A 57,671-nucleotide genomic window follows, 5' to 3' on the forward strand; every position below is an offset into this window, starting at 1 on the left:
GCCCAGGTTCAAAAGCGCCCGGTCCCCCTGCTCCGTTTCATCACGCGTCACGATCTCGGCCTTCATCTCAACCGACCGCTTGACGGCCCGAACCCGCAACGCCATGTCACCTGCCGCCATCGCCGCCGCGTTCTCTTCCAGCCAATGGAAAAACACCGCGTCCCCCAGCAGGCCGTATTTCATGACCTCGCCATAGCCCGCCAGAAAATCGCGCGGGCTCAGCGTGCCAAGGACCTCTGTATCAGCCAGCACCAAGCTCGGCTGGTGAAACGCACCCGCCAGGTTCTTGCCCTGCGCCGTATTGATGCCCGTCTTGCCCCCGACCGAACTGTCCACCTGCGCCAAAAGCGACGTGGGCACCTGCACAAAGCGCACACCGCGGCGCAGGATCGCGGCGGCAAAACCCACCAGATCACCGATCACGCCGCCGCCCAAGGCCACAACCACATCGCGGCGCTCAACCTTTTGGTCCAAAAGCCACTCGGTCACCTGCGCCAGATGGGCCCAACCTTTGGTCGCCTCGCCCGGGGGCAATTCCAACACGGTGCAACCGATGCCTTGCGCCGCCAAACCCGCTTTGAAGGCCTCAAGATGCAGCGCCGCCACACGGCTTTCCGTCACCACGGCCACCTGCGGGCGCGGCAGAAACGGCGCGATCAGTGCCCCTGCCTCGACCAGCAAGCCCGGCCCGATGACGACGTCATAGGCGCGCTCGCCCAAGGGGACATGTACGGTTTCACGCATCACTTCTCTCCAACACATCCGGGCGGTCGGCCAGCAAAACGGCAATCACCCGGTCCACCATTTCCTCGATGGACAGATCCGGTAGGGACGTCACCGCCACATCCGCCAGTGAATACAGCGGCACCCGGGCTGCATAAATCTCGGCCAGGGTTGCACGGGGATCAGGGGTGCGCAGCAAGGGCCGCGTATCCTTGTGGCGCACCCGTTGCCACAAAAGATCCAGATCCGCATTCAGCCAAACCGACACGCCGCGCGCGGTGATGTTGGCGCGGTTGACCTCCGCCAGAAACGCGCCCCCGCCGGTGGACAGGACGCCACGGGCCTCGTCCAAAAGACGTGCGATCACTTGGGTTTCCTTGGCGCGGAAAAACGCCTCCCCGTCCCGCTCAAAAATCTCGGGCACCGTACGGTCAGCCGCAGCCTCAATCTCGGCGTCGCTGTCCAGGAACGGCACGTCCAGCCTTTGGGCCAGTCCACGGCCCACAGCCGTCTTGCCGGCACCCATCATCCCGACCATCACGATGGTTTTTTTCAGGGTGTACCGGGGTTTTGAGTGCTGATTTTCGCTCATTGCGCTGTCAATGACGTGATTTTGTAAAAAAGGCCATATATGCTTTGAGCAAAACAACAAAAGCACGCGCAATTATCTGGGGCAGAGCAATCATGGGCCGTATCTTCAAGCTGTTGATCTTTCTGGTGATCACCGGGTTCATCGGTCTGGTGGGCTATGCCTATGTCGGTGAATATTTTGGGGCCAACTTTTCGCCGCCGCAATCCGAGACGCGGCTGCCTGTGACGCTCGATGCCGAATAGGCTGGGACAGATCGGCTTGCCCCTGGTCGCGGTGCTGGCGATTGCGGGGGGCGCAATGGCGCAGGCGCCCGACAACAAGCCGCTGAACGTGATTGACTGGCTTGATGAGCAGACCAGCGCCGCCCCTGCACCGCAACCCAGCGAGCCCGATGTGGCCAATAGCGGGTCCGTGCCAACGGTATCCGTGGCTCCGCTCAATTCGGCCGCCCCACAGCGCGTGGGCCTTGCCCCCGCCAATGTGACAGGCCTGCCAGACGGCATCTGGGCGGGCAGCGACGGGGCACAGCTGGCCCGCACTGTGCGCGACATGCCGATACTGCACCTGCCTGCCCTGCAATCGCTCTACTACACCCTTCTGCTCGCCGAGGCCGCTCCGCCCCGCACCAGCGCCGACGCCTTTGACATGGCCCGCATTGATGCGCTGATGGATCTGGGTGCACTGGATCCGGCGCTGGCCCTCGTCGAACAAACCGGCCCTGATCTGAACCGCGCCCATTTCGCCCGCTATACCGATATGGCCCTTCTGGCGGGCACCGAAAGCCGGGCCTGCGCCATCCAGCGCGCCCAACCGACCCTGACCCCAAGCGAGGCGCACAGGGTCTTTTGCACCGCGCGGGACGGTGATTGGCAAACCGCCGTGCTGGTTCTGGGCACCGCCCGCGTGCTGGGGATGATTCCTGACACAACCGCCCAAGCGCTTGAACGATTTCTGGATCCTGACCTGTTCGAGGATGAACCACCCCTCGCTGTACCGGCCATGCCCGACCCGCTTCTCTTTCGCCTCTATCAGGCGATTGGCACACCCATCCCCACGCGGATCTGGCCGCTGGTCTATGCCAATGCCGATCTGTCGGACACCGCAGGCTGGAAGGCACAGATCGAGGCCGCCGAGCGTCTGGCGCGCAGCGGAGCATTGCCCGACAACCGCCTGTTGGGCCTCTATACCCAACGCCAACCTGCCGCCTCTGGCGGGGTCTGGGACAGGGTGGCGGCGCTCCAACGCTTTGAAACAGCGCTTGGCACGCGCAGCCCTGCGGCCGTGGCCAAGACTTTGCCGAATGCCTGGCAACAAATGCGCCGGGCGCGGCTCGCCGTACCCTTTGCCAACCTCTTTGCCGCCGATCTCAGCGACATCGTGCTGAGCGGGCGAACCGCCGACATCGCCTTTGAGGTGCTGCTGTTGTCGTCCCAATACGAGACGGCGGCACGCACCTTTCCTGCGCGTGCGTTGCAACGACCTGTGCTGGCGGCCGCGGCCTCGGGCGAGGTGCGCGCCGATCTGTCGGCCAGCGGCACCGCAGGCGCCGTGCTCAGCGGGTTTCGCGACGCGGCCCCGGATGCAGATATCATCGCCGCCGCGCAATCCGGCAGGCTAGGCCACGCCCTCTTTGACACTCTGCGCTTGATGGATGCAGGAGGCAAAGGCGATGTGGCGCAGCTGAGCACCGGGCTTGCCACTCTGCGCGCGCTCGGGCTTGAGGACGTGGCGCGGCGGGCAGCCCTTCAGGTTCTGCTGTTGGGGCCGCAATCATGACAACCCATTGGATTTCCACCTTTCTCGACGCGCAAGCCGCCGAACTGGGGGCTGCGCGCAACACGCTTTTGGCCTATGGACGCGACCTCAAGGATGTGCAGGAGTGGCTCGCGGCCAAAGGATTTGACTTTGACAGCGCCGGGCAAGCCGAGGTTGAGGGCTACCTCATTCACTGCGACGCCCAGGGCCTTGCCAAATCCACCCGCGCGCGGCGGCTTTCGGCCATCAAACAGCTATACCGTTTTGCGTTCGAAGAGGGCTGGCGCGCCGACAATCCGGCGATCCAAATCGCCAGTCCCGGCCAGGACAAGCGCCTGCCCAAGACGCTGGACGAGGGTGAGGTGGATCGGTTGCTGGAGGCCGCGCAGACCTTTGGGCGCAACACCCATGACAAGCTGCGCGACACCTGTTTGATGCAACTGCTTTACGCCACCGGGATGCGGGTCAGCGAATTGGTCAGCCTGCCGGTCTCTGCCGCACGGGGCAATCCGCAGATGCTGCTGATCCTGGGCAAGGGCGGAAAGGAACGGATGGTGCCCCTGTCGCCACCTGCCCGCGCGGCTTTGGCCGCCTGGATCAAGCTGCGCGATACCCGCGTCGAAGAACAGGCGCAAAAAGGCCAGACACCCAGCCCAGCCCTTTTTCCCTCGCGCGGCACCTCGGGCCACCTGACGCGGCACTGGTTCTATACGCGGATCAAATCGCTTGCGGTCCATGGGGGCGTCTCACCGGACAAGGTCACACCGCACACGCTGCGGCACGCCTTTGCCACGCATCTGTTGGCTGGTGGCGCTGACCTGCGGGCAATCCAGACGATGCTGGGCCACGCCGATGTGGCCACGACCGAGATTTACACCCATGTGGTGGATGCCCGGCTGACCGAACTGGTGCTGGATCATCACCCACTGTCGACGGGGCGGCGCAAATCCAGGGGCAAGACTTCCTCAGACGGCCAATAACCAGTCAGCAATGCTCGGTCATAACCCTGGGTCAGGCCCGCGGCCTGCATATCGGCCACCGCGCCCTGCGCATCATAGTCCAGATCATGGACCGTGACGGCGCCCTTCTCCAGAATGGCAAAACGGGTGGCCATACGCCCATCATGGGCAGGCATCCCGATCACACCCGCATTGATCCATCGGCCTCGGCGCAGCTCACGGACAAAGGGGATACCGCTATGCCCGGCAACCACGTGATCCACCGGACCAATTGCAGCCTCCAGCAGGTCCCATTCCGCCTCAAACTCCGTATCCGGGCTCACCGACCACAAGAATCGGGCCACATCACTGACCCCACCATGGATGACCGCGTAACGCGCCTCCGCTTGGGAGAAGGTCAACACATCGGGCAAGGCGCCCATCCAAGCGCGATCATCTGCACCAATCGCTGCGTCCGCAAAACGAAACCAGCCCACCGACAACAGATCGCAGGCCGATCCCGCGTCAAAGCCACAGCCGCAATCGGGCGCACCTGCCGCCAGTTGACGCTCGCAATTGCCCGCCACGATCGCACAGGCGCTGGCGCGGATCGCCGCCACGGTTTGGACAGGCGCGCCGCAATAAGCGACCACATCACCGGTACAAAGCGGCACCGCGCCACGCGCCTCAGCCTTGGCCAACACAGCGCGCGTGGCCTGCACATTGGAATAGGGGCCGCCGAAAATCAGCACAGGGCCCGTCAAAACGCCCAGGTCTTTGTGACGCATCTGCCGCCTTCCCTTGAATGCAACGTACGGCACCCCCATAACGCAAGGCAGATCAAAGGATAAATCACGAATGGATGACCCAAGTACCGCATTTGACGCCGCCTTCTATATGACGGGAGGCACGATCCTGATGTTGCTGGTGTTGTCGGGCTTTTTCTCGGGCTCGGAAACGGCGCTCACGGCAGCCTCGCGCGGCAAGCTGCGCAGCCAGGCCGACAAAGGCTCAAAGGGGGCACAACGGGCGCTCGACATCACAGATGACAATGAGCGGCTCATTGGCTCCGTCCTGCTGGGCAACAACCTTGTGAACATCCTGGCCACGTCGTTGGCCACGGCGCTCTTTACCCGTGCCTTTGGCGAAAGCGGTGTAGCGGTGGCCACTCTGGTCATGACGCTCTTGGTGCTGATCTTTGCCGAGGTGCTGCCCAAAACCTATGCCATCACCAATTCCGAGACCGCCGCCTCGCTGGTGTCGCGGCCCATCTCGATTGTAGTGACGGTCTTTTCGCCCATCGTGTCGGCGGTGCGGTTGCTGGTGCGTGGCGTTTTGCGGGTCTTTGGGGTCCAGATTGACCCCGACAGCCACATCATGGCCGTGCGCGAGGAAATTGCGGGCGCGCTGCATCTGGGCCACTCCGAAGGGGTGGTGGAAAAGGAAGACCGCGATCGCATCCTGGGCGCGCTCGATCTGGGCGATCGCACGGTCGAAGAGATCATGCTGCACCGCTCGGGCATCGAGATGATCAATGCCGCCGACGATCCCCAATCCATTCTTGAGCAATGCCTGAAATCCAACCACACCCGGCTGCCCGTCTACCAGGATGAACAGGAAAATATCATCGGGGTGATCCACGCCAAGGACCTCCTGCGCGCCATGTACAAAATCATCGGCGGGCCGGATGGCGATGCCAGCGCGCTCAAGGATTTCGACATCTCGGACGTGGCCATGGCGCCCTATTTCGTGCCCGAAACCACGACACTGGACGACCAGATGCGGCAATTCCTGCGCATCCGCAGCCACTTTGCGCTGGTGGTCGACGAATACGGCTCGCTTCAGGGCCTGATCACGCTTGAGGATATCCTTGAGGAAATCGTGGGCGAGATCACCGATGAATTCGACCCCGATGCCGAACATCAAGTGCAGCGGAGCGAGGACGGCCACTATTTTGTCGATGGGGCGATGACGATCCGCGATCTGAACCGGGCCACCGAATGGAACCTGCCCGATGAAGAGGCCAACACCGTCGCCGGTCTGGTCATCCACGAAGCCCAGATGATTCCCACCGTGGGCCAGGTGTTCAGCTTTCACAACTTCCGCTTTGAGGTGATGCAACGCGAGGGCAATCGGATCACCGCGCTGCGGATCAAGGCGCTGGACTAGCTGGCAAGCCGGTCGGCCTCAAGGCTGTTCAACCACTGGCGCACGTCCTCCATCCGACCGCGCGCGACCGGCACATCCGTGCCATCCACCAACCGCAGGTTCGAACCCGAAAGCTTGACAGCCTGCGCCTTTGCCACCCAATGAGAGCGATGCGTCTGAATGCCGTCGGTCTCATCCACCTGATCCAGCAGGGTGGCCATGCGCTCGCGCACGGTTTCAACGCCGCTTTCGCTGTGAACCTCGAGGTAATGCTCGGCCGCCTTGACGCGCAGGATACCCGCCAGCGCAACTTTGCGCCCCGCCAGGATTACGTGGCGCCCTTCGGGATCATTTGCCGCTTTGCGCGCCCGCATTGAAGGCAGCAACCACAACAGTGCGATTGTCTCAAAGGCATGGGCCACCACGATATTGCGCAGGTTCATCTGCCAGGTCATGACCTCAAAAGGAGGAGAACCCGGCACAAACAAAACGGTCAGAATCGCGCCAGCCCCATAGGTCGCCATCAACAGCAGAGGCGTCGACAGGAAAATCAACGGGATTGGTCCGCGGAACAGCTTGCACCATATCCCATCAGTCAGCAGCGCATAGAAAGGCGAGATCGCAAGATAGAGCGCCAGCGCCAACCACCAGAAGCTCAGGCGCAGCCAAAAGCTGTCGAACTGGGGCAAAGTCACCGGATGGCCAGTCGACAAGATCACAAAGCCCACCGCGAACAGCGACCACATCGGCCACGTCCCGTAGAGCTGGTACATTTCACGTATCGTGAAATGCGTCACAGCACCATTCGAGACATATAATTGCACTTGGCGATCATATGCAGGACCCAACATGGGTTTTGCTTAGCATGTGACGCCAACTAGAGTAAACGGATCACAACGGCCTGACAGAGGGTGCGGCGACGCAATTACGTCGTTTCAGTATACAGGCCTGAATCACCAGTACATTGTATCGTCGCCGCACCTTCAACCCTTGCGCAAATCATGCGCGCAGGCGCGTGCCGTCCGGATCAAAGGGCGCAGCGCCAAGTATAGTTGCCCCATGCGGCTGTCCCAGCACCATCACCTCGACCCGGTCCCCCGGCCCTGCATCCTTCACGTAGCCCAGGGCAAGGCTCATCCCGACGGAATAGCCATAGGCCCCCGAGGTGACACGACCGATACCCGCACCCGCGCGAAAGATCGGCTCGCCCCCTGTTGCATCAGCCCCGGACGCATCCGTATCCGCATCGTCGAGGTGCAGAATGACCAGCGATTCGCGGGACGGCCTGGCCATGGTCTCGGCCACCGCATCCTTGTTGAGAAAGTCCTTGTCCATCTTGACCAACCGATCCAAACCCACCTCTTGGGGCCAGTATTCGGGGCTGTATTCACGGCTCCAAGAACCATAGCCCTTCTCGATCCGCAGGCTCATCAAGGCACGGCTGCCCACCGGCCCGATGCCCATATCGCGCCCAGCGGCAATCAGCGCCTCATACAGCCGCACCTGATCCTCGGTCGCACAATGCAACTCCCATCCCAGATCGCCAGTGAATGACACCCGCAACGCCAAAACCTCGACACCCGCCAGCTCGATCCGCGCTGAACGCATAAAGGCGAAATCCTCGGTCGCCAGCGACGCGTTGGTCATCCGTTGCAACATGGCGCGACTGTCGGGGCCTGCCACGTTAAAGCCACAAACGGCCTCGGTCCGGCTCTCAAACGTTGTCCCTTCGGGCAAAGGCACTTGTTTGAAGAACCGCTGGTGATAGCGTTCCGCCATCCCCGACCCGATGATCCAGAATTCGTCATCTGCCAGACGAGTCACGGTGAAATCGCCTGCAATACCGCCGCGTTTCCCGATCAACGGCGTCAGGCAAGACCGCCCCACGGCCCTGGGCATCCGGTTGGCAAAAACCGCGTTCAACCACGCCTCGACCCCCGGTCCTTTGCATTCATATTTGGCAAAGTTCGAGATATCGATAATGCCGCCGCGCGCGCGCAGCATTTTGCATTCCTCGCCCACAGGCCCCCACCAGTTCTGACGGGTAAAGCCATCCGTGTCCTGCACGTCAGGGCCATCGGCAAACCACAGCGGGTGCTCCCACCCGTAGTTCAGGCCCATCACCGCGCCCATGGCGCGCTGCATGTCATACACGGGGCGGGTGCGCACCGGGCGGCCCGCACTGCGCTCCTCATTCGGGAAATGAATTTTGAAGCGGTTGGCATATTGGTCGCCCACCCGTGCCTTGGTAAATTCTTTACCAGCCCAGGCGCCAAAACGGGCCATGTCCCAGGGGAACATGTCGTATTTGGTCTCACCCTCGATGATCCATTGCGCGGCCAGCAACCCCATGCCGCCCGACTGGGAAAAGCCCGGGATGATCCCGTTGCAACAGAAATAGCCCGTCAATTCCGGCACCGGCCCAAACAACACATTGCTGTCCGGCGACCAGATCATCGGCCCGTTGATGACACGCTTGATCCCCGCCGTGCCCACCACAGGCACCCGGTCGATGGCGCGCATCATGTTGTCCTCGATGCGCTCTAGATCATCGGCAAAAAGTTCATGGCCAAAACCCTGCGGCGTGCCATTCTCCGCCCACAGGCGGTAATCCTTCTCATAGGCCCCAACGAGCAACCCCTGCCCTTCCTGGCGCAGGTAATACTCTCCATCCCGGTCCGCAACGGACGGCAAACGACGGTCCATTCCCGCAATCTCGGCGATGGTCTCGGTCACGAAATACTGATGCTCGGTCGGCTGCAAGGGCAGCTCGATGCCCGCCAGAGCGGCCACCTCACGACCCCACAGGCCGGCTGCATTGACCACCCAAGGGGTCGCGATATCGCCCTTCCCGGTGCGCACGATCCAGGTGCCATCCGGCTGTTGCTCAGTCCCCGTCACGGGGCAAAACCGAATGATCTCGCCCCCGTTCTGGCGGGCACCGGCGGCGTAGGCATTGGTCACGCCCGACGGGTCCACATTGCCGCCCTCAGGTTCCCACATGATACAGCGGATGCCGTCATAATCGACCAGAGGATGCAACCGCTCTGCCTCCGCCCGGTCGACCTCGTAGAAATTCATGCCATACAGCTTGGCCTTGGCCGCCTGCAAACGCAGCTGGTGTTCGCGGGCCTCGGTCTGCGCCAGATAGAGCGAGCCGGGCTGAAACACGCCACACCCCTGGCCCGTCTCCTGCTCCAACTCCTTGTAGAGGCCCATGGTATAATGCTGAATACGACTGATATTGGTGCTGTCATGCAGCCCGTGAATATTGGCCGCCGCGTGCCAGGTAGAGCCTGAGGTCAGCTCGTCCCGCTCCAGCAGAACCACATCGGTCCAGCCCAGCTTGGTCAAATGATAAAGGATCGAGCAGCCAATCACGCCACCTCCGATCACTACGGCCTGAGCATGGGTGCGCATTCTGTCCTGTCCCGTCCAAATGTCTCTGTCAGGCATACTGTCGCGCCGTTCCGCGCGCAGGTTGCGCAAAGACGACAGTTTTGGTCGCAACAGAACAACAGCGCGGGATTATTGAAAACCGGTCTCCGGCACCGTTTCAAGTTTCAGCGCACGCGCACCTTGATCCTCTCACCGGCAACAGTGATCGTCTCACGGCCCTTTTTCCGGGCGGTAAAGATAATCTCAACCGCCGGGGTCCACCCGCCACAGGTCCGGCTCTTGGTCACTCCCCATTTGCCGTTGCTCAACACCCCGAGCTTGGTGTCGCGGGTGCGGTTCGGGTCAACATTGCGGGGCCGCGCCCCACATTCACCGCGAAAACCATTAACAACCATGGACTGACCCACCTTCATATCGACCGACCTATGAAACGGGATCTGGTTGTTCGGATTGGCCCAGGCCGTTGACCCCAGACACAAAAGCACGACAAAAACACAACGCAGCATGGCCAATCCTCCATTCCATCGCCGCAACACTAAAGCATCCAATACGCGCGTCAAAGGCTGCGATCCAGCCGCCCCCTTTCAAAACGCATACGCCATTCACGACACCCCACGTCGCTTTCATGGCGCACAGCCCCTGCTTCTTCTCTTTAAAAATACTCAAAACGCCAGAAGCGCATCCCAGCGCATCGCCAGATCAGGAGAGCCAGACATGCAAACCACCACCCGTGTCGCCATCATCGGCGGGGGCGTCGTCGGCGCATCCGTGCTTTATCACCTGACCAAACTGGGCTGGTCCGATGTCATGCTGCTGGAACGCTCCGAACTGACCTCGGGCAGCACATGGCACGCGGCGGGCGGCTTTCACACGCTCAACGGTGACACTAATATGGCGGCGCTTCAGGGCTACACCATCCGGCTCTACAAAGAGCTTGAAGAGATCACCGGCATGTCCTGTGGCCTGCACCATGTGGGCGGGGTTACGTTGGCCGACAGCCAGGACCGGTTCGATATGCTGCTGGCTGAACGGGCCAAACACCGGTTCATGGGGCTGGAGACCGAGATCGTCACCCCCGAAGAGATCGCCAAGATCGCGCCCGTCACCAACACCGACGGCATCATCGGCGGGCTTTATGACCCGCTCGACGGCCACCTTGATCCCTCCGGCACAACCCACGCCTATGCCAAGGCCGCGCGCATGGGCGGCGCGCAAATTCACACCCATACCATGGTGCGCGAAACCAACCAGCGTCCCGACGGAACCTGGGACGTGGTCACCGACAAAGGCACGGTACATGCCGAACATGTGGTGAATGCCGGTGGCCTCTGGGCGCGCGAAGTAGGCGCGATGGCCGGCGTCTATTTCCCGCTGCACCCGATGGAACACCAGTACCTCGTGACCGAGGATGTGCCGCTGATTGTCGAGATGGCCAAGGACGGGGTCGAACACCCTCACGTCATGGACCCGGCGGGCGAAAGCTATCTGCGGCAAGAGGGCAAGGGCCTCTGCATCGGCTTTTACGAACAGACCTGTCGGCCTTGGGCCGTGGGCGGCACGTCGTGGGACTTTGGTCAGGATCTCTTGCCAAACGATTTTGACAAGATCGAACAAAGCATTGATTTCGCTTACAAACGCTTCCCCGACCTGGAGCGGGCGGGCGTCAAGAACGTGATCCACGGTCCCTTCACTTTTGCCCCGGACGGCAATCCGCTGGTGGGCCCCGTGCCCGGCATGCGCAACTACTGGTCCGCCTGCGGCGTCATGGCGGGGTTCAGCCAGGGGGGCGGCGTGGGTCTCATGCTCGCCCAATGGATGGTCGAGGGAGAGCCCGAGCGCGACGTGATGGCCATGGACGTGGCCCGCTTTGGCGACTGGATTACGCCCGGCTACACGCTTCCCAAGGTGATCGAGAACTACCAGAAACGCTTTTCCGTCGCATACCCGAACGAAGAGCTGCCCGCCGCGCGACCCAACCGCACCACACCGATGTACGACATTTTCAGCGACATGGGCGCGGTCTGGGGCCAGCAGTTTGGCCTCGAAGTGGCCAATTACTTCGCTCAAAGCGGCGACCCAGACTATGAAACACCATCCTTCCGCCGCTCAGACGCATTTGACGCCACCGCGCGCGAAGTGAACGCCGTGCGCACGTCTGTCGGCATCAATGAGGTCCATAATTTCGGCAAATATCTGGTCACCGGCCCGCGCGCCCGCGCATGGCTCGATCGGATCATGGCGGGGCGCGTGCCGCAACCGGGCCGCATCTCGCTCACACCCATGCTCAGCCCGAAGGGCAAGCTGATCGGTGACTTCACCATGTCCTGTCTGGGCGCGGAAACCTTCCAACTGACGGCCTCTTACGGCAGTCAGGCCTTTCACTATCGCTGGTTCCTGCAACATCAAGAAGACGGCGTAACCATCGAAAATATCAGCGATAAACGAAACGGCTTCCAAATCGCAGGCCCACGCGCCCGCGACGTCCTCCAGGCTTGCACGCTGACGGATATGACCGAAATGAAGTTCCTCGACGTGTGGCCCATGACCGTTGGCATGACCGACTGCATCGTACAACGGGTCAGCTATACCGGCGATCTGGGCTTCGAAATTTATTGTGATCCCATGGCGCAGCGCCAGCTATGGCACACGCTCTGGCGTGCAGGTGCAGATCACGACATGGCTCCCTTTGGGATGCGCGCGATGATGTCACTGCGGCTCGACAAGTTTTTTGGCTCGTGGATGGCCGAGTTCTCGCCGGATTACACAGCGGCCGAAACCGGCCTTGACCGGTTCATCTCGTGGAAGAAAAACACCGACTTCATCGGACGCACCGCCGCAGAGGCAGAGCGCGCAACCGGCCCCGCCCGCCAACTTACCGCGTTTGAGGTCGATGCCGACGACGCCGACGTGCATGGCTACGAACCCATTTGGCTCGACGGCGCGGTCGTGGGCTTCTGCACTTCGGGCGGCTACTCGCATCATGCGCAAAAGTCAGTTGCCCTGGGCTTTTTGCCCACCGACCAGATCGCCGAAGGCCGCGCGGTCGAGATCGAAATTCTAGGTCAGATGCGCCCGGCCCGCGTGATCACCACACCGCTTTTCGATGCGGATGGCGCTCGGATGCGGGGGTGATAGACTGGCACCATGATGCCGATCATCCTCCTTGCTGCCGGATCGTCCTCCCGGATGCGTGGGCGCGACAAGCTGCGCGAAGAGGTGGGCGGCACGCCCCTGCTGCGCAGGCAGGCCAGCATCGCGCGGCAGGTCAGCGACCATGTGATCGTCGCCCTGCCCCCGCACCCGCATCCGCGTTATGATCTGGTCGCGGATCTGGACATAACGGCGCTGGAAATCCCCGACGCCGCCGAAGGCATGGGGGCCAGTATCCGCACCGCAGTGGCCACGCTGCCGGCCGATGCAACGCACGTTATGGTCCTGCTTGCCGACATGCCGGAGATATCAGAGCACCACTTGCGCGCCATCCAAAACAGCGTCGCAACACATCCCGACGCGCTGATCTGGCGCGGGGCGACCCAAGACGGCAAGCCCGGCCACCCGATCGTGTTCGACGCGAGCCTCTTTGCGCAACTGACACGGCTCACCGGCGACAGCGGCGGCCAAGCCGTTGTAAAATCGGCAGGAAACCGCGTGCACCTTGTGCCACTCAAAGGTCAAACCGCGCGTCTTGACCTCGACACGCCCGAAGCATGGGCCGCCTGGCGCGCAGGCCAAACCCCTATTTGAGGCGATCCACCAGAATCTGCGCCTCATGCTTTTTCAGCGACAGGCGCGCCGCCCCATAGGCGTCGAGACCCGCCAAAGTCTCCAACTCGGGGAACAATGTCAAAACCTCAGAGCGTTGATCGGCACCAATGCCCTTGAGCGAATGATCACCGGGCTGGAAGCTTTCGGACCACGCGCCATCGGCCAGGACAACTTCGTGCTGGTCAAACATCAGGTGCAGATAGCTGACCGCGCCCGTTTGCACCTGATCCACCCCATCAAGGCCGGTCAAATGCTTGGCGGCCACCAGCACTTCGCGCTCGTCAAACATCACCTCAGCCAGATCAGAGGTCAGCAACATGCGGTGCTGCGGGCTGACCAGCATATCACGCTGGGGCAAATCATTGCCCAAGGCCCCCTTGCGGATCAAAACCGGCTGAAATTCCGGATGGGCGCGCATTTCCTGAGGCGCCAGATCGCGTTGACCAACCCAGCGCAGGGTCTGAATGCCGTTGTCGCGGGTGAATACCTTGTCACCGGGTTGCAACCGCTCCACCGCAACTTCGCCCTTTTGGGTGGCGATGCGGGTGCCGGGCGTGAAACAGATGATGATCTGCTCAATCTCGGAATAGGTGGTGCGACCGATAATATTGCCGTTCTCGTCCAGAAACTCGATGGTGCCGGATTCGGGGCCGGTTTGGATGACATTGGTGCGCTGACCGGTCAGGTCCAGAACGTCGATATCCGAGCCATCCGCATCCTCGCCACCCACAATCGTGTGGTTGCCACCTTCGGCAAAGATAAAGCGGTCGCTGATCAAACCACCATCGGCCTGATCACTGCCGGGGCCCAGCTCCAACAGGTCGGCGCCATCACCGCCTTCAAGGGTGTCATTGCCTTGCCCGCCGGTCAGGAAATCCTCACCTGCGCCGCCAACCAGGCTGTCCTGACCCAGACCGCCTTCCAGCGTATCATTGCCTTCGCCACCATCGAGCGTATCATCGCCGCCATCGCCCACAAGGCTGTCATTGCCGCCCTGACCAAAGATCTGGTCCTGACCGCTGCCGCCTTCGATGGTGTCGTCGCCCGCCTCGATAGGGGTCACAACGATATCGTCGATCAGGTCACCCGAGAACGAGAAACCGGAATTGGAGGTCCGCGCTTCGAGGGTGAACTCGATGAACTCACGGTTTTCGAACGACGCACTGAACCAGGCGTCCTGATCGCTTGGGCTGTTCTGCTCGCCACCCGCTGCGGTCACAGTTCCGTTCGATTGGGTAACGTTCAGGGACGTATCGGACGACGTCGCAAAGGCGGTAAAGCTGTTGGCGTCAATGGTTACCGCTTCGCGGTCCGTCACACTGTTGCGGTCCAGATCGTTCACTGTTGCAGTTGAATTCAACGCGACCGGCGTGCCCGTCGTCGCGTTTGGGCTGTCGGGAATGAAGAACTCCATGCGGAAGCTGGCGGTTTCACCGGTTCCGTCGCCATTCATCAGGATTTCAGAACCATTTCCGCCGGACAGGTCCACACTCAGATCGTCATCCGATTTCGACACAAGAACCAGGCGGGCGGACACCTGCGTGCCGTCCTCTAGCTGGGCAACGTTGCGATAGACCGCGAAATCGCCCGCCGACGCGTTGTCGTCGTCTTCATCGTCAGTCACCAGGTTGCCGATGTCGATGACAAGGGGGGTCGCATCCTGACCGGGGGCCGTGCCCTCGCCCACATCGCCAAAGATCGTGTCGTTGCCGCCACCGCCCAGAATGCTGTCGTCGCCGCCTTCACCCGACACCAGATCCTGCCCGTTCTGGGCATTGATCGTGTCGTTATCGTTGGTACCCTGAAGGGTATCGTTATTGGATGTTCCGTTGATCACGGCCATGGCAGCGGTCCTCACACAAAGAGTATACAGTCGACAAACAGGCGCGTTTTGCGCTGTCCCCCAACAGATCAACACGCGTTGGACGTATTTAATTCAAATGCAGACGCAAATCAGGGGGAAAATCCCGGGATTAGTTAACCTAGGCCGTTTTGGGGCAAATCGGTGCACTATGATGCTGCAATGCAGCACCATACGCTGCCGTAGCAGAAACAATGGGTCGTGTGCGGTCGTATTGAACACGAAAAACGGGTGCAGCCCCCTGCCCCGTTCCACGTGCCCTGCGCGAATCACGCGCAGGGAGCTGCATTGTTCTGAAATGTGGTCGCCGGCGTATACCGGTGTCGCCCGAGGCGCGCTTACTGCGTGAGCAGCTGCGCTTCGTGCTTTTTCAGGCTGCGGCGGGCCGCGCTGTAGGCTTCGATCCCGGCGGCTGTTTCCAGTTCAGGGAACAGTTCCAGGATTTCCGCGCGCTGCGCATCTCCCATAGACGCCAGGGTCTGATCACCAGGCTGGAAGCTTTCGGTCCAGGCCCCATCCGACAGGATCACCTCGTGATGATCAAACATCACGTGGATGTAGGTCGTGGCCGACGCCTCCACCACATCAATCCCGTCCATACCCGTCAGGTGCTTGGCCGCCACCAGAACTTCGCTTTCGTCGAAGTACAGCGCCGTCTTGTCATTGGCCATCAGCACGCGGTGCTGTGGAGAGACAAGCATGTCACGCTCTGGCAGACCGGCACCCAACGCGCCTTTCTGGATCAGAACCGGGCGCAGATGTGCGGCGGCTGCCAATTCGGCACCGGACATGTCACGCGCGCCGACCCAGCGGATTTGCTGGATGCCGTTGTCGCGGGTGATGACCCGATCACCAACCTTCAGCTCTTCGACACGGCGCTCACCTGATGGCGTCGCAATCAGCGTGCCCGGGGTAAAGCAGGGGATGACATTCTCGATATTGGTGAATGTCAGCGTGCCGGCAGGATCGCCGTTGTTGTCAAAGTAGTTGACCACACCGTTTTCAGGGTTGGTTGGATCGAACACGACCTGCAAAGAACCGCCACCCTGGGCAGAGCCACGCAGATCGAGGGTGTCAAAGTCGTCGCCGCCTTCGTTCCCGTCCACCGTCTCGCCCGCATCGACATTGATGAACAGGTCGCGATCGTCGCCACCCGACATGATGTCCTGACCGCCATTGCCGCCGTCGATGGTGTCGTTTCCGGCACCGCCGTCAATCACATCGTCACCGGTCGCACCGGTGATGCTGTCATTGCCATCACCACCGTTCAGCGTGTCGTCGCCGGTGCCACCATCAAGAACGTCGTCGCCTTCGCCCCCGTCGATGCTGTCGGCACCGTTGCCGCCAAAGATGGTGTCGCTGCCGTCTCCACCGTCCAGAGTGTCCGCATTGCGGCCCCCGTCGATAAAGTCGTTGTCGTCACCACCAAAGATCGTGTCGTTGCCTTGACCACCCAACAGGCTGTCGTCGCCAACACCGCCGTCGATCAGATCGTCGTCGATCTCGCCGTCGATGGTGTCGTTGCCTTCCTCACCAAACAGCTCGTCGTCGTCGTCCGCGCCAAAGATGACATCATTGCCGTCGCCGCCAAACACTGTGTCCTTGCCGTTGTCAGGGCGCGGATCCGCAGGGAAGATCGGGTTGGACCCGTCATCCTCGATGTTCAGCTGGTCCAGACCCAGGACAGGATCGTTGCCGGCATAGATGGTGTCGTCGCCGCTTCCACCTTCGATCAGGTCATTCCCTTCACCACCGACGATACGGTCATCGCCCGTCGCCGTCGGATCGGTCGAGTCGTCCCCTTGGATCACATCGTCGTCGATGCCGCCGTCAATGACGTCATTGCCGTCACCGCCGATGATCGTATCGGCATCGTCCCCGGTTGAAATGGTGTCATCACCGTCCCCACCGTCAACAAAGTCGAGGTCATCGTCAGGGTTCTCATCCGCCGCAAAGCCGAAGGGGAAGCCCGGTGCAGGCGTGCCATCGTCATTGGGGAAGCCAAGGTCAGGCAGGAACTCACCATTGCCGGTGTCGATGCTGTCGTTGCCGGTGCCACCTTCGACGGTATCGCTGCCGTCGCCGGTGTTGATCTCGTCATCATCGGCCCCGCCGTCGACACTGTCGTCGCCAGCACCACCGTTGATGGTGTCTTCACCGTCTTCACCGTTCAGCGTGTCATTGCCCGGACCACCATGAACCTGGTCGTCGCCCGTGCCCGCATCGACGCTGTCGTCGCCTTCGCCCGCAATGATCGTGTCATTGCCGCCGCCTGCTTCGATAATGTCGTCGTCGGCATCCTCAGGATCGTTGGAGAAGATGTTGTCGCCGCCGTCAACAACGTCGCCCTCTGGGTCGCCGTCATAGCTTTCGTCGATCAGCGCACCATCGTCACCGTTGGAGACAATCCCGTCCAGCGGCTGTTCGGCCACCGTAACAGTCCATACACCTTCATCCGTGCCGCCATTGCCGTCCGAAATCGTATAGGTGATCTCGGCAGGGCCCTCAAAGCCGGGTGTCGGCGTGAAGGTCAGCGTACCGTCGCCGTTGTCGACGACATCGCCATCGGGCGACGTGGCACTGGTGATCTCAAGCACGTCATTGGTGTCCGGATCGGTGTCATTGGCCAGCACGTCAAAGGTGACAGGCGTGTCAAACTCGGTGTCAGAGGCATCATCATTGGCCGTGGGGCCATCGTTCTCGCCCTCAACCGTGACGGTAACCGTCGCCGTGTCGGTGCCACCGTTCCCGTCCTCAACCGTATAGGTAAAGGTGTCGGTCGCGGTTTCGCCCGCCCCCAGGCTCTCGAAGGCGCCATTGGCGTCATAAGAAACCGAGTCGTCATCGGGGTTGATGGTGACCGAGCCCAATGTGCCGGTGGTGTCGATGGACTGGATTTCCAGATCATCGCCGTCCGCGTCGGTGTCGTTGCCGGTCAGATCAATGTCGATGGCTGGGCCGTCTTCATTGGCCGTGTCGGCATCGTCATTGGCCACAGGGCCGTCATTGACGCCGTTCACTGTGACCACAACATCCGCCGTGTCCGAACCGCCATTGCCGTCAGAAATGGTGTAGGTGATCGTCGCTTCGCCGTTGAAATCGTCCGCAGGCGTAAAGGTCAGGGTGTTGTCACCGTTGACGACAACCTCGCCTTGCTCCGGCGGAACCACAGCCGAGATGACATTCAGCTCATCGCCATCGGCGTCGCTGTCATTGGTCAGAACGGTGATGTCGACGCTGGTGTCCTCGTCGGTTTCGGCCACGTCATCTTCGGCCACGGGGCCGTCATTGACGGCACCCACCGACACGATGGCCTGACCTTCGTCCTCGCCACCATTCCCGTCAATCACGGTATAGGTGATGGTTGCCGGACCGTTGAAGTTCAACGCCGGTGTGAACGTCGCCGTGCCATCGCCATTGTCAACGACTGTGCCCTGCTCTGGCGGAACCGAAACGGTGCCGATGGTCAATGTGTCGCCATCCACATCGGTGTCATTGCCAACCAGGTCAACAACCACAGCCACATCTTCGTCCGTGGTCTCGATATCATCCACGGCCACCGGGTCATCATTGACGGGGTTGACGGTCACTGCGACTTCGCCGGTATCCGTGCCACCATTGTTGTCGGTGATGGTATAGGTGATAGTCGCGTCGCCGTTGAAGTTCTCGGCAGGCGTAAAGACCAACTTGTTGTCCACGATGTCCACGGTGCCCTGATCCGCAGGTACCGAAGCACCCGTGATCTCAAGCAGATCGCCATCCGGGTCGGTGTCGTTGCCGATCGCATCGATGGTGACGGACGTGTCTTCGTCGGTCTCGGCAATATCATCCACAGCCGTCGGTCCGTCATTGACCGCACCCACATTGACGATGGCCTGGCCTTCGTCTTCGCCGCCCTGACCGTCAACGACGGTATAGGTGATGGTGGCCGGGCCATTGAAGTTTTCAGCGGGCGTGAAGGTCGCCGTACCGTCGCCATTGTTGACCACGGTGCCTTGCTCTGGCGGCACGGAAACGGTGCCGATCAGCAGGGTGTCGCCGTCCACATCGGTGTCATTGCCCACCAGGTTCAGGGTGACGGGCTCATCTTCCATGGTCTCGCCAAGGTCATCCACAGCCACCGGATCATCATTGACCGGGTTGACCGTCACGATCACGTCAGCCGTGTCCGTGCCGCCATTGCCGTCCGAGATCGAATAGGAAATCGTGGCATCGCCGTTGAAGTTCTCGGCAGGCGTAAAGACCAGCTTGTTGTCCACGATGTCGACTGTGCCCTGCTCGGCAGGAACGGATGCGCCAGTGATGGTCAGGTCGTCGCCATCCACATCAGTGTCATTGGCAACCGCATCGATGGTGACGGGGGTGTCTTCGTCCGTTTCGGCGGTATCGTTGACGGCATCGGGCGCGTCATTCACCGGGTTCACGGTGACATTGACGGTGGCGGTGTCTTCGCCACCATTGCCGTCGCTGACGGTGTAAGTGATGGTCGTGTCGCCGTTGAAGTTCTCGTTCGGCTCAAAGGTCAGCGTGCCATCGGGGTTGATGGTTACCTCCCCATCGGGCGAGGACGCATCGGTTACCTCAAGGTCATCGCCATCCGGATCGGTGTCATTGCCCAGAACGTTGATGTCAACGCTGCCGTCCTCGTCCACCTCGGCGGTGTCGTCCACCGCATCGGGGCCACGGTTGATCTCGTCACCGACGACCTCTTCGATCTCGGTAAAGGTGAGGGTCAGACCATTGGGATTGCCGTTGCCATCCACAAACACAACCGTGCCGTTGATGCCGTTGCCGTTGCTGTCTGGCGTGACATTGTCGAGGAAGAATGGCCCCTGACCGGTCAGATCCAGCACGTCGAGGTCGGTGTTTTCAGCAGGGTTGGTGCTGAAACCACCCGCGCCACCGTCAACCTCGTCGCCTGCCCCACCAAAGATGGTGTCGGCATCCGCGCCACCCGACAGGGTGTCATCGCCTTCGCCGCCGGTGATGACATCGTCGCCACCCTGGCCATAGATTTCATCGTCGCCAATGCCACCATTCAACGTGTCGTCGCCGCCAACAATATCAGCAGTGCTGACCAGGCTCACATTGTCGATGGAGGCACCAAAGTTGTCGTTGCCGCCCACATTGCCGAATTCCAGACGGTTGCTGCCGTCTCCCGACCCGCCGGTCAGCTCGAATGTGAACTGCTCCATGTCGCTGCTGGAAGGGTCGATGGTGGCGATAACCTCACCACCCCAGATCACGTTGATCTGGTTGTCGCCACCGGGAAGGCCGTCGCCATCGGCCGCGTCAAAGGTCAGGGTATAGGTCTGACCGTCTTCGACACCGCCAACATCCTGGCCGATCACGCCCTCGCTGGGCGAGGCGGACAGGTCCAGCCAGTTGGAACCGTCAGAGGCGTCCACGCCCCCGCGCCCATCGGAATGGAAGTCGATCTCGGCGTCGTTGCTTTCTGTCCAGCCGGGAACAGAGCCCGTGCCGACAAAGCCGTAGCCGGTTGTCGTCATGCCGGCGGTGTTCTCGAACGACCCGTTCTGGATCAGGTTCGAACCTGCGCCATTTCCGTCATCGTCGCCATAGATGACGTCATTGCCAACGCCGCCGTCGACCAGATCATCGCCCGCGCCACCGCTGATGGTGTCGTCGCCATCTTCGCCGTTGATGGTGTCGTTGCCCGACCCGCCGTCGATGACGTCCGCCGCACCGTTGCCGTTGTCATCCTTAAAGGCCGCGTCGCCGTCAATGCTGTCATTGCCTGCGCCGCCGTCGATGGTGTCGCTGTCCGACCCACCGGAAATGCTGTCATCGCCCGCGTCACCAAACAACACGTCATTGCCCAGACCGCCATTGATGCTGTCGTCGCCTTGACCGCCGTTGACGAGGTCATCGTCGGACGAGGCCCAAAGGTCATCATTACCAGTGCCGCCGTCGATGGTGTCATTGCCCCAGGAGGCCTCGACCATGTCGTCACCCGCACCCCCAAAGAAGACGTCATCACCGGCATCAGCACCGCCAAGTGTGTCGTTGCCGTCACCACCGATTTGGGTGTCGTTGCCCGCACCACCAAAGATGCGGTCGTCGCCGCCTTCGCCAAAGATCAGGTCATCGCCGCCACCACCGTTCAGGGTGTCGTTGCCGTCTTCGCCGTCGTCCACAGGACCGGTCGAGGCGTCGAAATAAACGTCCGTGACCCAGATGCCTGTGTTGTTGTCGCCATTTTGATCGTGCTCGATCTCGATGCGGGCAACAGGGCCCGGAATGTCGACCAGCACGGAATAGCTGGGCGTGTCCTCACCGTCATATCCGCCATTGCTGTCGGCAGTATCGGCACCGGCCACCGCATCGGTGTCCAGCAGGGTCAGGTTGCCACCTGCGGTCAGGTTCACCTCGATGGGATTGCCATCCGCGTCAAAGGCCTTGATGCGGACAACGCCGTCACCGTCAATGTCATTGACCCGGAAGGATACATTCTCGACCTCAGCCGAGAAATCCAGTTTGTAGTCGTTCGACGTGCCCGCCCCGCTCAGCGAGTTGCTGAACAGACCGCTATTGTCGTCTACAGGATTGCCATCGGCATCAATGCCCGCAACATTCTGTTCGTTCGAGGAAAACTCGGTGACGGAATGCGCACCCGCAGCCGTCTGGCTAAAGGTCACATCGACGGACCCGGTGTTTTGGGTAAAGCCACCAAGGGCCGCGCCATCGGCAGCACCGGCCAGATCCCACTCAAAGCTTTCGCGCACGGTGGCATCGGGGCCACGGTCCAGATTGCTGTCGCCATAGATGATGTCGTCTTCTGCACCACCCTCAACGCTGTCATCACCGCTGCCGGCATAAACTTCGTCTTCGCCCAGACCGGACAGGATCGTGTCGTTACCTGCACCCGCGTCCACAATATCGTCATTGGGCGCTTCGCCCGGCAGGATCGCGTCGCCTGCGTCAATGCTGTCGCCCTGCGGATCGCCTTCGTAGTTCACGTCGATCAGGTCGCCGGCATCCGTCCCGTCCACAATCCCATCAGGATCGACGGGCGGGTTGTTGATCACGTCCACATCATAGATCGCGACATAAGCGATGGAGCCGTCAAAATAGTGATCGTACTCGCCATCGTCCTTTTCACGCGCGCCAAAGCTGAAGGACTCGTCGTCATTGTCGCCGATATCCATCGTCAGGTTTTCGGACGTATTCTGGGAATTTTCCGTGCCCTGGGTCAGGTTCTGCACAAGGTATGTGCCACCGGTTTCGGACCAGGTGTAGGTCACCTTGATGTCATCGCCGGGCTCAAAGAAATCCTTGGGCGTCTTCAGCTCAATCTGGCCATTCGCGGAAATGTGCTCGACCTCGACCTTGCCATCCTCGGTCACGCGGATCTCAAAGAAACCCTCGTCATGGGCGTCTTTTTCCTCGCCACGGTTGACGATGGTGTCGGGGGACGAACCGACATGCTGGTCCTGGCTGAACTCAACGCTGATCGTGCCCTCGGACAGATCAAATGGGGCGTCGTTGCCCGCCACTTCTTTGTCGCCCGCCACATCGAACACATCACCATGGCCATCAAAATGCGCGCGGTCGCCAGCAAAATTCACATCACCGCGCGTGCTCCCGTTCTGGGCAATACCATCGGCCAGGCCGGTGTCTGCTTTCGGGTCGCTTCCCAGGAAATCCCACAAACCAACAAGGTTCTGGGCGAAGGGGTCATTGAAATTATCAGCCATCGTTATCGTCTCCATTTACCGTTGTCCGGCACGCTGTGCCGCACATCAGCGGACAACCAAAAATACACACCCCGTCAGGCTTTGCCGTTCGGTCCGGCAACCACACCAACGCACCACAAATGGAGGAGACCCCGCTAAACCAGCGGGAACACGCCGACCAACATGGTCGTCGCAGTTCTGCGTCACTAGAATTGCAGCAGCAAACCCAGCGAACACACGTCTCATCGCATCGCAAACAATGCGCGTTTCGTGCGGTCGCCCCCGTGACCTTTAGACATCGCCCCCCAGTTGGGCATGGATGTGATAGGCCCACAATTGATGCAAACAAAGGGAAAAATGTCCGAAAAACTGCTGCATTAGGGCCCGTCCGACGCGCCAAACGGCACAGTATGTAAACAATCAGCAACCGGCGGTAGTGGGCGATTTTTCGCCAATACACGCATAGGTAGGCAACTTTCCTCCTAACCGCCCAAAACATAAGGAGTTGGGCGGGACGCAGCCGATGACGCGTTTCAACGTCAGGTTTCCAGAGTGGAAACAAAGGCCAAATCAGGGCGCGAGTAGATTTCCGCCATATTCTCGCCCATTACCGTTCACGATCCGGCATCAATGCCGCAAATTTTAGGAAACTGAACCTCAAATGCGGCATTCAACGCCACATTCGGCGAATCGCGGGTGACGGCCGTGTCAGTGATCGCGCCGCACAACCGCATCACACGACCGGCTCCAGCGCCATCACACGGGCGCGCTGATTTTCATGTTGGAGTTTTGCCGCGGGCATCCAGGGACAGAAGGATCAGGCATCTCAAAACGCACGCGACGACAGCGCCAAGCCATCCCGCGGCGATGGCACACGCTGTGCCCCCTAATCAATGGGTTAACGGCTTGTGTTCCGCGTAAAAACCAGCCGCTGACGCACAGATCGACCCGCAGGCCCACACCACATCAAGCGACAGCGCAGCCGTTCCCAAGCGTTCAGGATTGGTCGACCGTTTGCAGGCGATCTGCGTTGCACTGTAACTGATCGCGCAGACTGTCTGGAACCAGTCGAGAGCTGGGCAACCGGATCATGCGCATCTCCTCGATGACCGGTTCGTCGTAGTAGCGTTCCTGATATTCGGCAAAGTTATCAAAGACGCGTCGGCTTGTGATATCCACAAAAGTCTCGGCAGGCGTTCCTTCGGCCAAAATCAGTTCATGTGCGTCGGTTTCAACATGATAGACGCTGCACACATCGTTGGGATGGTTCAAATGCCACCAGTGAATTGTGGTTTCATTCACCAGCGCGCTCGCATTGATCAGAAACCCTTCGACGCACATGCCGTGATCCGCCGTGACCACAAGATCGCGCGTCGGCAGACCATTTCCGAGGGCACCTGCCCGGATACAGACCAGGCCCAGACGTTCGGGCACACCAAAACGGGTGCCAAAGGTTTGCCGTCCCACGAATTTGACCGTGGTCTCCCGCCCCTCGACCGTGACCAGGGTATCACCCGGACACAGATCCTGGACAGGAACTTCGCCGCTTGCGGTTTTGATCAACGTTCCTTCCAGGAAACAGGCCGGGTCAGGCGACAACGGCTGGAGCGCAAAGCTATCGTTCAACGCCCCCAGCAGAAAAGACCGAAAGGTCGACATTTCGTCATCCGAAAGATCAGCACCAGAGTCCGTGAGCATGAGGAAACTGGTGGATTCATCGATCGTCGGGAAAACTGAAAAGATGTACCCCACCTTGCCACCCAGATCGAGCGACCCGAGATAGTAGGCAACATCGCCGTCCTGAATGCCTGATTGCCCGCTTATACCGCTGGACACATTCGACATTATTACCAGATCGCCCGCAGAGATTACCCCATCATCCACAACCGCCGTGGCGGTAACGTCTTGCGGCGAAGACACAAAGCTGGTGCCGTTGGGCACATTTGCGAAAGAGCGGCCAAACGTGAAACTTGTGGGCATTCGTATTCATTCCTTGCTTTGGGGCCATCTGCACGCAGCGGGGCCCCGTTAGGGTGCGTTCGATCGGGTGCGCCCCTTATTCGGGGCTGCAAGAAGAAAAGGTGGGAGCACGGCGCGATAGGAGTGTCGGGTTATGGGTCGCAGCCGCGCTCCCGAGTGAGTAAAGCGGTGTTTACTGCTTCGGACACCTACCTCGTGGCTAGAGACCCCGGTATCTTGGGGGGTCCGGAACTTCTGTCCGAGCGTCCAGAATGCCCGATCACTGACCTCAAAGGTGTTGCGCAGGCAGCAAACGAGCTTGATCGCGCAGTGACTTCAACGCTTTGGCGTTTCCGGAGCTTCAAATCGGGCGATCAATGGTCAGGCGGGTCGACATACGCCCGTCGCCTCATGCGCCCAAACGGCCATGCCGATCAATTGTCAGGCAAATATGCAAGTCCCAAGGTCAACCATTGGGCGAGACCATGTGCGACTGTCTCAGAGTCTTTAGTCAGCGTCTCAATAATATTGCTGGGGCTTGCCGCCCCCTGACGGCGCCGCTTTACCTTGGGGCAAGCGTGATGAGCTGGCTTCAATGGGGCAAAGGTCGGGCAATCCGACCGGCGGACAGTCCGCCAGTCGCATGGAGGAGACAGGCGCGAACGGGTGGGCAAAAGTCTTTGGTGGCAGATTTCAGGGCACGCGATGCCCCATCATACCGCCGCATCCCATCCAAACGCCGAACGTCTGCTTCATTCGTCTCTTTCTCTGCTCCGGGCAGGCTTGATCAAGCGTGATGCAAGGTACCCAGGAGAGGCTTTTCGCAACGCCGCTCAAGGATAAAGAGGAGCCTTTGAGCCAAATGGATCTGATGAGCGACGTTCTAAGCCACTTTCTTGTGAAAGGACGCGTGATGGGGCTGTTGAGCCTTCGAGGAGATTGGGCCTTTCAGTCCCCCGAAAACAACGAGGCGGTCTTCCATCTTGTCTCCAAAGGGTCGGTTCTGATCACGTTCAAGGGAAAAACCACCCGCCTTCACGAGGGGGACATGGCGTTCTTTACCCAAGGGCACGCCCACATACTCAGCAGCGCGTCAGACGCCCCTTTCGTGACATTTTCCGAAGAAGACACTCAAGTCAGCGCCCATTCGGTTCAGGGCGGTCAGGTGCATAATATCGTAAAGGGCGGCAACGGCCCCGAAACCTCGCTGATTTGCGTGCGCTTTGATTTTGGCAGCGAAAGGACGGTCGAATTTGGCAACACCCTGCCGGATCAACTTGTCCTGCGCCGCGAAAGCGATGACACCTCACAGTGGGTGGACCCTCTTCTTCGGCGCATCGCGAAAGAAGCGTCGACACAAGCGCCCGGCGCGCTTGCAGCACTGGATGGGTTACTGAACCTCTTGTTCATCCACTTCATGCGACAATGGTTGAAAACGCCTACATCCCATCACCTTGGGTGGATCCGAGGCCTGCAAGATCCCAACATTTCCAAGGCCCTGCGGCTGCTGCATGCCGACCCCGCTCACAATTGGTCGGTCAGGGAATTGGCGGTCAAAGTGGGCATGTCGCGGTCCAATTTTGCCGCCCGCTTCGCACTGCTGACCGGCGAACCACCGCTGCGGTATCTGACGCACTGGCGCATGCATCTGGCCATGCGGATGCTGAGGAAAGACCCCATCCGCCCGATCTATGACATCGCGGCGTCAGTGGGCTACGATTCCGAAGCATCCTTTTCAGCCGCCTTCAAACGCCAAACCGGAAAACCGCCCGGGGCCTGGCGCAAGGACACCTTACTCGAATTCACGTCCAGGTCGAAAAGTGCCTGAGCGCCGCGGCACCACGCCGAAACCGCCGCCCCTTCTCTCATCGACCTGACAGGAAGGCAGGTTGAAAACCGCCATCACCGATACGAAATACTTAGGAAAGGCAGTGTCGTTGGAGTCAAAAAAGAGAATGCCAGGCAATCCCCCGAGCGCTTTTGACTCCAACCGATTTGAGCGTTCGCAACGGCTTGCCGCCTTCGCACAGTTTTCCGACCAAAGCCCCAGGCGGCTGCTCTCCGGGCATGAACTGTCTCCGATCAGTGCAGAAAGCCCTGAACAACATCGCGTGCACCGGATGTTCGGAGAAGAGATTTTTACATCCCGGGTCGAAACAACAGGTTACCGCCTGATCCACACAAACGGCGACGCAAACCGCCGTGGCAGTCGTCTGGTCGCCGTGAGCCTTGTCAGCGCGGGCGAAGCCGTCGTCGGGACCGAAAAGGTGTCTTACAAGCTGAACACCGGCGACATCTACATCACCACGGCAAACTCCATGCGGGCCACGCTGGGTCCCGGCGTCGTGACACGTCTGCTTCTGGCGGATGAAGCCCTTGGCAAAGTCACTGACCAGGCTGGTGGCCTGATCACGTTTCGCGGCAGCACCGCGACAGGGCGGTTGCTGTCACATACGATCTCGGCTGTCGAAACAACGCTCACCGAAACCGGCGGGCTGGGTGCGAATGATCCGCTCAATCTCATTGCCAAGGACATCGTGTCACGACTGCTGGCGAGCGACCAAGCCGATCAGCCCCAGGAAACGTTGCGGGAACGCGTGCGGGTCTTTGTGATGGACAACATCGCCGACACCACACTGACGCCCAAGACCATCGCCGAATATCTGGGGATGTCCCGGGCCTCACTGTATCGCGCATTTCCCGTGCCGGGCGGGGTAATGGCCTATGTCGTCGAGGTGCGGCTTGACGTTGCCAGGTCTCTGCTGGCCAGCACGAAAAGCGGCGGACACCGGGCCATCAACGAGGTTGCGTTTCTGTGCGGTTTCAAATCTCCGTCACATTTCAGCCAGGCGTTCAAGCGCACCTATGGCGTGTCGCCGACACTGGTTGCGAACACCGAGACCAACGTGCTGCGCGACGAGCGCCGCACCAATTTTCCAAACCACTCGTGACGTGAATTTTTCGGCCTGCCGGGTGGCACTACCCCTCCGATCCGGTCCGTTGCCGATCACCCTGGCAAAAGACGGCCAGACCGGCACGTAATGGCCGAAACAGTGCCGCCGCAATCTGCAACTCGGTGGCCCAGGCACCCTTTTTCCCACAGCGTCTCACTGTGGGACAGACGCGCAACAAACCGCGCATTTTGGTGAGGCATTTATTATTGGTACCCAAGGCCGGACTCGAACCGGCACGCCCGCAAAGGCGGGGGATTTTGAATCCCCTGCGTCTACCATTCCGCCACTTGGGCCTCGGGGCTTCCTTACACCGGGCCATAAGCATGGGCAAGCGGCCCAAGCCCCTTCAGGCCCACATTTTTTGCGCAAGCGTGCAGAGCACTGGAACAGCCACCGCCGATTTGATAGGCGGAGCGCGAGCAGCAACAGAGAGTTTCACAGAATGGCCGCTTTGGCACAGGACATGGCGATCTCTGATCGGCTTGCGCAACTGGTCTCCGACACCGGTGGCAAGACGGTGACGCTCGACTGGATCATGGCGCAGCTGCATGAACGGGCCTTCGGCCTCTTTCTGCTGATCCTGGCGCTGCCCTGCTGCATTCCCTTTCTCTACGGGCTGCCCCAGATCGTTGCGCTGCCGCTGATGTTTGTCTCGGCCCAGATCGTGCTGGGCCGCCGCACCCCATGGCTACCCCGCAGCCTCAGCGCACGTACCTTCTCTGCCGAAGGACTCGGCACGCTGTCGCGCCGCTCAGCGCCCTGGCTGAAACGGATCGAGGCATTCAGCCGCCCGCGTTTGACGGCCCTGACCAAGGCGCCGCTTGACCGGATCGTGGGCTTGGGCCTTGTGCTCTTCAGCGCCTCGATCCTCGTGCCCCTGCCCGGTACAAATTCCGTGCCCGGGCTTGCCGTTGTCATCGTCGCCATGGGTCTGTTACAGCGCGATGGAATACTGGTGCTGCTGGGTATGGTGCTGGGCACCGCGTGGATCGGCACCCTGATCGTCGCCGGGGCAACCCTGGCCAGCCTGATCAAAGGATGGATTGGTCTATGACCCGCAAGAACCTCATCGCGCTCGCCGCGCTTGGCTCAGCTGCATTGTTGGCGGGGGCGTTCCTGTTTCAGGCCCTGGGCTATGCCCCGTGCAAGATGTGCCTCTGGCAGCGCTACCCCCACGCAGTTGCCGCAGCGCTTGGCGCAATCGCATTCTTCATCCCCCTGCCCGCGATGATCCTGTCCGCCCTGATCCTGGTTGGCGCGCTCGCGGCGCTGACGACCGCAGGGATTGGCGGCTATCACATGGGCGTGGAACAAGGATGGTGGGAAGGGCCATCCACCTGCACCGCCGGTGCCATCGACAGCATTGATCCCAATGCGCTCTTTGACCAGATCATGGGCGCGCCGCTTGTGCGCTGCGACGACATCGCGTGGCAATTGGCGGGGCTCAGCATGGCAGGCTGGAACATGGTGATCTCACTGGTGCTGGCCGCAATCTGGATCACCGCGCTGCGCCGCCGCGCCTAGGCTGATTTCCGCGTCGACAACAGCAACGACGTTTCACTGGCCACCACGCCCTCAAGGCGGCGGATACGGAACAGAACCGCGTCAAAGCTTTCCAGCGTATCCGTCCCGATCTCCACAATCACATCCCAGCGGCCATTGGTCGAATGCACCGCGCGCAGCTCGGACATGCCATGCAACTGGCGGATGATCCGTTCGGTCCCGCCGCCCTCAATCGCGATCATCATCAACCCGCGCACCGGGTCGCGCAGCGTGTCCTCGCGCAGAACCACGGTGAAGCCCAGAATATCGCCCCGGCTGCGCAGCTTGTCGATCCGCGCCCGCACGGTGGCCCGTGACAGACCCAGTCGCGCCGACAGGTCAGATAACGAGGCACGTGCGTCATGGCGCAGGGCGGCGATCAGGGCATTGTCCGTTTTGTCCATTTAAATTGTCCATTTTGGTCAATGGCTTCCCGATATGCGCAATTTGGTGACTTGTCCACATCCCGCTTTGTCCAGAATTAAAGGGCAACGCGACATGCAGCACAGGACTCACCCGATGCCCAGCAAAGAAATCCACCTCATCGGCGCGCCCGTCGATTGCGGCAAACGCCGCCAGGGCTGCCTCATGGGCCCCGACGCCTACCGTACTGCGGGGCTGGCGGACGCCCTGCGCACTCTGGGCCACACGGTGGTGGATCAGGGCAACGTCGCACCCGACCCGTTCGAGGACGTTGCAGAACCCACAGTCTACGCCCGCGCCGAAAACATCGCCTGGACGGCGGCGCTGTCCCGCGCGGCACAATCGGCCTGCGCCACAGCCCTGCCGATCTTCATGGGGGGCGATCACGCCCTCGCGCTCGGCACCGTTCACGGGGCCGCCGCCCATGCTGCGGGGCTGAACCGCCCGCTTTTCGTGCTCTGGCTCGACGCCCACACGGATTACCACACGCCCGACACCACAGGGTCCGGCAACCTGCACGGCACGCCCATGGGCTATGTCACCGGGCGCGAAGGCTTTGACGGCTTTCCCGCTGTCACCACCCCCGTGCCGCACGAGCGTATCGCCATGCTGGGCCTGCGCTCCGTCGATGCCGAGGAACGGGCCGCCCTTGAGGCCACCGATGTGACCTATATCGACATGCGCCATATCGACGAACACGGCATCGCCAAACCGCTCGCTGCCTTTCTCGATCGGGTGGCCGCCGCAAACGGCCTGCTGCATGTCTCGCTCGACGTCGACTTCCTCGACCCTGCCATCGCCCCCGCCGTGGGCACCACCGTCCCCGGCGGTGCGACCATCCGCGAGGGGCACCTGGTGATGGAGATGATCTGCGACAGCGATCTCATGACCTCACTCGACCTGGTCGAGCTGAACCCCTTCCTCGACGAACGGGGGCGCACCGCTCAAGTCATGGTCGACCTGACGGCATCCGCCTTTGGCCGCCGCGTCTTTGACCGCCCCACACGCGCTTACTAAAGGATCCCAGCATGCAACCTTCCGACAAGGCCCTCGTGCCCTTCGTCTCTGTCGATCACATGATGCAGTTGATCCACCATGTGGGGCTCTCCGACATGTTGCGCGGGCTGGCGGGCTACATCGCCGATGACTTTGCCCGCTGGGAAAGCTTTGACAAAACGCCTCGCGTGGCCTCGCACTCCGCCGAAGGGGTGATCGAGCTGATGCCCACCTCTGACGGCGAAACCTATGGGTTCAAATACGTCAACGGCCACCCCAAGAACATGTCCGAGGGCCTGCAAACCGTCACCGCCTTTGGGCTCTTGGCCGATGTGGGCACAGGCTACCCAGTGCTGCTGACGGAAATGACGATGCTCACGGCGCTGCGCACAGCGGCAACCTCGGCGCTGGTGGCCAAGACACTGGCACCCAAAGGGGCCACCACCATGGCCATGATCGGCAATGGAGCGCAGTCCGAATTTCAGTCGCTGGCCATGCAGGCCATCGCGGGCATCACCCATGTACGGCTCTATGACATCGACCCGGCGGCGACGGCCAAATGCGCGGCCAACCTGGCGGGCACAGGCCTGCACGTGACGGCCTGCACAACAGCCGAAGCGGCCATCGAGGGTGCTCAGATCCTGACCACCTGCACGGCGGACAAAGCCTATGCGACGATCCTGACGGACAACATGGTGGGGGCCGGCGTGCACATCAACGCCATCGGCGGCGACTGCCCCGGCAAGACCGAGGTGGCCCCCGCCATCCTGCGGCGCGGCGACATCTTTGTGGAATACCCGCCCCAAACCCGGATCGAAGGCGACATACAGCAACTGGCCCCCGACCACCCGGTGACCGAGTTCTGGCAAGTGCTGACGGGTGCTGCCGCAGGCCGAACCTCCGACAAACAAATCACGATCTTCGACAGCGTCGGCTTCGCGATCGAAGATTTCTCCGCCCTGCGCTACGTCCGCGATCAGATCGAAGGCACAGCCTTCTACCACCCCCTTGACCTGCTGGCCGACCCGAATGACCCAAGGGATCTGTTTGGGATGCTGGGACGGGCCAAGGAGGCTTGATGGATCAAATTCACAAAGCGACACGGTTAAAGCAATTCAGCCGCCAATTTCATTGAATAGCGGCTCTGCGGACAAACCGCCAATTCGCTGCGACTGCGCAAGTGGCCGCTTTGGATGAAGAAAGCACTGTTACAATCTGTTCGGACGGTGCCCGCAACATGAACCATGCCATCGCTCAAAAACACTTAGGAAACGTATTTCATGACTTCTAAAGCTGTCTTTCCGAGATTCGGCAGTGCATGCTGGCTACAGCAGCCTAGCAAATAAATTTTGGAGAAAGACAATATGCGAAAGCGAATGAAGTCAATTGGTACCATCACCCTATTCCTCGCGTTTTCCCCCATTGCTGCGTCCGCGCAGTGCTGGGATGGCCTTGGTGCGGGCGGCGACAGGATAGACGTGACGGTATGCGATGGCTTAGCCAACAACTGCGTGGAGTTTTGCGTCAATCCGCTGACTTGGGATGCCGCTTGGATGCAAGACTCACTGGCCCGTATTGTTTTCGCTGTTGGCAATTACGGAGTCGCAAATGATCCCAGTGTTCCAAGCCTTAGCGGGATAAGTCAAAGCGCTGTTGATGAGGTTTTTTCGAATGGTCCGATTCCCAATCAAGGTAGAACTTCGTTCAGAGGTCCCGTTGTTCTTGAGGCTGATTTCTGCCGTACTTGCGGGCCAAAACCGTGAGAACTGTCACGCATGGTGCTGCGCTTGGGGATGCATACGCTAGAAAGACACTGAACGACTCAATGGGGGACCGCTATGCTGGATAGAACTCTATCAATTCTTGCCTTGAGTGTTTCTTTCTTCGCCTTGGCTTTCACAGGTTGGCAATCCTGGCTTACCTATGAGCACAACAGGGTATCTGTTTCTCCCAAGCTCATCGGAGCAACACATTTAAGAGCTTCCAGTGACGACTTCTTTCGTGTTGAATTAGTCAATGTCGGGCTGGGACCGGCGATAGTTCGAAACGCTTCGATTACATTCAATGGCCAAAGCCTCGGAAAACTGGGTGCAGAAGCTTGTGAAACGTTATCGGGGTATCTTAATGTCGACGCTGCAGACCATTCATTTATGACCTGTTGGGAGCAGGTGGTGGGCGAGAACATGTATTTGAGGGCTGGAGATAGCATTACTCTCTACAGATTTGGAGAGCGCCGTGATGGCGCCACAATTGAGTTCTCCAGCCACCCCATGACGAGTGTGAACGTCACCGCAGACTATTGTAGTTTCTATGACGTCTGCGAGAGTCTTAATTGACATGCCCGACTTCGACACGTTTTAGTTGCGGTTTCACGACCGGACATTCGCTGTCCTGCAGAGAGTTGGTAAGTAAGGGCTCAAAGCTGCCACTTGTTCAAAATATCGACGCGACCGATGCTTCATGTGTCATTTCCGCAGACTGTTGCCAAAAACTGAATGCAAGCCTCCAAACGTTAACGCGCCTGCAATCGTTTGCGATCAGTTAACGTGCTCAAAACGCAAAAACGTACAGTCCCGGCGGGAAGCTGTACGTTTTGAAAAATTCAGTAGAGATTAAGCGGTTGCAGCAGCGCACAAAACGTACACTGCTCCACCTAAAATGCACAGTCTTGCCAGTGGCCCCCGGTCAAGGGCCACCGCACGCTGCGTTAACCGATCAATCGTCGCGATGCACTTTTTCGCGGCGCTCGTGACGCTCTTGCGCCTCAAGGCTCATCGTGGCGATGGGCCGTGCGTCGAGGCGTTTGAGCGAAATCGGCTCGCCCGTCACGTTGCAATATCCGTACTCGCCCTCGTCGATCCGGCGCAGCGCCGCGTCGATCTTGGCAACCAGCTTGCGCTGTCTGTCCCGGGTGCGCAGTTCCAGCGCCCGGTCAGTTTCCTCGCTGGCGCGGTCGGCCACATCCGGAATATTCCGGGTGCCGTCCTGCAACCCTTCGATGGTGTCCTTGCTGCCCGCCAGCAACTCGGACCGCCAGTCCAAGAGCTTGCGGCGAAAATACTCAACTTGCCGTTCATTCATGAACGGTTCGTCATCGGCCGGGCGATAGTCCTCCGGCAGAAACACTTCCTGTTTCATTGGCTTCCCCTCGATATGACTGACATCAGACATGAACGATCCTCTGCACTGCCCCGATCAGTTCCCTGAGGGTGCATCTATCTGAGGCCAGAAAGATTGTCACTACACAATCCCGTCCCAGATTGGCTAAAAGCAACCGCATCAAGTCCTGACCGCAACAAGGTGAACCCAAATGAAATTCCAAGGCACAGACGCCTATGTGGCAACCGACGACCTCACCATTGCGGTCAATGCCGCCGTGACCCTCGAACGGCCCCTTCTGGTCAAGGGTGAACCCGGTACGGGCAAGACAGAATTGGCCAAACAGGTCTCGCGCAGCCTTGGTTTGCGCCTCATCGAATGGAACATCAAATCCACCACCCGGGCCCAGCAGGGCCTGTATGAATATGACGCCGTGTCCCGCCTGCGCGACAGCCAGCTTGGCGAAGACAAGGTGCACGATGTTGCAAACTACATCAAAAAGGGCAAGCTGTGGGAGGCCTTTGAGGCGGGCGAAAAAGTCGTCCTTCTGATTGACGAGATCGACAAGGCAGACATCGAATTCCCCAATGATCTGCTGCAGGAACTCGATAAGATGGAGTTCTTTGTCTACGAGACCGGCGAGACCATCAAAGCCGTCAATCGCCCCGTGGTCATCATCACCTCCAACAACGAAAAGGAACTGCCGGACGCTTTCCTGCGCCGCTGTTTCTTTCACTATATCCGCTTTCCCGACATGGACACGCTGCGCCAGATCGTCGAGGTCCATCACCCCGGCATCAAGGAAAGCCTGCTCACGACCGCCCTCACCCAGTTCTTTGAAATCCGCGACCAGCAGGGCCTCAAGAAGAAACCATCGACTTCCGAAGTTCTCGATTGGCTCAAGCTGCTCCTGGCCGAGGATCTGAGCGCGGAAGACCTCAAGGCGGGGGGTGCATCGTCGCTGCCGAAATTGCACGGCGCTCTGCTCAAGAACGAGCAAGACGTGCACCTCTTTGAACGGCTCGCCTTCATGGCGCGCGGTCAGCGCTAAGCCCACCCAAAAACCCGAGTCTTTTCGGTCACATTTCCGCCCATCTGCCCCGCGCCTCACCTCTGGCGCGGTAAAATGTCTTTATTTTGCCTGAAATGCTCCATAACCTGACCTTGATGAGAGGTGAAAACACCCGCATCCAAAATGCTAAAAGGCAGGCAGGCAGTTTAAATGTATGGTTCAGACGCACTTATTGTGCGCCCACTTTCCGTGTCGGATCGCTCCGGCTGGGGTGATCTGTGGGCGGCCTATCTCGACTTTTACGGCACTTCACGGTCCCAGGACATTTTTGACATCTATTTCGATCGCCTGCTGGGCGACGACCCGCAAGACTACAATGGCTTGGTGGCCGAACAGAACGGCACGCTTGTCGGCCTGACCCATTACCTCTTTCACCGCCATGGCTGGAACGTCGAAAACACCTGCTATTTGCAAGACCTCTATGCCACGCCCGCAGCCCGCGGCACCGGCGTGGGCCGCAAGCTGATTGAAGGGGTCTATGCCGCCGCCGAGGCCTCCGGAGTGCCAACCGTCTATTGGCTGACGCAGGATAACAACGCAGAAGCGCGCAAGCTTTACGACCGCGTCGCAACCCTCACCCCCTTCATAAAGTACCAAAAAGGATGAGCCCGATGCGCCGCTTTGTCCTGCCCCTGGTGCTGGTGTTGAACGCCTGCGTACCCGTCACGCCCGGCGACACGCCTACGCGCGCCCTGCCGCAATCCAGCGACCTGCCGCCGATGAAAACCTTTGGGCCCCCGCGCCCTGACCAGCCGATCAAATCGAATAACGACCTGGCGCTGGACTTCATCGAACTCAGCTTCCAACTGGAATCCGGCCGCGACCTGCCCGTCTTCACCCGGTTCGAAGGGCCGATCTCCGTCCGCGTCACGGGCGCGCCGCCCGCCTCGCTGGGCAGTGACCTGAACCGGCTGATCTACCGGCTGCGCACCGAAGCAGGGATCGACATCCATCAAACGGCCCCGAGCAATCCCGCCAACATCACCATTGAGGCCGTGAGCCGCGCCGACATCCGCCGCGCCCTGCCCCATGCGGCCTGTTTCGTGGTGCCCAACATCACCACCATATCGGAATACAAACCCAACCGGCGCAGCGTACGCACCAGTTGGAGCAACCTGCGCACCCGCGAAAAACTGGCCATCTTCCTGCCCAATGACGCCAGCCCCCAAGAGGTGCGCGACTGCCTGCACGAAGAACTGGCCCAAGCGCTTGGGCCGCTCAATGACCTCTACCGGCTGCCCGACTCCGTGTTCAACGACGACAATGTGCACACGGTCCTGACGGGTTTTGATATGATGATGCTGCGGGCCTACTACGCCCCTGAACTGCGCTCCGGCATGAGCCGGGGCCAGGTGGCCAGCCGCCTGCCCGCTGTGTTCAGCCGGATCAACCCGCAAGGCGACGGACTGCGCGCCAACTACGCCACCCGGACGCCGCGCGCCTGGAGCCAGGCCATCCAGACCGCCCTTGGCCCCGGATCAACCAACAGCCAACGCCAGCAAGCCTCCGATCAGGCGCTCCAGATCGCCCGCGCCATGGGCTGGCAAGACCACCGTCGCGCCTTTGCGCATTATGCCAAGGGGCGGCTCCTGCTGGCCTCTGATCCCAAAACGGCCCAGACCCATTTCCGCGCCGCCGATCAGTATTACGCTGCCACCCCCGGTGCCAATCTGCACCGGGCCTATGTGGCCACCCAACTGGCCGCCTATGCAATCACCCGTGGCGACGGCGATCAGGCCATGCTGATCCTCAGCCCGCACATCGACGAGGCGGCGCAGAACGAAAACGCGGCGCTGCTGTCGACCCTTTTGCTGTTGCGCGCCGAGGCACTGGACCTGCAGGGCCGGTCCGCCGAGGCGCGCACCGTCAGGCTGGACAGCCTGGGCTGGGCACGATACGGATTTGGCCCGGACTGGGCGGTGCGGGCCAAGCTGCGGGAAATCTCTTCGCTGAACCCGCTGAATGGTTGAACTTGCCGCCCCAAGGCTTTGAAAGGCAAGTGAAATGATCGTAATTTTGGCGGCCCTTTCCGGGGCCATCATCGGCGGTATGACCGCCCGCAAACGCAGCGGCAATCGCCTCGATATCGCCCAATACGCTGCCGGCTATGCGCTCGCCTTTACCGTGGTGGGACTGATTGCCACAGTCGTGATCGACCGCATCCTGAGCAGCTAAGATGTTCTTGCCCTTCTTTGACAGTTTGCGCAAAAACGGGGTGCCCGTTTCCTTGCGCGAGTTTCTGGCATTTCTGGAAGGGATGCAGGCGGGCTTGGCCACCTATGATGTGGAGGCGTTTTATTATCTCGCCCGCACCGCCATGGTCAAAGACGAACGCAACATCGACAAGTTTGACCGCGCCTTTGCCGCCGCCTTTGAGGGGCTGGAACAGATCAGCATCGACGAGGTGCTGGAGGCGGTGGACATCCCGCAGGAGTGGCTTGAGAAACTGGCGGAAAAGCACCTGTCAGAAGAAGAGCGCGCCGAAATCGAAGCATTAGGCGGCTTCGACAAGCTCATGGAAACCCTCAAGAAACGGCTTGAGGAACAAAAGGGCCGCCATCAGGGCGGCAACAAATGGGTCGGCACGGCGGGAACCTCACCCTTTGGCGCCTATGGCTACAATCCCGAAGGGGTGCGGATCGGCCAGGACAAATCCCGTCACCAGCGCGCCACCAAGGTCTGGGACAAGCGCGAGTTCAAAAACCTCGACGACACGGTCGAGCTTGGCACCCGCAACATCAAGGTGGCCCTCAAACGCCTGCGCCGCTGGGCCCGCGACGGGGCGGCGGACGAATTGGATTTGAACGGCACGATCCGCGCCACCGCCGAACACGGCTACCTCGACGTCAAAACCCGGCCCGAGCGGCGCAACGCGGTCAAGGTGCTCTTGTTCCTCGATATTGGCGGCTCCATGGACCCCCACATCAAGATCGTGGAAGAGCTGTTCTCAGCCGCCAAATCCGAATTCAAGCATTTTGAGCATTTCTATTTCCACAATTGCCTCTACGAAGGCGTGTGGCGCGACAACCGCCGACGCTGGGATGCACAGACCCCGACGCATGAGATTCTGCGCACCTATGGCCCTGATTACAAATGCATTTTCGTCGGCGACGCCAGCATGTCCCCTTACGAGATCGCCTATCCCGGTGGGGCCAACGAACATTGGAACGCCGAGGCGGGCCAAGTCTGGCTGGCGCGCGCCCGTGATCACTGGCACTCCAACCTCTGGATCAATCCGGTGCCCGAGAAATATTGGGGCTACACCCATTCCATCGGCATGATTCAGGAGATTTTCGGGCCCGAAGCCATGGTGCCCATGACCCTCGAAGGGCTCAGCCGGGGTATGAAAACCCTGACGCGCTAGGCGACGGCGGAATTGCCATTGTGCCGCCGCCTCCCTAGGCTTTGACCCATGTCAGATGCCCCCGTCTTCTCCATCGATCCCGCCGGTTTTCACGCCGATCCGTACCCGACGCTGGCCCAGATGCGCGCCCAGGCCCCGGTGTGCTATGTGCCCGAACTCGGTGCGACCCTTTTCACCCGCCGCGACGACGTGTTCGTACAGGAAAAGCGGATCGAGATGTTTTCCAGCCACCAGCCCGCCGGATTGCTGACCAAGGTCATGGGCGAGAACCTGATGCGCAAGGATGGCGACGCCCACATGGCCGAACGCCGCGCGCTCTTTCCCGCGCTCAGCCCGCGCACGGTACGTGACGTGCTGGCCCCACAGTTTCGCACCATCGTGCAGGGGCATATCGACAGGCTCAAACCCATGGGCTCGTGCGATCTGGTGTCGGACTTTGCGATGCCGGTTTCGGCGGACGCGCTGCGGGTGATGACGGGGCTAACGAACATGGAGGCCGCTGACATGGATGCAGCCAGCCAGGCCATGCTGGACGCCGCCGCCAACTACCAAAACGATCCTCAGATCGACGCCAAAGGCCACGCGGCTGCGGCGCAGGTTCTGGCTCTGATAAAAGACCGCCTGCCCGAACTCCGCGCCGCGCCCGACCGCTCCATCATCTCGGTTCTTGATCAGGCGGGCCTGTCGCTGGATGCCATCGCGGGCAATGTGCGCGTCATCATCGGCGGCGGCCAGAACGAGCCGCGCGATGCCATCGCGGGCACCGCCTGGGCGCTCCTCACCCATCCCGATCAAAGGGAAATGATCGACACCGGCCAAGCCACCTGGACCGCCGCCTTCAACGAATATACCCGCGTCGTCGCCCCCATCGGGATGAGCCCCCGGCGCGTCGCCCAAAACGGCACCGCTTGCAACGTCACGTTCCAACAGGACGAGCTGATCTTCTTCATGTTCGGCTCTGCCTGCCGGGATGAGAGCCATTTCACCGACCCCGACCGCTTTGACATCACCCGCGACACAGGCCCCGCGATCCCCTTCGGCGCAGGGCCGCATTTCTGCGCAGGGGCCGCCGCCTCGCGCAGCCTGATTGCTGACCACGCCCTGCCGATGCTCTTTGACCAAATGCCGGGGCTCACCCGCGCAGGTGACGCCCCGTTTCAAGGCTGGGCCTTTCGCGGCCCGACCCAAGTGCCCGTCACTTGGGCGCCCTGACTTCATTGTTCTAAAAACACTCAAAATCCCAAAGCTTGCCACAAGCGTCCAAGCGCCCCATATCAAGCGCATGATCAAATTTGCCCCGATCCTGCTCGCCGTCCTCTACGGCCTTGCCATGTACCGGTTTTCGGTCTGGCGAACGGCCCGCGAGCTGGACGAAAAATCCACCGAACTGGCCGACCCGATGCTGCGGCAAATGTGCGACCAACTGGCCGGTGCGCTCGAAATTGAGCGGATCAAGGTCCACATCTACGAGATCGAGCCGGTCAACGGTCTGGCCGCTCCCGACGGGCGGATCTTCATAACGCGGGGCTTCTACAACAAGTTCCGGCAAGGCGCGGTCTCCGCCTCTGAAATGGCCAGCGTGATCGCACACGAACTGGGGCATGTGGCGCTTGGGCACACCCGCCGCCGGATGATCGACTTTTCGGGGCAAAACGCACTGCGCACGGCGCTGGCCATGGTACTGTCCCGCTTTATCCCCGGGGTCGGGGTCTGGATTGCCAATGGGCTGACGACACTTTTGGCCGCGCGGCTCTCGCGGCAGGATGAATACGAGGCAGACGCCTATGCCGCCGCGCTTTTGACAAAGGCAGGCATCGGGATCACGCCGCAAATCACGCTGTTCAACAAGCTCGAAGCGCTCACCAAATCCAATGCAGGCCGCGCACCCGCCTGGCTGCTCAGCCACCCCAAAACCACTGAACGGATCAAGGCGCTCCAGGATTTGCAGGCAAAGTGGGACGCGATCCCCGCCCCTTAGCAGAATGGTAATCTCTGTCCCGTAGCGTCTCGGCTGACGGGTAGGCAGAGGTATTATGCGCACAACTCTCATCGCCTTGACGGCCCTTGTGATGCTTTGGGCACCTGCGCCGATATTAGCCAATGGCGCAGGCGCAGACCAACTCCGCGACCGGGTGGCGCGGGTGACGCTGGCGGCCCGCCAATCCGCCTTGCTGCACAGCATGGCGATGTCGGTCTGCTTTTCCATCGGCGGGCTGGACGCGCAAAGGATGGACAGCCAGGCACTGGAACAGGCCGACACCTACAGCACAGTCCTGGCGGGATTGCGCAATGGTCAACAATGGATGGAACTGTTGCCCGAAACCGATCCGGCCAACCTCGACGCCCTCTCTCGCGCCAGCGAACACTGGCAACGCTTTGAACCTGCGATCAGACAACTTGTGGCGGGCGATTGGCATTCCGTGGTCATCCGCCAATCAATTTATTCCGTCACCCCAACATCGGACAGCGCGGACGCCCTGGCCCGGCATTACCTCACCCGCTTCGGGGAGGAGTTGATTGATGCGCCCAGTGCGGCGGGAATGCGGCTGGCCGCGCATTACCGGATGCTGTCGCAACGCGCGCTCAGCGAAATGTGCTATATCCATTTCGACCTCGGGTTGCCCCGCGCCCGGCTCAGCTTGACGTTGCAGGAAATGGAAAGCGCGGCAAAAACTCTGATCGACGGGGGGCCAGGGGTCGCGGCACCGCCCAACGCGCGCGTGGCCCGAAACCTGCGCACCGCCTTCCTGTTCTGGAGCAAGATGCGCCCCACCCTGGACAAAACCGCGACCGGTGCAGCACTGCCCGATACCGAGCTGCAAAAGGTGTTGAAATTCAACCGTTCCGTTCTCAAGCAACTGGATCAAGCGGTCGCAGGCTATATGCCCGCGCGCTAGCCCATCCGCTCCAGCGCCTTACCGAGGCGGGGCAATCGCGCCTTCTTCATCAGGCTCCGCCGTGTCCACGCCTGCCCCGACAACCGACGCGCCTCGGCCAGAACGCCATCCACAACGGCCGAGACGACACCCGGCTGCGCCTCCGCGCACCCTTGCAAATATCCGTCCGGATCCACCCGCAACAACCCTTCTTCGTTCAGCACATTGCGCGGGAAATCCTTGGCATTGGCGGTCATGATCGCATCCGCCGACCCCGCAATCGCGGCGGCCAACACATGGACATCTCCGGGGTCAGGCAACCAGAGCCGATGTTCCAACTCTGGCGGATACCGGATTTCTGCACCCGGCCAAGCGGCGTTCAGCATCACAATCTCACCGCGCGCCTGCGCTTCGGCCTCTGGGCCCAGACGGGCCGCCGCACGTGCCCATTCCTCAAGGATACGCGCCGACCATTGCGGCTGAAACAGCCCGGCCCGCGCCACGCCCAAAACCACTTCGCGCATGACCGTGGGATACAGGACATTGGCGTCGATCAGGATTTTCATAGGCGGAAGAACAACGCCTTGAGATACCCGCTTTCGGCCAATTGCGGCTGCAACGGATGGTCCGGCCCGGCAAAGCCTGTATGGATCAGCGCGGGCTGCCGCGCGGCACGCCCGATCCCGCGCAGGCACGCGGTGCGGAACTTCGCCAGATCAGCTGCATGCGAACAGCTGCACAGCGCCAGAATACCGCCCTCTGCCACCAATGCCGCCGACAGACGCGCAACGCGCTCATAAGCGCGCAATCCCGCATCCAGCGCGGGTCGCCCGGGCGCAAAAGCAGGCGGATCACAAATCACCAGATCAAATCGTTCGCCCGCCTCGCCCAAGGCCGTCAGCACGTCAAAAGCATCGCCCTGACGGCTTTCAAACCGGTTCTCGACCCCCATTGCGACAGCCCCCTGCCGGGCCAGATCCAGCGCCGGTGCAGCCCCGTCCACACATAGGGTCGACACGGCACCGCCAGCCAACGCGGCGAGGCCAAAGCCGCCCACATGCGAAAACACATCCAGCACCCGCGCGTCTTGTGCCACCGATTTGGCGAATGCATGATTGGGACGCTGATCATAGAACAGACCGGTTTTCTGCCCGCCCGTCACATCCGCCATATACACAGCGCCATTCATCGGCACCGCGATGGGCGCTTCCGGTGCGGCACCGATCAAAACCCCGCCGGCATCGTCCAACCCCTCAAGGCTGCGCGTACGTCCACCGGCATTCTTGAGCACATGGGTCACGCCAGTCACCTCGACAAGGGCCGCAGCGATCACATCGACGCGCAGATCGGCCCAGGCCGCATTGGGCTGGATCACGGCCGTGTCGCCAAAACGGTCGATGATGACGCCCGGCAGGCCGTCGGCCTCTGCATGGATCAAACGGTAAAATGGCGCGTCAAAAAGCCGGTCGCGCAAGGCCAAAGCCCGGCGCAGACGTGCCGCAAACCAGGCCTGATCCACCTCTGCTTCGGGATCGGTGTCAATCATGCGCGCAATGATCTTCGATCCGGGATTGACTGCCGCCAGCCCCAAAGGGTTGCGGTTCTCATCCTCCAGCACAGCCAGGGTTCCTGCGGCAAGGGCCTTGGTCCGGCGGTCGGTCACAACCTCATTGGCATAGGCCCAGGGAAAGCCGAAACGGATGCGCTTGGCATCTGTCTTGGGGCGCATACGAACATGGGGGCGGGGCGTCTGAGACGCAGAAAAGGGCGCTGTCATAGCGCCCCCCTCTACGTCTTTGTCCCTCTGTGGGAAAGATCAGATTTGGTTCATCGCCTGAATGAGACCCAGCTTGGGGTTCTCGAACCCCTCCACCGTGGTCAATTCCTGCCGGATCACGTGGGCCAGATGGTCAGTGATGCGCACTTTCTGGGTCTGACCGCGGGCCTCGGCCTGCAATGCGGCACGTCCGCCCAGACCGCTCAGGTCCGCACGAATGTGACGCGGCTCGGACAGCATCACGCCAGTGGCCGGATCCCGCAAGGTCAGGAAAAAGCTGATATTGTGCACGCCGCCCGTGGTATAGCGCGCCTTTTCGGTCAGCGCATGGAACCGGGTCACTTCGATGTCCAAAGCGATGGGCAATGCGCCCTCCAGAGGGGCGGTGCCCCGCGCCAGTGCGGTCTCAAAGATGGCCTGCACCTGCTGGTAACGGTCCCCAACGGGATCATCCCGCCACACGATGTCGCCCGAGGGCAAGAAACGGTTGGCTTCCGATACTTTGAGGCTGCGTGGCACCCGCACGGTGATCGCCTCCACACGCACGTCCGACAGCGGCGCCAGCGTTTGGGCCCCTTGGGACGGCGCGCCCGGTTGTGCAGCAGGCGGCAACGTCGTCGTTTCAAACGGGGCGTTCCGCGATGCAATGTTGGGGTTGGCACAGGCCGAAACAAGGCCACCGAGAACAAGCACAAGAACTAGTTTGAAGCGTTTCATATCAGTCTCCGATCGGCGCAATTGGTCTGCGCACTTTTTGTTACGACGACAGATATGCTTCCCGATTAAGGCGAATTTTCGACAATTTGTGTTCAAAGCCAAGATTGTTTCGTGGCCTGTCCGTGGCTGACACGTGGCAGGTCAGCTGGCCCGAGTCCGCGATCGCCACCCTCCGCGACGGCGTGGGCTGGACATGCGGGTCTGCCCCTCTTGCAGGACGTGCGTCATGGGGTGGTCCGGATGCGCGCCCTCATATTCGGCCAGCAGATGGCCGATGGTTGCCACCGCATCCTGCCCGTCGGCCAGGCTGAGCGCCCAATCCAGAAGGATGGTGCGGCATTCAGATTTGGTAATGCCCTCGATCCGGTAGGCTTCAAAGATCAGCCCCTTGGGGTCGTGCGCGTTGCCCTTGATGCTCATGGCCGTTCGTCCTTCTGTCCCGTCTGGACCGCCCGCGTGATCAACGCGGCGGCCTCTGTCTCGCATCTGCGCAGGGTGGCCTCTGCCTCTGCAATCGTTGCGGCCCCCACCGCGCGCAACAGCACCGCCTGACCGCCCGCCCCCACAGCATCGGCATCCACCGGCCCCACGGTCAACAGCCGGGTCGCCATCTGCACGCGCCACATCATGGCGTAGGACTGGGCCAACGTCTGCGCATCAGCGGCATCCATCAGACCAACCGCGACAGCCGCCTCCAAACCGGCGCTCACATCCCGCGCGGGTGTCCCGCTCAGCACCAGACCGGCCTGCGCCAATAGCTCGATATCCTGCAACCGGCCCGGCCCAATCTTGGCATCCCACGCCCCATCCGGGGCCTTGGCCGCTGCAATTCGGTCCCGCATATCCGCCAGATCATCCATGACAGCCGCGCGGTCACGGGGTCGTGCAATGATCGCCTGGCGAAACGCCTCCACATCCGCCACCAAGGCTTCCGGCCCCGCCACACAAGTGGCCCGGCTCAGCGCCAGATGCTCCCACAGCCACGCGTCATTTTCCTGATAACTCTGGAAGGCTGTCCAACTGGTCGCCACCGGCCCCTGATTGCCCGACGGACGCAGGCGCATGTCCGCTTCATACAGCCGCCCCTGCGCCGTTTGCGTTGTCACGGCGGTGATCAGGGCCTGGGTCAGGCGCGCATAATAGGGCCGCGTGGATAACGCACGCGGGCCGTCGGACTGTTCCACATCCATGGGGTCGTAAATAACAATCAGGTCCAGATCAGATTCCGGCGTGAGCAGCCCCGCGCCCAGGCTGCCCATCCCCAAGATCACCGCCCCACGCCCCGGCGGCGGACCGTGGCGTCGCGCAAATTGAGCCTGCACTTCGGGCCAAAGGGCCGCCAACGCCGCACGGGCCAGATCGGCATATTGCGCGCCCGCCTCACGGGCCGAGGACAGATCGCGCAAATGATGCACGCCCACGCGAAAATGCCATTCCTTGGCCCAGATGCGGATTGCATCCAGCTTGGCCTCGTAATCATCCTCTGCCGTCAAACGTGCGATTGCATCCATCTGCAACGCATCCCGTCCGGGCCACGGAGCAAAGAAACTGCCCCCGATCACCGCATCCAAAACCCCGGCGTTCCGCGACAGGTGTTTGGCCAGCGCGGGCGACGTGCCCACAATGTCGATCAACAGATCCACCAGCGTCGGGTTCGCCTCGAAAAGCGAAAACAGCTGCACGCCCGCAGGCAGGCCCGCCAGAAACCCGTCAAAGGCAGCAAGTGCCTCGGCAGGCTTGGCCGTATCGGCCAATCGGGCCAGCAACATCGGCTCGATCCGGTCAAAAAGGGCGGCACCCCGCGCCGTGCGCAAGGCCGGGTAGCTGCGCCAACGGGCCTGCATCGTGCTGTCGACCGCCACGGGCGCCGCGACAGGTTCGGGGGCAAAAAACCCTTCGGTCTCGCTGTGCACTTCAGCCAGCCGGCCCTTCAACGCCGCCTCCAGGGCCGTGCGGTCGGTGCCCATCATGGCAGCCAATCGCTCAAACCCCTCGTCATTGCCGGGCAAGTTGTGGGTCTGGGCGTCACGCACCATCTGCACGCGGTGCTCCACCATGCGGGCAAAGCGGTAATGATCGGTCAGGCGCGCCGCCAGATCATCCGCCACCCAGCCCTTTTCGGCCAACCGCGCCAAGCCCTGCACAGTGCCCCGCACGCGCAGATCCGCATCACGCCCGCCTGCAATCAATTGCCGGGTCTGGGTGAAGAATTCGATCTCACGAATGCCGCCCCGCCCCAGTTTCATGTTATGCCCGGGCAATGTGATCGGCCCGCCCGTGCCCTTATGCGCCCTGATCGCCAGCCGCATGTCATGGGCGTCCTGCACAGCGGCAAAATCCAGATGACGCCGCCAGACAAAGGGGCGCAACTCTTCCAGAAACGCATCGCCCTCCGCGATGTCACCTGCACAGGTGCGCGCCTTGATATAGGCGGCCCGCTCCCACGTGCGGCCCAGACTTTCATAGTACCGCTCGGCCGCTCCGGCAGACAGGACAACCGGATTGACCGATGGATCAGGGCGCAGCCGCAGGTCGGTGCGAAACACATAGCCTTCGCCCGTATTGTCGCTCAGCGTGGCACACATGTCCTGCACCGCCTTGACACAGGCGCGGCGAATATTGGGAAAATCTTCCGGGTTATGGCGCGTCTCGTCAAACAGGCAGATCAGGTCGATGTCGGATGAATAGTTCAGCTCGAATGCGCCCATCTTGCCCATGGCCAGCACAAACAGACCCACATCACGATCAGGCAGCTTGCCGCGTTTCACCTGATGGGCCAGCCCCGCGGTCAGCGCCGCCTCGCACGCCATGTCCGCCAATCGGGTCAGCGCGTCGGTCACCTGTTCCAGGCTCCACGCCCCGCCCAGATCGGCCAGCGCCGTCAGCAGCGCCGCACGCCGTTTGGTTTGGCGCAGCACCGATTTCAGGTCAGGCAAATCTGGATCGGGCCGCGTCAGGATTGCCGCCAGGGCCGCATCGGGCGCATCCAGCGCCTCCGGCAACCATGCCGCCTCCCGCTGGATCAGGCCCGCGAGATAAGGGCTGCACCCTGCGGCCCCGCTGACCAGCGCGGCCAAGTCGCCCGAAAGATCGGGAACCGATGCGGCGGCCTCGTCCCCTCGGTCGGGATCAAAGGGGCGTGGCATGCGGGTCAGGGCGTTGGCAAGGCTCATGGCCCCACCTTCACGACATGGGCGCGGCGACGTCAATGGGCCTTGCAGCGGCGGGCCCCTCGGGGCAGGTTCAAGGCCATGAGCAAAAGCCTGAAACGGGTGCGCGCGGCGCTGAACGCCGCAGGCATCGACACCGACATCATCGAAACACCCCTCGCCCGCACCGCAGCCGATGCGGCGACGGCCTTGGGGTGCGAGATTGACCAGATCGCCAAATCCATCATCTTTCGCGGCGAGAACAGCGGCAAAGCCATCCTCTTTATCACGGCAGGCGGCAACCGCGTCGATGCGGACAAGGCCACCGCGCTTGCGGGCGAACCCTTGGGCAAGGCCGATGCGACGCTGATCCGCGCGCAAACCGGCTTTGCCATCGGGGGTGTTTCTCCGGTTGGCCACGTGAACCCGATCACCGCCTTTGTAGACCCCAGGCTGATGGATTTTGACGTGATTTGGGCTGCAGCGGGCACACCACACCATGTTTTTCGGTCCAACCCACAAGAAATGTTGAAAATTTCTGGCGCGCAACTCTCTGATTTTGCGTCATAAAACGCGTTTATGTAAAAAACATTCACATTTAGGCTTGCACGCGAGCCTCCCTGCCCCAATCTTGGTGGTGTGGATGTAAAACACATTCACATCGACACAGGGTCACCGGGGCACGCTGCCCCCCATAGCGAAAGGTTCGAAAATGACGTCCATGTCCACAACCGCCCCGACACCCCATGACAGCGCGGGCTGGTTTACCAAATCGGAACGCTGGCTTGATGAAAAGGGCAAGGGCGCTTGGATCGCCGCCATGGTCCTTGGTTTCATCTTCTTCTGGCCCGTTGGCCTGGCCCTTCTGTTCTACATGATCTGGAGCAAACGCATGTTTTCAAAATCCTGCAGCCCCCGTCGCATGGGGCAACACATGACCACGATGCGGTCCACCGGCAACGCGGCCTTTGACAGCTACAAGGCCGACACTCTGCGCCGTCTGGAAGAAGAGCAAAACAACTTTGAAGCCTTCCTTGAACGTCTGCGCGAAGCCAAGGACAAGTCGGAGTTCGATCAGTTCATGGACGAGCGCGCCAACGCCGCCAAATCCGAAGACTGATCCCTCCACCCTCCGGCCCCGGGTTCCTCCCCCGGGGCCTTTCCCTCTCTTATCGGAAAATCGGAACCATGAACCTCGCAGACCCCGCCACCCAACCTCAGTTCTACCGCGACGTGGCCAGCAAGCGCCTGATCGCCTGGTTCATCGACAGCGCGATTATCGCAGTGATCACGGTGCTGATCGTGCCCTTCACCGCCTTCGTGGCGCTGTTCTTTATCGTGGGTCTGGCGGCGGTGGTCAGCTTTATCTACCGCGTTATCACAATCGCCACGGGCTCGGCCACCTGGGGTATGCGCCTGATGGCCATCGAGTTGCGCGACGCTTCCGGTGCCCGTCTGGACCTCGGCCAGGCGTTCCTGCACACGCTGGGGTACACGGTCAGCTGGGCCATCTCGCCGCTGCAACTGGTGTCGATGGTCATGATGGCCACGACCGAACGCGGCCAGGGTCTGACCGACATGGTGATGGGAACCGTAGCCTTGAACCGGCGCGCCCGCCTGTAAGCCCGCGTTTACAGCTTGCCAGTTTGCGCTGGCTTGGTATCATCCGCGCAACCCGCATAGGATGATCATGCGCCACACACTTCCCCTTGCCCCGCAGTTCTACGTGACTGCGCCCCAACCTTGTCCGTATCTGGACGGACGGATGGAGCGTAAGCTGTTCACGGCGCTGCAGGGGGAGAACGCGGAGAAGCTGAACGACAGCCTGAGCCAACAAGGATTTCGCCGCTCGCAAAACGTGCTCTACCGGCCTTCTTGCGCGGATTGCTCGGCCTGCCTGTCGGCGCGGATCGACGTGTCGCTGTTTGAGCCGACCAAGAGCCAGCGGCGCACGGCCAAACGCAACACCGACCTCAAGCGCCGGGCCACATCGCCCTGGGCGACAGAGGATCAATACGCGCTCTTTCGTGACTACCTCGACAGCCGCCACGCGGATGGGGGCATGGCGGACATGGACGTGTTCGAATTTGCCGCCATGGTCGAGGAGACCCCAATTCGCAGTCGGGTCATCGAATACACGGACGAGGAAGGCGGCGACCTGATCGGGGTGAGCCTGACGGATGTGCTGAGCGACGGGCTGAGCATGGTCTATAGTTTTTACACGCCGGACGCGCCGCGGCGGTCGCTGGGCACCTATATGATCCTGGATCATATCGAGATCGCGCGCGAGGCGGGGCTGCCTTATGTGTACCTGGGATATTGGGTGCCGGGGAGCCAGAAGATGGGGTACAAATCCAAGTTTTCGGGGCTTGAAGTGTATCTAGGCGGGCGCTGGCAAAAAATGTCGGACCCGGACAATTTCCATCCGGATACGCACCCGCTTTCGACCGATCCGATTGCGGAACAGGTGGCGAATATTTCGTTGCCCGACACGCGGCCCACGCACAAGCCCTGAGGGGCTGTCCCCGTGGGGACAGAATTTTACTCCAATAAAAACAACTGATTACACTACGAGATTAATGCTTTGATAAGCTTTGCACGCGCCTTTTAGCTGGCGTGACGGTCGCCGATATAGGCAGGCACCATCCGCTGTGCGGTGATCCGGGGGACCCGCATTTCGGGGATGATCCGCTCGGACCCGTAGCGCGCCATGTAGGCGTTGTAATTGTCGAAGGTTTTTCGACCCGCCACGTCCACGAAGGATTCCGTTTGTGCGCCGTTGGCCAGGATCACCTCGTGCGCCTCGACCTCGACGTGGTAGACGGTAAAGCTGTTGCCCAGCTCCGCCATCGGCACCCAATCGATGCTGGCCCCGTTCACGAGGGCGGCGGCGTTGATCAGCATGCCGTCCAGCAGCATCGCGTGATCGCCCGTCACTAGCAGATCGGTGTGCGGCAGGCCCCCACCAAGGGCACCGGCGCGGATGCGGACGGGTTGGGCGCGATCCGGCAGGCGCATGTTGACGGCGGGGGTTTGGTGGGTCTGCTGGCCCAGCCATTTGACCGGTACGTGGCGGCCATCGGCGGTGGTGATCAGATCCCCGATGCGCAGGCTTTCCACCACCCGCTCGCCCGTTGGGGTGGCGATCAGCGTACCCGCGCCAAAGCACAGGTTGACCACAACGGCGTTCTCGCCCGATTGCGTGATGGGTTGTGTAATGGCTGTATTGTTAAGAGACGCGAACCCCTCGGTGGGGTCGAAGTAGGGGATATAGTAAAAATTTCCATCAGTAAAAATAGCGTAGTCTGCGCCGTCAAGTTCCATGGTGTAACCTGAATAGGAAACATTGGTAGCAATAAAATAATCAGTCGCAGTGTCCGCGTTCCCATCACCATCATCAAAAACATTGAAGTTAGTCGAGTTGTGAGTGAAATTTCCGGTCGGCGTCAATGTCGTCCCGATATCGTTCGCAGTAAAGCGAAGGTAAGCGTCAGAGGTAAATGTGGGCATCTTTGGACTTTCTCCGTTTAACGGCGTGTCGTTTACGGGCTGCGCGGTTGGTGGGTGTGTTTCAACCTATGGGTGGCAGTCTGGTAAATGGTTGGCAGAGCGCGATTCTGGGGTGGATTTCAGGTACGGTGATTGGGGGTCGCTTTCCCTGCAAAGATCGCGACCCGCAAACACGTGGATCACCCCGCCTGACGTGCCGAAATTGGTCTCGACGATCGGGTCGCCGTTTGAGGCAAAGCCGTAAAGTGTCGTGGTGCCGCCATTGGCGGACCATGTCAGGTCGTCCCCGATGGCGGTGCTGCCGTCCGCGCTCCCATCCGGTCCGTCGGTCAACGTGCTGACCGTACCGCTGGCAGGAAGGCTATATGTTGTCGAGCCGTCCGGCGCAGAGTTGAAGAAGTGGTAATTAGCGAATGTTTGATCATTTGGCATGTTGTGGGTCCCCACCCTGATTTTCTTAGCGATTCCGTGCCGTTGTCGGCACTGCGCCCCTTGGCCGTCACTTTAACCCCGTGTGCGATCCTGTCCAGTTCTTCGATGCTGGATCGTGCGGACATAACACGCAAAAGGGCGACCGCTTGGGCCGCCCTTTGTTTTTCCTAAATTCCGAATTTAATCAGTTCGGGATCAGGTCGGGGATGATCGTCACGATGCCGGGGAACGTCCACAGGAGTGCCAGCCCCGCCACCTGGATCAGCACAAAGGGGATGATCCCTCGGTAGATGTGCCCTGTGGTCACTTCCTTGGGTGCGACGCCCCGCAGGTAGAACAGCGCGAACCCGAAGGGTGGCGTCAGGAACGACGTTTGCAGGTTTACGGCAATCATGATCGTCACCCATTTGGGGTCGAACGTGCCCCCGTAGATGACCGGCCCCACAATCGGGATCACGATGTAGATGATCTCAAGGAAATCCAGCACGAAGCCCAGCACAAACAGCACCAGCATCACGATCAGGAAGACCGTGAATTCGTTGTCGAAGCTTTTGAGGAACTGCTGGATATAGTGCTCTCCGCCGAAGGAGATCACCACCAGGTTCAAAAGCTGCGAGCCGATGAGGATGGTGAAGACCATCGACGTGACCTTGGCCGTTTCCCGCACCACCGGCGTCAGCACCCCCGAGACATAGAGGATGTAGCAGCTGAACAGCAGACCAAAGAGCGCGTAGAGGTAGGCCGCGTAGGCCACGAAGAACGCGACCCAGGATTGGAACGACACGCCGTCCTGGTTGATCCTGAGATCGAAGTTCACCCCCACAAGGATACAGACGATGATTGCCAGCGTAGACCAGATGATCACCTTTGGGCTGCGGTCCTCGTCCTTGAGCTTGCGGTAGGCGGCGAGCATGATCGCCCCCCCTGCCCCGAGTGCGGCGGCCGGTGTCGGGTTGGTGATCCCGCCCAGGATCGACCCCAGCACGGCCACGATCAGCACCAGCGGCGGGAAGACGACCCGGATCAGCTCGTTCTGGGCGCAGCGTTTGACCCCCTCGACAACGCCATACATCGTCAGCGCGAAGGGGATGGCCATCAGCACGACCCAGACGCCGGGTGAGGTTGTGGGGCTGAGCAGGATGATATCCACAAGCAGCGCCAGCACGACCCCGACCCCGCCGATCAGCAGCGGCTGTGCCTCTTGGCTGGGGGCGATGCCCCGGGCTGTCGTCATGATCAGCCCCATCAGCACCAGAAGGATGGCCGTGCCTGTCCCGATGGGGGCTGCGGCGGCAATCTTGGCCTCGACGGCGGCGGCGAACTCTTCTTCCGTCAGCCGTTCGGATTGTTGCAGGCCGCCAGCGGCGTTGATGTCGACCTGTTGGGCGACAGCGGCATCCCAGGCCTCTTGCCCGTGCAGTTCAATCATGGCGGCCTGACATTCCTCGCCCACATTGGTCCGCAAGCTAGCGCTTTCGCCGATGTCGGAGAAGGCCGAGACTGTTGTTGACTGGCTGCCCACCACGTTGAGGTTGCCCAGCAGGATGGTGCCCACGATGATCAGGACGGGTGCGCCCAGGAACCATGTAAACGCCTCGCTGCGCGTGATCGGTTCGGCATTGGTGGAGCCCATGGGCACCGCGGGCGCCTTGTCGGGGTTCAGCAGTGCGTAGCCGAAGGCGTAGAGCGCATAGAGCAGCGCGAGCATGATCCCCGGCAGAAGGGCCGCCTGGAAGAGCGTGCCCACGGAGACCACCGCAGGCTCACCCAGATAGGTCAGCGCGTCGGTACAGCCCTGCGCTTGGGCCCGTGCCTCTTGCGCGGCGGAGTAGAGATCTCCCGCCAGCGTGCCCAGCAGAACGATCACGATAGACGGCGGAATGATCTGCCCCAGTGTGCCCGAGGCAGCAATGACCCCGGTTGAAAGCTCTGGTGAATATCCGTTTCTAAGCATCGTCGGCAGTGCGAGCAGCCCCATGGTCACAACGGTCGCCCCCACGATGCCTGTCGAGGCGGCCAGGAACGCGCCCACAACCACAATCGACACGGCCAGACCGCCCGGCAGTGGGCCAAAGACCCGCGCCATGGTCGTCAGCAGATCATTGGCGATCTTGGAGCGTTCCAGCGTGATCCCCATGAGAACGAACATCAGGACCGCCAGCAGCGTCTCGATCGACTGGCCCGCAAGCACCCGCTCGTTCATCCGGTTCACAACAAAGGAAACGTTCCGATCGAGGGCGACTTCCCAGCCTTTTGGAAAGACCGGCTCGCCTATGCGCGGCAGGTCGGGATACCTGAAGATGCTGATCGCATCCGCCTTGACCCCGCTGTTCACAAGATCGCGGTAGGCCGCGCTGGATTGGTCAATCGCCTGGTGGATCAACAGCCCCGCACTGTCCAGCGACGCGATGATCCCGAAGGAGATGACACCGGCCCCGCCGATGGCAAAGGCCACCGGAAAGCCCGAGAGGATGCCCCCAAAGAGGCAGACGAATACGATGATCAGGCCGATCTCGACGCCATCAAGTCCAAACAACATGGTTTTCTGCCCCTACTTCTGACTTTGGGTGGCGGGCCGGTTCAGCGGCCCTGCGGTTGTGGTTTGGAAGGTCATCAATGCGCCCCCTCGTAGGCTTCTTCGCCTTCGCCCAGGCTGTCCCGGTCCATGTATTTGCCGGCACTTTCCTCGCCCTCTTTCCATTCGAGATACGAGCGGTAGAAGAAGGCAACGGCCTGGATAAAGACGAGGGCCGTGAAGGTGACCAGCAGGATCTTGAACAGGAAGTAGCCGGTAAATCCGTTAGGGCTGAACCCGATGGTTTCCACGTTCCATCGCAAGGCCCGCGATTTGAGCAGCAACCGATCCAGCGTGTCGGAGGCCGATGGGTTTGGCACGATCAGGTGCCGCCAGAGGAAGAACCAGCCATACATCCAGATCAGCACGGCAGCGGGCATCATGAAGAAGAGCGCGCCGAACATGTCGATCATCCGCTTGGCCCGGTGGCCAACGGCGGAATAGATCAGGTCGACCCGCACGTGGCCGCCCTGCACGAAGGTGTAGGTCACGCAGAGACACACGACCATGGCGTTATACAGCTTCAGCTCTTCGGCGAACCACGAGATGTCGAATTGCAGCGGGATACCGAACCCGAACGAAATGTCCGGCCGGGTGAAAATCCGCTGCATGAACACGATGATGATCTGTTGCAGCACCATCAACAGGCCCGCCCAGGCAAAGAGCCGCCCGGTACCGTTGGCCAGCCCTTCGAGGACACGCACAACGCCCCAGAGGAACTGGTTGCGAATGATCCCCACGATGGTGATCACCAAAACGATGGCCATGATGGCAAAGAAGAATTCTGTCGATCCGCCGTAATAGACGAAGCGCATCAGGGATTCCTTGTTGGTCCAGTCCAGCCACAGGCCCGGATGCGTGATCGCGTAGGCGATGTTGTAATAGGCCATCGCCAGTTCTTGCAGGACCCAGACAACGCCCCCGCCCAGAGCGGACAGCATCTGACCGAATGATACGGCACCTTCGTTTTCCATGGAACTCCCCCGTCAAGTTTCAGACAAGACTTGCACGTCCGACATACTTGGGTCTTCTAAATTCTTCAAAAGGCCCCCCGAACTGCTCGGGGGGCCTCTTTCTTGTCGTGGATCGGCTTAGCCGCCCAGCACGCGCACGCGCTGTTGGACATAGTAGCCGTCGGACTTGTTGATCCAGCTTGCCGAGTTGGCCAGGCTTTCCTCGAACGAGGCGCGGATGTCGGCAAAGATGGTGTCGCCCATGTTCTCGTCCATGACCTCGGCAGAGGCCGCACCGAACGCATCCCAGACATCGTCGGAGAATTGCAGGGTCTTGACGCCTTGCTGTTGCAGACGGGCCAGAGCGGCACCGTTGTTGGCCAGTGTCTCGGACAGCTGGTAGTATGTGACCGCGCGGCTAGCGCCTTGCAGGATCGCCTGGTGCTGTGGCGTCAGGTCGTTCCAGACGTCGAGGTTGACGTTGGCCGACAGGGCCGAACCTGGCTCGTGGAAACCGGCGGTGTAGTAGACTTTGGCCACTTCCTGGAAGCCGGCGCGTTCGTCAGCCATCGGGCCAACCCACTCCAGACCGTCCAGAGCACCGGACGACAGCGCCTGATACAGTTCACCACCGGGGATGTTCTGAACAGAAGCGCCCAGTTTACCCAGCACCTTGCCGCCCAGACCGGGCATACGGAATTTCAGACCGTTGAAGTCAGCCGCCGAGTTGATCTCGTTGCGGAACCAGCCACCGGACTGCGAACCGGAGTTACCCGCCAGCAGGCCTTTGAGGTTGAAGATTTCGCCCAGGCTGTCGTGGGCCTCTTGGCCGCCGCCATGCTCGTACCAGTTGGTGACTTCCTGTGCTGTGCCGCCGAAGGGCACAGCCGTGAAGTAGGCGTAGCCTGGGTGCTGACCGATGAAATAGTAGTCTGCCGAGTGGTACATGTCTGCCTGGCCCGAGGACACGGCGTCAAACACTTCCAGCGCGCCAACAAGCTCGCCCGGGGCTTTCTTGTCGATGGTCAGGTTGCCGTCGGACATGGCCGAGACAAAGTTTTCCAGATAGGTGGCCGCGTCATCCAGAACCGCAAAGCCGCGGGGCCAGGATGTGACCATTGTCAGGGTACGCTTGCCTTGGGCATAGGCCGGAGCGGCCAGCGTGGATGCTGCGGCAGCCGTGCCACCGAGCGCAGATGTCTTCAAAAAAGAACGACGATCCATAGAGATATTCCTCCCATAAGTGATACCTGCCCTGCATGTCGCGGGCGTATCGTTTCGAGTGTCGCCACCCTAGCGATGGGCTTTGCAAAGGGAATACCTAGTACTGCGTAGAAATGCGGCCAATCCGCGATTTTGGTCAGATTTACGCACCAATTTCAGGCACTCATCGCAAAACTGTTAACCTGTTAGCGCCCTGACTTTTGCCCCTACCCCTTTGATTCGCGCCCGGTTCGTCGTATCGAATCGCCTCATGCGTTCCGTACTGTCCTTTCCGCGCCTGAGTTATGGCCAAAAGCTGTCCCTGGTGGCAGGCATCCCGCTGATCCTGGCGGTGGCAGCCATTGCCGTGCTGGTGGGCATCCAGTCCCGCGCCCTGGCCGAGCGCGAGATACAGGCCCTTGAGACCCAGCTTATCGAGGCCAAGAAACGTGAATTGCGCAACTATGTGACCCAGGCCCGCAACGGCTTCTACTTTATCTATGGCTCTGCCGCCCCCGACGATCAGGAGGCCAAGGATCAGGTTGCCCAGATCCTGTCGGCGATGATTTACGGCGATGAGGGGTTCTTCTTTGTTTATGATTATGATGGCACCAACCTGGTGAACCCCCGCCAGACCGAGATGATCAACAACAACCATCTGGAGCTGACCGACAGTACCGGCACCGCCGTTGTGGCCGAATTGATCCAGATTGCCCGTCAGGGAGATGGGTATTTGACCCATCTGTGGCCCAAGCCCTCGAACGGGCAAGAGGCCGAGATGATCACCTATGTGACGTCCTTCCCGTCCTGGCGTTGGGCCGTTGGCACGGGCGTGTTCATTGACGATGTGCTGACCTCGGTGGCTGCCGCCCGCGCCGATGTGGAGGCCCGCGTGCAGCGCACCTTCTATTACATCTCTGCCATTACCCTGACCGCCCTTCTGCTGGTCTTTGGCTCTGGTATGGCTTTGAACATTCGCGAACGTCGTCTGGCCGATGCCAAGCTGAAAAAGCTGACCGAACGCGTCTTTGACGCCCAGGAGGAAGAGCGCGGTCGCGTGGCCCGAGAACTGCATGACGGGATCAGCCAGATATTGGTCGGCGTCCGCTATGCGCTCGACACCACACGCCGCCGACTGGACAAGGGGCAGGACAATGCCCGCGCGCCGCTGGAGCAAGGCATCGACAATCTGGGTTCGGCCATCTCCGAGGTCCGCCGCATCAGCCGCGATCTGCGCCCGGGCGTGCTGGATGACTTGGGCCTTGGTCCGGCTTTGAAAACCCTGGTCGAAGAGTTTGGCCAGCGCACCGGCATCCAGACCGAATTTCAAACCGTTGTCTTTCGCAACCGCCTCGACAGCGAGGCCAAAATCGCCCTGTACCGCATCGCACAGGAGGCCCTGACCAATATCGAGCGTCATGCCGCCGCCACCCGTGTCACCGTCGATTTGCGCGGCCACAAACGGGGCGCGACCCTGCTGATTTCCGACAATGGCTCGGGCGTGGATCCCGCCCGCCGTCGCCGCGCCTCGGGCATCGGTCTGCGCAACATGCAGGAACGGATCGAACAGTTGGACGGGGCGTTTCGCATCCTGTCCGCCCCGGGTGGTCAGCCCGGCACTATGATCGAGGCAACCGTCCCCCTCACCCACCTGCTGCCGCCCGAAGAAACGGCACAGTCCAAATTACAGACCAAGCCCAAGGAAAGCGTGCGCGCATGACCCAGCCCATCCGTGTTCTGATCGTGGACGACCACCCGATGGTCGCCCAAGGCATCCAGTCCGTCATCGAGGACAACGCGGGCATCACCGTCGTGGGCACCGTTGGCAACGGCCGGGCCGTGCTGGAGCAGTTGGACACACTGGACCCCGACGTGATCCTGATGGACCTGAACATGCCCGAGATGGGCGGCCTGACCGCGACCGAACTGGTGTTGGAGCGCCGCCCCGGCACCCGCATCCTGATCCTGTCGATGCATGACAACCCCGAATACATCGCCTCGGCCCTCAGCCACGGGGCGATGGGTTATGTGTTGAAAGACGTGCCAACGGACGAGATCGCCGAAGCCATTGAAACCGTGATGCGTGGCGAGCGCTATTTGTGCACGGGGGCCGAGGGCGCGATTGCGCCCAAGTCAGGCGATGTACCGGGCGCACTGACGGGGCGCGAACAGACGATCTTGCTGCAACTGGC

General features: G+C 60.9%; 48 protein-coding genes and 1 tRNA gene (2 of these 49 running past the window's edge). 27 read left to right on the plus strand and 22 right to left on the minus strand.

Features of this window, described 5'->3' with window-relative positions:
• Nucleotides 1-744, minus strand: partial view of a 3-dehydroquinate synthase gene (aroB, locus tag Q1A44_RS14775; protein WP_299626695.1) — the 5' portion only. It extends 363 nt beyond the left edge of the window; the window shows 744 of its 1,107 coding nt (coding positions 1-744); it begins with the start codon at nucleotides 742-744; the stop codon falls past the left edge of the window.
• Nucleotides 737-1,315 carry a shikimate kinase gene (locus tag Q1A44_RS14780; RefSeq protein WP_299626698.1) on the minus strand — a complete coding sequence of 193 codons (579 nt, stop codon included), beginning with the start codon at nucleotides 1,313-1,315 and terminating at the stop codon, nucleotides 737-739. Before Q1A44_RS14780 ends, aroB begins: the two co-directional genes overlap by 8 nt.
• Before the next feature lie 92 nt (nucleotides 1,316-1,407).
• Here Q1A44_RS14780 and Q1A44_RS14785 point away from each other — a divergent pair, with 92 nt between their 5' ends.
• Genes Q1A44_RS14785 through Q1A44_RS14795 form a run of 3 tightly spaced genes read left to right on the plus strand, consistent with a single transcriptional unit; the run spans nucleotide 1,408 to nucleotide 4,050 of the window.
• The gene (locus Q1A44_RS14785; protein ID WP_299626701.1) at nucleotides 1,408-1,557 is read left to right on the plus strand and encodes a hypothetical protein; all 150 of its coding nucleotides are present in this window, start codon (nucleotides 1,408-1,410) and stop codon (nucleotides 1,555-1,557) included.
• Nucleotides 1,547-3,091, plus strand: a complete 1,545-nt coding sequence (locus tag Q1A44_RS14790; protein WP_299626704.1) for a hypothetical protein — start codon at nucleotides 1,547-1,549, stop codon at nucleotides 3,089-3,091. Before Q1A44_RS14785 ends, Q1A44_RS14790 begins: the two co-directional genes overlap by 11 nt.
• Nucleotides 3,088-4,050 carry a site-specific tyrosine recombinase XerD gene (locus Q1A44_RS14795; RefSeq protein WP_299626708.1) on the plus strand — a complete coding sequence of 321 codons (963 nt, stop codon included), beginning with the start codon at nucleotides 3,088-3,090 and terminating at the stop codon, nucleotides 4,048-4,050. Before Q1A44_RS14790 ends, Q1A44_RS14795 begins: the two co-directional genes overlap by 4 nt.
• Here the strand turns inward: Q1A44_RS14795 and Q1A44_RS14800 are convergent.
• A complete protein-coding gene (locus Q1A44_RS14800; RefSeq protein ID WP_299626711.1) occupies nucleotides 3,990-4,796 on the minus strand; it encodes a metallophosphoesterase family protein in 807 nt (268 codons plus the stop codon). The genes Q1A44_RS14795 and Q1A44_RS14800 overlap by 61 nt on opposite strands.
• Before the next feature lie 70 nt (nucleotides 4,797-4,866).
• Between Q1A44_RS14800 and Q1A44_RS14805 the strand changes: the two genes are divergently transcribed.
• On the plus strand, nucleotides 4,867-6,177 hold the full coding sequence (locus Q1A44_RS14805) for an HlyC/CorC family transporter (protein WP_299626714.1): 1,311 nt from the start codon (nucleotides 4,867-4,869) through the stop codon (nucleotides 6,175-6,177).
• On the opposite strand, the gene Q1A44_RS14810 is transcribed toward Q1A44_RS14805, so the two are convergent.
• The 3 genes from Q1A44_RS14810 to Q1A44_RS14820 form a co-directional block, all read right to left on the minus strand.
• Nucleotides 6,174-7,007 (minus strand): LytTR family DNA-binding domain-containing protein, encoded by an 834-nt coding sequence (locus Q1A44_RS14810; RefSeq protein ID WP_299626717.1) that lies wholly within the window; start codon nucleotides 7,005-7,007, stop codon nucleotides 6,174-6,176. The genes Q1A44_RS14805 and Q1A44_RS14810 overlap by 4 nt on opposite strands.
• Nucleotides 7,008-7,155: 148 nt before the next feature.
• Complete coding sequence (locus Q1A44_RS14815) at nucleotides 7,156-9,576, minus strand: FAD-dependent oxidoreductase (RefSeq protein WP_299626720.1); 2,421 nt, start codon at nucleotides 9,574-9,576, stop codon at nucleotides 7,156-7,158.
• 143 nt (nucleotides 9,577-9,719) lie between these two features.
• Nucleotides 9,720-10,061, minus strand: coding sequence for a hypothetical protein (locus tag Q1A44_RS14820; RefSeq protein WP_299626723.1), 342 nt, complete (start codon nucleotides 10,059-10,061; stop codon nucleotides 9,720-9,722).
• A 208-nt stretch (nucleotides 10,062-10,269) separates the two neighbouring features.
• On the opposite strand from Q1A44_RS14820, the gene Q1A44_RS14825 reads away from it, so the two are divergent.
• Nucleotides 10,270-12,687 carry an FAD-dependent oxidoreductase gene (locus Q1A44_RS14825; RefSeq protein ID WP_299626726.1) on the plus strand — a complete coding sequence of 806 codons (2,418 nt, stop codon included), beginning with the start codon at nucleotides 10,270-10,272 and terminating at the stop codon, nucleotides 12,685-12,687.
• Nucleotides 12,688-12,699: 12 nt separating this feature from the next.
• On the plus strand, nucleotides 12,700-13,299 hold the full coding sequence (locus tag Q1A44_RS14830) for a nucleotidyltransferase family protein (RefSeq protein WP_299626729.1): 600 nt from the start codon (nucleotides 12,700-12,702) through the stop codon (nucleotides 13,297-13,299).
• Here Q1A44_RS14830 and Q1A44_RS14835 read toward each other — a convergent pair.
• From Q1A44_RS14835 to Q1A44_RS14845, 3 genes are all read right to left on the minus strand, one after another.
• Nucleotides 13,292-15,163: a Hint domain-containing protein gene (locus Q1A44_RS14835; protein WP_299626732.1), complete on the minus strand. Its 1,872-nt coding sequence runs from the start codon at nucleotides 15,161-15,163 to the stop codon at nucleotides 13,292-13,294. The genes Q1A44_RS14830 and Q1A44_RS14835 overlap by 8 nt on opposite strands.
• A gap of 356 nt (nucleotides 15,164-15,519) precedes the next feature.
• The gene (locus Q1A44_RS14840; protein ID WP_299626735.1) at nucleotides 15,520-22,899 is read right to left on the minus strand and encodes a tandem-95 repeat protein; all 7,380 of its coding nucleotides are present in this window, start codon (nucleotides 22,897-22,899) and stop codon (nucleotides 15,520-15,522) included.
• Between the two features lie 975 nt (nucleotides 22,900-23,874).
• Nucleotides 23,875-24,858, minus strand: coding sequence for a Hint domain-containing protein (locus Q1A44_RS14845; RefSeq protein WP_299626738.1), 984 nt, complete (start codon nucleotides 24,856-24,858; stop codon nucleotides 23,875-23,877).
• Nucleotides 24,859-25,708: 850 nt separating this feature from the next.
• On the opposite strand from Q1A44_RS14845, the gene Q1A44_RS14850 reads away from it, so the two are divergent.
• Entirely contained in the window at nucleotides 25,709-26,665 is a 957-nt protein-coding gene (locus Q1A44_RS14850) for an AraC family transcriptional regulator (RefSeq protein ID WP_299626741.1), read from the plus strand.
• Between the two features lie 61 nt (nucleotides 26,666-26,726).
• Nucleotides 26,727-27,788, plus strand: a complete 1,062-nt coding sequence (locus Q1A44_RS14855; protein WP_299626744.1) for an AraC family transcriptional regulator — start codon at nucleotides 26,727-26,729, stop codon at nucleotides 27,786-27,788.
• Nucleotides 27,789-27,998: 210 nt separating this feature from the next.
• On the opposite strand, the gene Q1A44_RS14860 is transcribed toward Q1A44_RS14855, so the two are convergent.
• A tRNA-Leu gene (locus Q1A44_RS14860) sits at nucleotides 27,999-28,084 on the minus strand.
• 149 nt (nucleotides 28,085-28,233) lie between these two features.
• Here Q1A44_RS14860 and Q1A44_RS14865 point away from each other — a divergent pair.
• On the plus strand, nucleotides 28,234-28,845 hold the full coding sequence (locus Q1A44_RS14865; protein ID WP_299626747.1) for an exopolysaccharide biosynthesis protein: 612 nt from the start codon (nucleotides 28,234-28,236) through the stop codon (nucleotides 28,843-28,845).
• Complete coding sequence (locus Q1A44_RS14870) at nucleotides 28,842-29,315, plus strand: disulfide bond formation protein B (RefSeq protein WP_299626750.1); 474 nt, start codon at nucleotides 28,842-28,844, stop codon at nucleotides 29,313-29,315. Before Q1A44_RS14865 ends, Q1A44_RS14870 begins: the two co-directional genes overlap by 4 nt.
• On the opposite strand, the gene Q1A44_RS14875 is transcribed toward Q1A44_RS14870, so the two are convergent.
• Entirely contained in the window at nucleotides 29,312-29,737 is a 426-nt protein-coding gene (locus Q1A44_RS14875; protein ID WP_299626753.1) for an Lrp/AsnC family transcriptional regulator, read from the minus strand. The two genes, Q1A44_RS14870 and Q1A44_RS14875, sit on opposite strands and share 4 nt — an antisense overlap.
• 115 nt (nucleotides 29,738-29,852) lie before the next feature.
• On the opposite strand from Q1A44_RS14875, the gene rocF reads away from it, so the two are divergent.
• From rocF to Q1A44_RS14890, 3 genes are all read left to right on the plus strand, one after another.
• The gene (rocF, locus tag Q1A44_RS14880) at nucleotides 29,853-30,773 is read left to right on the plus strand and encodes an arginase (RefSeq protein ID WP_299626756.1); all 921 of its coding nucleotides are present in this window, start codon (nucleotides 29,853-29,855) and stop codon (nucleotides 30,771-30,773) included.
• 11 nt (nucleotides 30,774-30,784) lie between these two features.
• Entirely contained in the window at nucleotides 30,785-31,831 is a 1,047-nt protein-coding gene (locus tag Q1A44_RS14885; RefSeq protein WP_299626759.1) for an ornithine cyclodeaminase, read from the plus strand.
• Between the two features lie 759 nt (nucleotides 31,832-32,590).
• A complete protein-coding gene (locus Q1A44_RS14890; RefSeq protein ID WP_299626762.1) occupies nucleotides 32,591-33,088 on the plus strand; it encodes a hypothetical protein in 498 nt (165 codons plus the stop codon).
• Between the two features lie 379 nt (nucleotides 33,089-33,467).
• Here Q1A44_RS14890 and dksA read toward each other — a convergent pair whose 3' ends face one another.
• Nucleotides 33,468-33,890, minus strand: a complete 423-nt coding sequence (gene dksA, locus Q1A44_RS14895; protein ID WP_299626918.1) for an RNA polymerase-binding protein DksA — start codon at nucleotides 33,888-33,890, stop codon at nucleotides 33,468-33,470.
• Nucleotides 33,891-34,062: 172 nt separating this feature from the next.
• On the opposite strand from dksA, the gene Q1A44_RS14900 reads away from it, so the two are divergent.
• The 8 genes from Q1A44_RS14900 to Q1A44_RS14935 all read left to right on the plus strand — a co-directional run bounded on the left by Q1A44_RS14900 (nucleotide 34,063) and on the right by Q1A44_RS14935 (nucleotide 41,184).
• Nucleotides 34,063-34,902 (plus strand): MoxR family ATPase, encoded by an 840-nt coding sequence (locus Q1A44_RS14900; RefSeq protein ID WP_299626765.1) that lies wholly within the window; start codon nucleotides 34,063-34,065, stop codon nucleotides 34,900-34,902.
• Nucleotides 34,903-35,073: 171 nt separating this feature from the next.
• Nucleotides 35,074-35,529: a GNAT family N-acetyltransferase gene (locus Q1A44_RS14905; RefSeq protein WP_299626768.1), complete on the plus strand. Its 456-nt coding sequence runs from the start codon at nucleotides 35,074-35,076 to the stop codon at nucleotides 35,527-35,529.
• A 5-nt stretch (nucleotides 35,530-35,534) separates the two neighbouring features.
• On the plus strand, nucleotides 35,535-36,893 hold the full coding sequence (locus Q1A44_RS14910; RefSeq protein WP_299626771.1) for a DUF2927 domain-containing protein: 1,359 nt from the start codon (nucleotides 35,535-35,537) through the stop codon (nucleotides 36,891-36,893).
• Between the two features lie 34 nt (nucleotides 36,894-36,927).
• Nucleotides 36,928-37,098: an apolipoprotein acyltransferase gene (locus Q1A44_RS14915; RefSeq protein WP_299626774.1), complete on the plus strand. Its 171-nt coding sequence runs from the start codon at nucleotides 36,928-36,930 to the stop codon at nucleotides 37,096-37,098.
• A 1-nt stretch (nucleotide 37,099) separates the two neighbouring features.
• A complete protein-coding gene (locus tag Q1A44_RS14920; protein WP_299626777.1) occupies nucleotides 37,100-38,287 on the plus strand; it encodes a VWA domain-containing protein in 1,188 nt (395 codons plus the stop codon).
• Between the two features lie 48 nt (nucleotides 38,288-38,335).
• Nucleotides 38,336-39,499, plus strand: a complete 1,164-nt coding sequence (locus Q1A44_RS14925) for a cytochrome P450 (protein WP_299626780.1) — start codon at nucleotides 38,336-38,338, stop codon at nucleotides 39,497-39,499.
• A gap of 70 nt (nucleotides 39,500-39,569) precedes the next feature.
• Complete coding sequence (locus Q1A44_RS14930; RefSeq protein WP_299626783.1) at nucleotides 39,570-40,265, plus strand: M48 family metalloprotease; 696 nt, start codon at nucleotides 39,570-39,572, stop codon at nucleotides 40,263-40,265.
• A 55-nt stretch (nucleotides 40,266-40,320) separates the two neighbouring features.
• The gene (locus Q1A44_RS14935) at nucleotides 40,321-41,184 is read left to right on the plus strand and encodes a hypothetical protein (protein ID WP_299626786.1); all 864 of its coding nucleotides are present in this window, start codon (nucleotides 40,321-40,323) and stop codon (nucleotides 41,182-41,184) included.
• Here Q1A44_RS14935 and Q1A44_RS14940 read toward each other — a convergent pair.
• The 5 genes from Q1A44_RS14940 to Q1A44_RS14960 form a co-directional block, all read right to left on the minus strand.
• On the minus strand, nucleotides 41,181-41,729 hold the full coding sequence (locus Q1A44_RS14940) for an RSP_2648 family PIN domain-containing protein (protein ID WP_299626789.1): 549 nt from the start codon (nucleotides 41,727-41,729) through the stop codon (nucleotides 41,181-41,183). The two genes, Q1A44_RS14935 and Q1A44_RS14940, sit on opposite strands and share 4 nt — an antisense overlap.
• The gene (locus tag Q1A44_RS14945) at nucleotides 41,726-42,940 is read right to left on the minus strand and encodes an RSP_2647 family RNA methyltransferase (RefSeq protein ID WP_299626792.1); all 1,215 of its coding nucleotides are present in this window, start codon (nucleotides 42,938-42,940) and stop codon (nucleotides 41,726-41,728) included. The genes Q1A44_RS14940 and Q1A44_RS14945 overlap by 4 nt, the downstream gene beginning before the upstream one ends.
• A 39-nt stretch (nucleotides 42,941-42,979) precedes the next feature.
• Nucleotides 42,980-43,657, minus strand: coding sequence for a DUF6778 family protein (locus Q1A44_RS14950; protein ID WP_299626795.1), 678 nt, complete (start codon nucleotides 43,655-43,657; stop codon nucleotides 42,980-42,982).
• Between the two features lie 141 nt (nucleotides 43,658-43,798).
• Complete coding sequence (locus Q1A44_RS14955) at nucleotides 43,799-44,077, minus strand: hypothetical protein (protein WP_299626798.1); 279 nt, start codon at nucleotides 44,075-44,077, stop codon at nucleotides 43,799-43,801.
• Nucleotides 44,074-46,830: a glutamine-synthetase adenylyltransferase gene (locus Q1A44_RS14960; protein ID WP_299626801.1), complete on the minus strand. Its 2,757-nt coding sequence runs from the start codon at nucleotides 46,828-46,830 to the stop codon at nucleotides 44,074-44,076. The genes Q1A44_RS14955 and Q1A44_RS14960 overlap by 4 nt, the downstream gene beginning before the upstream one ends.
• 78 nt (nucleotides 46,831-46,908) lie before the next feature.
• Here Q1A44_RS14960 and Q1A44_RS14965 point away from each other — a divergent pair, with 78 nt between their 5' ends.
• The 4 genes from Q1A44_RS14965 to Q1A44_RS14980 all read left to right on the plus strand — a co-directional run bounded on the left by Q1A44_RS14965 (nucleotide 46,909) and on the right by Q1A44_RS14980 (nucleotide 49,321).
• The gene (locus tag Q1A44_RS14965; protein ID WP_299626804.1) at nucleotides 46,909-47,376 is read left to right on the plus strand and encodes a YbaK/EbsC family protein; all 468 of its coding nucleotides are present in this window, start codon (nucleotides 46,909-46,911) and stop codon (nucleotides 47,374-47,376) included.
• A gap of 142 nt (nucleotides 47,377-47,518) precedes the next feature.
• Nucleotides 47,519-47,926 (plus strand): DUF2852 domain-containing protein, encoded by a 408-nt coding sequence (locus Q1A44_RS14970; RefSeq protein ID WP_299626808.1) that lies wholly within the window; start codon nucleotides 47,519-47,521, stop codon nucleotides 47,924-47,926.
• 68 nt (nucleotides 47,927-47,994) lie between these two features.
• Complete coding sequence (locus tag Q1A44_RS14975; protein WP_299626811.1) at nucleotides 47,995-48,429, plus strand: RDD family protein; 435 nt, start codon at nucleotides 47,995-47,997, stop codon at nucleotides 48,427-48,429.
• Nucleotides 48,430-48,496: 67 nt separating this feature from the next.
• The gene (locus Q1A44_RS14980; protein ID WP_299626814.1) at nucleotides 48,497-49,321 is read left to right on the plus strand and encodes an arginyltransferase; all 825 of its coding nucleotides are present in this window, start codon (nucleotides 48,497-48,499) and stop codon (nucleotides 49,319-49,321) included.
• Nucleotides 49,322-49,413: 92 nt separating this feature from the next.
• Here the strand turns inward: Q1A44_RS14980 and Q1A44_RS14985 are convergent, their stop codons facing one another.
• The 5 genes from Q1A44_RS14985 to Q1A44_RS15005 form a co-directional block, all read right to left on the minus strand.
• Nucleotides 49,414-50,130 (minus strand): Hint domain-containing protein, encoded by a 717-nt coding sequence (locus Q1A44_RS14985; RefSeq protein WP_299626817.1) that lies wholly within the window; start codon nucleotides 50,128-50,130, stop codon nucleotides 49,414-49,416.
• A 252-nt stretch (nucleotides 50,131-50,382) separates the two neighbouring features.
• Complete coding sequence (locus Q1A44_RS14990; protein WP_299626820.1) at nucleotides 50,383-50,748, minus strand: hypothetical protein; 366 nt, start codon at nucleotides 50,746-50,748, stop codon at nucleotides 50,383-50,385.
• 184 nt (nucleotides 50,749-50,932) lie between these two features.
• The gene (locus tag Q1A44_RS14995; protein WP_299626823.1) at nucleotides 50,933-53,287 is read right to left on the minus strand and encodes a TRAP transporter large permease subunit; all 2,355 of its coding nucleotides are present in this window, start codon (nucleotides 53,285-53,287) and stop codon (nucleotides 50,933-50,935) included.
• Between the two features lie 74 nt (nucleotides 53,288-53,361).
• A complete protein-coding gene (locus Q1A44_RS15000; RefSeq protein WP_299626826.1) occupies nucleotides 53,362-54,297 on the minus strand; it encodes a TRAP transporter small permease subunit in 936 nt (311 codons plus the stop codon).
• Between the two features lie 117 nt (nucleotides 54,298-54,414).
• Nucleotides 54,415-55,500: a TRAP transporter substrate-binding protein gene (locus tag Q1A44_RS15005; protein WP_299626829.1), complete on the minus strand. Its 1,086-nt coding sequence runs from the start codon at nucleotides 55,498-55,500 to the stop codon at nucleotides 54,415-54,417.
• Between the two features lie 250 nt (nucleotides 55,501-55,750).
• On the opposite strand from Q1A44_RS15005, the gene Q1A44_RS15010 reads away from it, so the two are divergent.
• Nucleotides 55,751-57,199: a cache domain-containing protein gene (locus Q1A44_RS15010; protein WP_299626832.1), complete on the plus strand. Its 1,449-nt coding sequence runs from the start codon at nucleotides 55,751-55,753 to the stop codon at nucleotides 57,197-57,199.
• Nucleotides 57,196-57,671 carry the 5' portion of a response regulator transcription factor gene (locus tag Q1A44_RS15015; protein WP_299626835.1) on the plus strand. Its footprint extends 169 nt past the window's final position, so only the first 476 of its 645 coding nucleotides appear in the window; the start codon lies at nucleotides 57,196-57,198; its stop codon lies off the right edge, out of view. The genes Q1A44_RS15010 and Q1A44_RS15015 overlap by 4 nt, the downstream gene beginning before the upstream one ends.

This window comes from uncultured Tateyamaria sp. (assembly GCF_947503705.1).
Classification (GTDB): domain Bacteria; phylum Pseudomonadota; class Alphaproteobacteria; order Rhodobacterales; family Rhodobacteraceae; genus Tateyamaria.

Bases quoted from the DNA above. Each gene is read 5' to 3' on its own strand.
- Q1A44_RS14975 (WP_299626811.1), top strand. From the start codon at position 47,995: ATGAACCTCGCAGACCCCGCCACCCAACCTCAGTTCTACCGCGACGTG.
- Q1A44_RS14815 (WP_299626720.1), bottom strand. From the start codon at position 9,576: ATGCGCACCCATGCTCAGGCCGTAGTGATCGGAGGTGGCGTGATTGGC.
- Q1A44_RS14790 (WP_299626704.1), top strand. From the start codon at position 1,547: ATGCCGAATAGGCTGGGACAGATCGGCTTGCCCCTGGTCGCGGTGCTG.
- Q1A44_RS14900 (WP_299626765.1), top strand. From the start codon at position 34,063: ATGAAATTCCAAGGCACAGACGCCTATGTGGCAACCGACGACCTCACC.
- Q1A44_RS14915 (WP_299626774.1), top strand. From the start codon at position 36,928: ATGATCGTAATTTTGGCGGCCCTTTCCGGGGCCATCATCGGCGGTATG.
- Q1A44_RS14870 (WP_299626750.1), top strand. From the start codon at position 28,842: ATGACCCGCAAGAACCTCATCGCGCTCGCCGCGCTTGGCTCAGCTGCA.
- Q1A44_RS14935 (WP_299626786.1), top strand. From the start codon at position 40,321: ATGCGCACAACTCTCATCGCCTTGACGGCCCTTGTGATGCTTTGGGCA.
- Q1A44_RS14785 (WP_299626701.1), top strand. From the start codon at position 1,408: ATGGGCCGTATCTTCAAGCTGTTGATCTTTCTGGTGATCACCGGGTTC.
- Q1A44_RS14825 (WP_299626726.1), top strand. From the start codon at position 10,270: ATGCAAACCACCACCCGTGTCGCCATCATCGGCGGGGGCGTCGTCGGC.
- Q1A44_RS14810 (WP_299626717.1), bottom strand. From the start codon at position 7,007: ATGTTGGGTCCTGCATATGATCGCCAAGTGCAATTATATGTCTCGAAT.
- Q1A44_RS14920 (WP_299626777.1), top strand. From the start codon at position 37,100: ATGTTCTTGCCCTTCTTTGACAGTTTGCGCAAAAACGGGGTGCCCGTT.
- Q1A44_RS14970 (WP_299626808.1), top strand. From the start codon at position 47,519: ATGACGTCCATGTCCACAACCGCCCCGACACCCCATGACAGCGCGGGC.
- Q1A44_RS14980 (WP_299626814.1), top strand. From the start codon at position 48,497: ATGCGCCACACACTTCCCCTTGCCCCGCAGTTCTACGTGACTGCGCCC.
- Q1A44_RS14990 (WP_299626820.1), bottom strand. From the start codon at position 50,748: ATGCCAAATGATCAAACATTCGCTAATTACCACTTCTTCAACTCTGCG.
- Q1A44_RS15005 (WP_299626829.1), bottom strand. From the start codon at position 55,500: ATGGATCGTCGTTCTTTTTTGAAGACATCTGCGCTCGGTGGCACGGCT.
- Q1A44_RS14995 (WP_299626823.1), bottom strand. From the start codon at position 53,287: ATGTTGTTTGGACTTGATGGCGTCGAGATCGGCCTGATCATCGTATTC.
- Q1A44_RS14840 (WP_299626735.1), bottom strand. From the start codon at position 22,899: ATGGCTGATAATTTCAATGACCCCTTCGCCCAGAACCTTGTTGGTTTG.
- Q1A44_RS14805 (WP_299626714.1), top strand. From the start codon at position 4,867: ATGGATGACCCAAGTACCGCATTTGACGCCGCCTTCTATATGACGGGA.
- Q1A44_RS14780 (WP_299626698.1), bottom strand. From the start codon at position 1,315: ATGAGCGAAAATCAGCACTCAAAACCCCGGTACACCCTGAAAAAAACC.
- Q1A44_RS14925 (WP_299626780.1), top strand. From the start codon at position 38,336: ATGTCAGATGCCCCCGTCTTCTCCATCGATCCCGCCGGTTTTCACGCC.
- Q1A44_RS14945 (WP_299626792.1), bottom strand. From the start codon at position 42,940: ATGACAGCGCCCTTTTCTGCGTCTCAGACGCCCCGCCCCCATGTTCGT.
- Q1A44_RS14875 (WP_299626753.1), bottom strand. From the start codon at position 29,737: ATGGACAAAACGGACAATGCCCTGATCGCCGCCCTGCGCCATGACGCA.
- Q1A44_RS14845 (WP_299626738.1), bottom strand. From the start codon at position 24,858: ATGCCCACAAGTTTCACGTTTGGCCGCTCTTTCGCAAATGTGCCCAAC.
- Q1A44_RS14800 (WP_299626711.1), bottom strand. From the start codon at position 4,796: ATGCGTCACAAAGACCTGGGCGTTTTGACGGGCCCTGTGCTGATTTTC.
- Q1A44_RS15010 (WP_299626832.1), top strand. From the start codon at position 55,751: ATGCGTTCCGTACTGTCCTTTCCGCGCCTGAGTTATGGCCAAAAGCTG.
- Q1A44_RS14865 (WP_299626747.1), top strand. From the start codon at position 28,234: ATGGCCGCTTTGGCACAGGACATGGCGATCTCTGATCGGCTTGCGCAA.
- Q1A44_RS14950 (WP_299626795.1), bottom strand. From the start codon at position 43,657: ATGAAACGCTTCAAACTAGTTCTTGTGCTTGTTCTCGGTGGCCTTGTT.
- Q1A44_RS14835 (WP_299626732.1), bottom strand. From the start codon at position 15,163: ATGGCCGTGATCAACGGAACATCCAATAACGATACCCTTCAGGGTACC.
- Q1A44_RS14890 (WP_299626762.1), top strand. From the start codon at position 32,591: ATGCTGGATAGAACTCTATCAATTCTTGCCTTGAGTGTTTCTTTCTTC.
- Q1A44_RS14960 (WP_299626801.1), bottom strand. From the start codon at position 46,830: ATGAGCCTTGCCAACGCCCTGACCCGCATGCCACGCCCCTTTGATCCC.
- Q1A44_RS15000 (WP_299626826.1), bottom strand. From the start codon at position 54,297: ATGGAAAACGAAGGTGCCGTATCATTCGGTCAGATGCTGTCCGCTCTG.
- Q1A44_RS14955 (WP_299626798.1), bottom strand. From the start codon at position 44,077: ATGAGCATCAAGGGCAACGCGCACGACCCCAAGGGGCTGATCTTTGAA.
- Q1A44_RS14930 (WP_299626783.1), top strand. From the start codon at position 39,570: ATGATCAAATTTGCCCCGATCCTGCTCGCCGTCCTCTACGGCCTTGCC.
- Q1A44_RS14795 (WP_299626708.1), top strand. From the start codon at position 3,088: ATGACAACCCATTGGATTTCCACCTTTCTCGACGCGCAAGCCGCCGAA.
- Q1A44_RS14820 (WP_299626723.1), bottom strand. From the start codon at position 10,061: ATGCTGCGTTGTGTTTTTGTCGTGCTTTTGTGTCTGGGGTCAACGGCC.
- dksA (WP_299626918.1), bottom strand. From the start codon at position 33,890: ATGAAACAGGAAGTGTTTCTGCCGGAGGACTATCGCCCGGCCGATGAC.
- Q1A44_RS14965 (WP_299626804.1), top strand. From the start codon at position 46,909: ATGAGCAAAAGCCTGAAACGGGTGCGCGCGGCGCTGAACGCCGCAGGC.
- Q1A44_RS14830 (WP_299626729.1), top strand. From the start codon at position 12,700: ATGATGCCGATCATCCTCCTTGCTGCCGGATCGTCCTCCCGGATGCGT.
- Q1A44_RS14940 (WP_299626789.1), bottom strand. From the start codon at position 41,729: ATGAAAATCCTGATCGACGCCAATGTCCTGTATCCCACGGTCATGCGC.
- Q1A44_RS14850 (WP_299626741.1), top strand. From the start codon at position 25,709: ATGAGCGACGTTCTAAGCCACTTTCTTGTGAAAGGACGCGTGATGGGG.
- rocF (WP_299626756.1), top strand. From the start codon at position 29,853: ATGCCCAGCAAAGAAATCCACCTCATCGGCGCGCCCGTCGATTGCGGC.
- Q1A44_RS14910 (WP_299626771.1), top strand. From the start codon at position 35,535: ATGCGCCGCTTTGTCCTGCCCCTGGTGCTGGTGTTGAACGCCTGCGTA.
- Q1A44_RS14905 (WP_299626768.1), top strand. From the start codon at position 35,074: ATGTATGGTTCAGACGCACTTATTGTGCGCCCACTTTCCGTGTCGGAT.
- Q1A44_RS14985 (WP_299626817.1), bottom strand. From the start codon at position 50,130: ATGGAACTTGACGGCGCAGACTACGCTATTTTTACTGATGGAAATTTT.
- Q1A44_RS14885 (WP_299626759.1), top strand. From the start codon at position 30,785: ATGCAACCTTCCGACAAGGCCCTCGTGCCCTTCGTCTCTGTCGATCAC.